At 38.0% G+C, this 41,358-nt stretch carries 45 protein-coding genes, 2 pseudogenes and 2 riboswitches (1 of these 49 only partly in view); of the genes and pseudogenes, 22 read left to right on the forward strand and 25 right to left on the reverse strand.

Annotation, left to right across the window (positions count from 1 at the left end; genetic code table 11):
• From rlmH to FOL01_RS10330, 3 genes are all read left to right on the forward strand, one after another.
• On the forward strand, nucleotides 1–333 hold the 3' portion of the coding sequence (gene rlmH / locus FOL01_RS10320) for a 23S rRNA (pseudouridine(1915)-N(3))-methyltransferase RlmH (protein ID WP_075270549.1). It extends 147 nt beyond the left edge of the window; 333 of the gene's 480 nt are visible here — the last part of the coding sequence; its start codon lies off the left edge, out of view; its stop codon occupies nucleotides 331–333.
• Between the two features lie 244 nt (nucleotides 334–577).
• Complete coding sequence (locus FOL01_RS10325) at nucleotides 578–1,672, forward strand: alpha-hydroxy-acid oxidizing protein (RefSeq protein ID WP_075270550.1); 1,095 nt, start codon at nucleotides 578–580, stop codon at nucleotides 1,670–1,672.
• Between the two features lie 38 nt (nucleotides 1,673–1,710).
• Nucleotides 1,711–2,571, forward strand: coding sequence for a formate/nitrite transporter family protein (locus tag FOL01_RS10330; protein ID WP_075270551.1), 861 nt, complete (start codon nucleotides 1,711–1,713; stop codon nucleotides 2,569–2,571).
• Between the two features lie 594 nt (nucleotides 2,572–3,165).
• Here FOL01_RS10330 and FOL01_RS10335 read toward each other — a convergent pair.
• Entirely contained in the window at nucleotides 3,166–4,026 is an 861-nt protein-coding gene (locus FOL01_RS10335) for a PhzF family protein (protein WP_075270552.1), read from the reverse strand.
• A 149-nt stretch (nucleotides 4,027–4,175) separates the two neighbouring features.
• Between FOL01_RS10335 and FOL01_RS11405 the strand changes: the two genes are divergently transcribed.
• Complete coding sequence (locus tag FOL01_RS11405) at nucleotides 4,176–4,451, forward strand: LysR family transcriptional regulator (protein ID WP_237342634.1); 276 nt, start codon at nucleotides 4,176–4,178, stop codon at nucleotides 4,449–4,451.
• A 45-nt stretch (nucleotides 4,452–4,496) separates the two neighbouring features.
• Nucleotides 4,497–5,051 carry a LysR family transcriptional regulator substrate-binding protein gene (locus FOL01_RS11410; RefSeq protein WP_237342665.1) on the forward strand — a complete coding sequence of 185 codons (555 nt, stop codon included), beginning with the start codon at nucleotides 4,497–4,499 and terminating at the stop codon, nucleotides 5,049–5,051.
• 34 nt (nucleotides 5,052–5,085) lie between these two features.
• Here the strand turns inward: FOL01_RS11410 and FOL01_RS10345 are convergent, their stop codons facing one another.
• A complete protein-coding gene (locus FOL01_RS10345; protein WP_075270553.1) occupies nucleotides 5,086–6,348 on the reverse strand; it encodes a homoserine dehydrogenase in 1,263 nt (420 codons plus the stop codon).
• Between the two features lie 777 nt (nucleotides 6,349–7,125).
• Here FOL01_RS10345 and FOL01_RS10350 point away from each other — a divergent pair.
• The 5 genes from FOL01_RS10350 to FOL01_RS10370 all read left to right on the forward strand — a co-directional run bounded on the left by FOL01_RS10350 (nucleotide 7,126) and on the right by FOL01_RS10370 (nucleotide 11,826).
• A complete protein-coding gene (locus FOL01_RS10350) occupies nucleotides 7,126–8,268 on the forward strand; it encodes an aminotransferase class I/II-fold pyridoxal phosphate-dependent enzyme (protein WP_075270554.1) in 1,143 nt (380 codons plus the stop codon).
• 3 nt (nucleotides 8,269–8,271) lie between these two features.
• A complete protein-coding gene (locus FOL01_RS10355; RefSeq protein ID WP_075270555.1) occupies nucleotides 8,272–9,435 on the forward strand; it encodes an aminotransferase class I/II-fold pyridoxal phosphate-dependent enzyme in 1,164 nt (387 codons plus the stop codon).
• A gap of 80 nt (nucleotides 9,436–9,515) precedes the next feature.
• Nucleotides 9,516–10,223: an amino acid ABC transporter permease gene (locus FOL01_RS10360; protein ID WP_075270556.1), complete on the forward strand. Its 708-nt coding sequence runs from the start codon at nucleotides 9,516–9,518 to the stop codon at nucleotides 10,221–10,223.
• A 1-nt stretch (nucleotide 10,224) separates the two neighbouring features.
• Complete coding sequence (locus FOL01_RS10365; protein ID WP_075270557.1) at nucleotides 10,225–10,989, forward strand: amino acid ABC transporter ATP-binding protein; 765 nt, start codon at nucleotides 10,225–10,227, stop codon at nucleotides 10,987–10,989.
• 24 nt (nucleotides 10,990–11,013) lie between these two features.
• A complete protein-coding gene (locus FOL01_RS10370) occupies nucleotides 11,014–11,826 on the forward strand; it encodes a transporter substrate-binding domain-containing protein (RefSeq protein WP_075270558.1) in 813 nt (270 codons plus the stop codon).
• 302 nt (nucleotides 11,827–12,128) lie between these two features.
• On the opposite strand, the gene FOL01_RS10380 is transcribed toward FOL01_RS10370, so the two are convergent.
• From FOL01_RS10380 to FOL01_RS10400, 5 genes are all read right to left on the reverse strand, one after another.
• A complete protein-coding gene (locus FOL01_RS10380) occupies nucleotides 12,129–12,602 on the reverse strand; it encodes a GNAT family N-acetyltransferase (protein WP_075270560.1) in 474 nt (157 codons plus the stop codon).
• Between the two features lie 574 nt (nucleotides 12,603–13,176).
• On the reverse strand, nucleotides 13,177–13,713 hold the full coding sequence (locus FOL01_RS10385) for a GNAT family N-acetyltransferase (protein WP_075270561.1): 537 nt from the start codon (nucleotides 13,711–13,713) through the stop codon (nucleotides 13,177–13,179).
• A gap of 24 nt (nucleotides 13,714–13,737) precedes the next feature.
• Nucleotides 13,738–14,190, reverse strand: coding sequence for a MarR family winged helix-turn-helix transcriptional regulator (locus FOL01_RS10390; protein WP_075270562.1), 453 nt, complete (start codon nucleotides 14,188–14,190; stop codon nucleotides 13,738–13,740).
• 217 nt (nucleotides 14,191–14,407) lie between these two features.
• Nucleotides 14,408–14,722, reverse strand: a complete 315-nt coding sequence (locus FOL01_RS10395) for a Txe/YoeB family addiction module toxin (RefSeq protein ID WP_207649841.1) — start codon at nucleotides 14,720–14,722, stop codon at nucleotides 14,408–14,410.
• Complete coding sequence (locus FOL01_RS10400; RefSeq protein ID WP_075270563.1) at nucleotides 14,715–14,972, reverse strand: type II toxin-antitoxin system Phd/YefM family antitoxin; 258 nt, start codon at nucleotides 14,970–14,972, stop codon at nucleotides 14,715–14,717. Before FOL01_RS10400 ends, FOL01_RS10395 begins: the two co-directional genes overlap by 8 nt.
• An 80-nt stretch (nucleotides 14,973–15,052) precedes the next feature.
• On the opposite strand from FOL01_RS10400, the gene FOL01_RS10405 reads away from it, so the two are divergent.
• From FOL01_RS10405 to FOL01_RS10420, 4 genes and pseudogenes are all read left to right on the forward strand, one after another.
• Nucleotides 15,053–15,643, forward strand: a complete 591-nt coding sequence (locus tag FOL01_RS10405) for a site-specific integrase (RefSeq protein WP_075270564.1) — start codon at nucleotides 15,053–15,055, stop codon at nucleotides 15,641–15,643.
• Between the two features lie 38 nt (nucleotides 15,644–15,681).
• A pseudogene (locus FOL01_RS10410) lies at nucleotides 15,682–16,044 on the forward strand (hypothetical protein).
• 340 nt (nucleotides 16,045–16,384) lie between these two features.
• Nucleotides 16,385–16,792, forward strand: coding sequence for a YqxI family protein (locus FOL01_RS10415; RefSeq protein WP_156835022.1), 408 nt, complete (start codon nucleotides 16,385–16,387; stop codon nucleotides 16,790–16,792).
• 16 nt (nucleotides 16,793–16,808) lie between these two features.
• A complete protein-coding gene (locus FOL01_RS10420; RefSeq protein WP_075270566.1) occupies nucleotides 16,809–17,096 on the forward strand; it encodes a hypothetical protein in 288 nt (95 codons plus the stop codon).
• Between the two features lie 177 nt (nucleotides 17,097–17,273).
• Here FOL01_RS10420 and FOL01_RS11135 read toward each other — a convergent pair whose 3' ends face one another.
• The 7 genes and pseudogenes from FOL01_RS11135 to thiS form a co-directional block, all read right to left on the reverse strand.
• On the reverse strand, nucleotides 17,274–17,432 hold the full coding sequence (locus FOL01_RS11135) for a hypothetical protein (RefSeq protein WP_156835023.1): 159 nt from the start codon (nucleotides 17,430–17,432) through the stop codon (nucleotides 17,274–17,276).
• 35 nt (nucleotides 17,433–17,467) lie between these two features.
• Nucleotides 17,468–17,953, reverse strand: a complete 486-nt coding sequence (locus tag FOL01_RS10425) for a hypothetical protein (RefSeq protein WP_075270567.1) — start codon at nucleotides 17,951–17,953, stop codon at nucleotides 17,468–17,470.
• Between the two features lie 85 nt (nucleotides 17,954–18,038).
• Complete coding sequence (locus FOL01_RS10430; protein ID WP_075270568.1) at nucleotides 18,039–19,265, reverse strand: dicarboxylate/amino acid:cation symporter; 1,227 nt, start codon at nucleotides 19,263–19,265, stop codon at nucleotides 18,039–18,041.
• Nucleotides 19,266–19,268: 3 nt separating this feature from the next.
• The gene (locus FOL01_RS10435) at nucleotides 19,269–20,477 is read right to left on the reverse strand and encodes a M20 family metallo-hydrolase (RefSeq protein ID WP_075270569.1); all 1,209 of its coding nucleotides are present in this window, start codon (nucleotides 20,475–20,477) and stop codon (nucleotides 19,269–19,271) included.
• A 2-nt stretch (nucleotides 20,478–20,479) separates the two neighbouring features.
• A pseudogene (locus tag FOL01_RS10440) lies at nucleotides 20,480–21,251 on the reverse strand (thiazole synthase).
• 13 nt (nucleotides 21,252–21,264) lie between these two features.
• The gene (gene thiF / locus FOL01_RS10445; protein WP_156835024.1) at nucleotides 21,265–21,915 is read right to left on the reverse strand and encodes a sulfur carrier protein ThiS adenylyltransferase ThiF; all 651 of its coding nucleotides are present in this window, start codon (nucleotides 21,913–21,915) and stop codon (nucleotides 21,265–21,267) included.
• A gap of 18 nt (nucleotides 21,916–21,933) precedes the next feature.
• Nucleotides 21,934–22,131 carry a sulfur carrier protein ThiS gene (gene thiS / locus FOL01_RS11140; protein WP_156835025.1) on the reverse strand — a complete coding sequence of 66 codons (198 nt, stop codon included), beginning with the start codon at nucleotides 22,129–22,131 and terminating at the stop codon, nucleotides 21,934–21,936.
• Nucleotides 22,132–22,173: 42 nt separating this feature from the next.
• Nucleotides 22,174–22,263, reverse strand: a riboswitch (TPP riboswitch).
• 93 nt (nucleotides 22,264–22,356) lie between these two features.
• Nucleotides 22,357–22,446, reverse strand: a riboswitch (TPP riboswitch).
• Nucleotides 22,447–22,693: 247 nt separating this feature from the next.
• Between thiS and FOL01_RS11415 the strand changes: the two genes are divergently transcribed.
• Nucleotides 22,694–22,810: a putative holin-like toxin gene (locus FOL01_RS11415; protein WP_257787094.1), complete on the forward strand. Its 117-nt coding sequence runs from the start codon at nucleotides 22,694–22,696 to the stop codon at nucleotides 22,808–22,810.
• Between the two features lie 143 nt (nucleotides 22,811–22,953).
• Here the strand turns inward: FOL01_RS11415 and FOL01_RS10455 are convergent, their stop codons facing one another.
• On the reverse strand, nucleotides 22,954–23,790 hold the full coding sequence (locus FOL01_RS10455; protein WP_075270571.1) for a DUF368 domain-containing protein: 837 nt from the start codon (nucleotides 23,788–23,790) through the stop codon (nucleotides 22,954–22,956).
• 196 nt (nucleotides 23,791–23,986) lie between these two features.
• On the opposite strand from FOL01_RS10455, the gene FOL01_RS10460 reads away from it, so the two are divergent.
• Nucleotides 23,987–24,511: a GNAT family N-acetyltransferase gene (locus FOL01_RS10460; protein ID WP_075270572.1), complete on the forward strand. Its 525-nt coding sequence runs from the start codon at nucleotides 23,987–23,989 to the stop codon at nucleotides 24,509–24,511.
• A 226-nt stretch (nucleotides 24,512–24,737) separates the two neighbouring features.
• Here FOL01_RS10460 and FOL01_RS10465 read toward each other — a convergent pair whose 3' ends face one another.
• From FOL01_RS10465 to FOL01_RS10475, 3 genes are all read right to left on the reverse strand, one after another.
• Complete coding sequence (locus FOL01_RS10465; protein ID WP_075270573.1) at nucleotides 24,738–25,100, reverse strand: helix-turn-helix domain-containing protein; 363 nt, start codon at nucleotides 25,098–25,100, stop codon at nucleotides 24,738–24,740.
• A gap of 146 nt (nucleotides 25,101–25,246) precedes the next feature.
• Nucleotides 25,247–26,605, reverse strand: coding sequence for an amino acid permease (locus tag FOL01_RS10470; RefSeq protein WP_075270574.1), 1,359 nt, complete (start codon nucleotides 26,603–26,605; stop codon nucleotides 25,247–25,249).
• A 291-nt stretch (nucleotides 26,606–26,896) separates the two neighbouring features.
• Nucleotides 26,897–27,565 (reverse strand): potassium channel family protein, encoded by a 669-nt coding sequence (locus FOL01_RS10475; RefSeq protein WP_075270575.1) that lies wholly within the window; start codon nucleotides 27,563–27,565, stop codon nucleotides 26,897–26,899.
• A gap of 194 nt (nucleotides 27,566–27,759) precedes the next feature.
• Here FOL01_RS10475 and FOL01_RS10480 point away from each other — a divergent pair, with 194 nt between their 5' ends.
• The 6 genes from FOL01_RS10480 to FOL01_RS10505 all read left to right on the forward strand — a co-directional run bounded on the left by FOL01_RS10480 (nucleotide 27,760) and on the right by FOL01_RS10505 (nucleotide 35,522).
• Nucleotides 27,760–31,737: an NEAT domain-containing protein gene (locus tag FOL01_RS10480; RefSeq protein WP_075270576.1), complete on the forward strand. Its 3,978-nt coding sequence runs from the start codon at nucleotides 27,760–27,762 to the stop codon at nucleotides 31,735–31,737.
• A 4-nt stretch (nucleotides 31,738–31,741) separates the two neighbouring features.
• Complete coding sequence (locus FOL01_RS10485; RefSeq protein WP_075270577.1) at nucleotides 31,742–32,509, forward strand: NEAT domain-containing protein; 768 nt, start codon at nucleotides 31,742–31,744, stop codon at nucleotides 32,507–32,509.
• Between the two features lie 6 nt (nucleotides 32,510–32,515).
• On the forward strand, nucleotides 32,516–33,379 hold the full coding sequence (locus FOL01_RS10490) for an ABC transporter substrate-binding protein (RefSeq protein ID WP_075270578.1): 864 nt from the start codon (nucleotides 32,516–32,518) through the stop codon (nucleotides 33,377–33,379).
• A 9-nt stretch (nucleotides 33,380–33,388) separates the two neighbouring features.
• Entirely contained in the window at nucleotides 33,389–34,330 is a 942-nt protein-coding gene (locus FOL01_RS10495; RefSeq protein ID WP_075270579.1) for a FecCD family ABC transporter permease, read from the forward strand.
• Nucleotides 34,317–35,003 (forward strand): ABC transporter ATP-binding protein, encoded by a 687-nt coding sequence (locus FOL01_RS10500; RefSeq protein WP_075270580.1) that lies wholly within the window; start codon nucleotides 34,317–34,319, stop codon nucleotides 35,001–35,003. Before FOL01_RS10495 ends, FOL01_RS10500 begins: the two co-directional genes overlap by 14 nt.
• Before the next feature lie 150 nt (nucleotides 35,004–35,153).
• Entirely contained in the window at nucleotides 35,154–35,522 is a 369-nt protein-coding gene (locus FOL01_RS10505; RefSeq protein WP_075270581.1) for a hypothetical protein, read from the forward strand.
• A 178-nt stretch (nucleotides 35,523–35,700) separates the two neighbouring features.
• On the opposite strand, the gene FOL01_RS10510 is transcribed toward FOL01_RS10505, so the two are convergent.
• The 7 genes from FOL01_RS10510 to rpmH all read right to left on the reverse strand — a co-directional run bounded on the left by FOL01_RS10510 (nucleotide 35,701) and on the right by rpmH (nucleotide 40,662).
• Nucleotides 35,701–36,363 (reverse strand): amino acid ABC transporter permease, encoded by a 663-nt coding sequence (locus tag FOL01_RS10510; RefSeq protein ID WP_075270582.1) that lies wholly within the window; start codon nucleotides 36,361–36,363, stop codon nucleotides 35,701–35,703.
• Nucleotides 36,364–36,374: 11 nt separating this feature from the next.
• Nucleotides 36,375–37,226, reverse strand: coding sequence for a transporter substrate-binding domain-containing protein (locus FOL01_RS10515; RefSeq protein WP_075270583.1), 852 nt, complete (start codon nucleotides 37,224–37,226; stop codon nucleotides 36,375–36,377).
• A 172-nt stretch (nucleotides 37,227–37,398) separates the two neighbouring features.
• Nucleotides 37,399–38,205 carry a sugar phosphate isomerase/epimerase family protein gene (locus tag FOL01_RS10520; RefSeq protein ID WP_075270584.1) on the reverse strand — a complete coding sequence of 269 codons (807 nt, stop codon included), beginning with the start codon at nucleotides 38,203–38,205 and terminating at the stop codon, nucleotides 37,399–37,401.
• Between the two features lie 210 nt (nucleotides 38,206–38,415).
• Complete coding sequence (gene lepB, locus FOL01_RS10525; RefSeq protein ID WP_075270585.1) at nucleotides 38,416–39,045, reverse strand: signal peptidase I; 630 nt, start codon at nucleotides 39,043–39,045, stop codon at nucleotides 38,416–38,418.
• 156 nt (nucleotides 39,046–39,201) lie between these two features.
• Nucleotides 39,202–40,035 carry a YidC/Oxa1 family membrane protein insertase gene (locus FOL01_RS10530; RefSeq protein ID WP_075270586.1) on the reverse strand — a complete coding sequence of 278 codons (834 nt, stop codon included), beginning with the start codon at nucleotides 40,033–40,035 and terminating at the stop codon, nucleotides 39,202–39,204.
• Between the two features lie 27 nt (nucleotides 40,036–40,062).
• A complete protein-coding gene (rnpA, locus tag FOL01_RS10535) occupies nucleotides 40,063–40,419 on the reverse strand; it encodes a ribonuclease P protein component (RefSeq protein ID WP_075270587.1) in 357 nt (118 codons plus the stop codon).
• Between the two features lie 108 nt (nucleotides 40,420–40,527).
• Nucleotides 40,528–40,662, reverse strand: coding sequence for a 50S ribosomal protein L34 (gene rpmH / locus FOL01_RS10540; protein WP_075270588.1), 135 nt, complete (start codon nucleotides 40,660–40,662; stop codon nucleotides 40,528–40,530).
• Between the last annotated feature and the right edge of the window lie 696 nt (nucleotides 40,663–41,358).

Genomic DNA, 41,358 nt, shown 5'->3' on the forward strand with positions numbered 1-41,358 from the left:
GCGCAAATGGATCAAGTCATGTCTAAGGAAGGTGAACGTATCCTTAATAAAATTAAAGATAAAGAATACGTTTTTGCATTAGCCATTAAGGGAACCGAACGTTCTAGTGAAGAAATGGCTGTTGAAATTGATCATTTAACGACCACAGGCAAGTCAGATTTAACTTTTGTGATTGGTGGTTCCTTAGGATTATCACCCGAAGTACTAAAACGAGCCAATACACAAATCAGTTTTGGGCGCTTCACATTACCTCATCAATTAATGCGTCTTGTATTAACTGAACAGATTTATCGTAGTTTTATGATTAATGCACATACGCCATATCATAAATAGGTCATATAAATCACGGATGCTCTCCTCATTTTTGTATATATAAACATAATGAAAGATATGTACTCATTTTTATTAAACGTCCCATATGTGATTTAATAAACAATGTATTTGCATGATAAATGGTATTGTTTTTAATATTAAATCTTGTATTTCGGAATTAAATAGTGTAATGTACTCCTTGTAGGTTTGATGTAAGCGGTTGCACCGTTTGCTATTTTATTTAATTATTAGGAGATTTATGCTTATGACAGAGTACATTACTAGTGAACGTGAACAAAAAATTGATTTTGTTAATACAACCGATTTGGAAGAGGGCGCTGCAAAGGTCATTCCAAAGGGTGGTTATGGTTATATCCAGAGTGGTGCTGGCGATTTAATTACATATAAGAACAATGTTAAGGCATTCGATAAGAAGGTTATTGTTCCTGGTGTCTTACGAGATGTTGAAGATCCCGATACATCTGTTGATTTCCAAGACATGCACTTAACAGCACCAATTATTATGGCACCTGTTGCCGCCCACGGTTTAGCTCACGTTGAAGGTGAGAAGTACTCAGCAAAAGGGGTTTCTAACTTTGGTTCAATCTTCACTGCTTCTTCATTCGCATCAACAACATTAGAAGACATTCGTGAAGCTGGTGGTCAAGATACTAACCAATGGTTCCAATTCTACATGAGTAAGGATAACGGCATTAACGATCAAATCATCGAAACTGCAGAACGCAATGGTTCAAAAGCAATTGTTTTGACTGCTGATGCAACACTAGGTGGTAATCGTGAAGCCGACAAGCGTAATCACTTTACGTTCCCACTACCAATGCCAATTGTGGCTGCCTATCAATCAGGGGTTGGCCAAACAATGGATGCTGTGTATAAGTCTGCTAAGCAAAAGTTAGCTCCACGTGATGTGGAATATATTGCTAGCCATACTGATATTCCTGTTTATGTTAAGGGTGTTCAAAGTGCTGAGGATGCTTACCGATCACTAGAATCTGGTGCTCGTGGAATCTGGGTCACTAACCATGGTGGTCGTCAATTAGATGGTGGTCCTGCAGCCTTTGAATCACTAGAAACAGTTGCCGAAGCCGTTAACGGCCGCGCACCCGTCGTCTTTGACAGTGGTATTCGTCGTGGTCAACACGCCTTTAAGGCACTAGCTTCTGGTGCGGATTTGGTTGCCATTGGTCGTCCTGCTATTTACGGTCTAGCACTTGGTGGTGCTACCGGTGTTGAACAAGTCTTCAACTTCTTTAAGGATGAACTAGCACTCGTTATGCAATTGGCAGGTACACAAACAATTGATGACGTTAGAAAATTCACTTTGCGAGACGCATGGTAATTAAAAATAAAAAATAAATTAACACTTTAGGAGAAGACATGGATATTCCACAAGATAGAAGTTATGAAGCTGATGTTCCTAGCGTAGAGGCCAAAGAAGCGCCTGCTGAGAAATCACCTTTATTCCAAAAAATTGATGAAGCTTTAATGAATAAAGTTGCGCTATTTAACAATAGTTATGCACGCTATGCTGCACGAGCAATGCTCGCAACCTTATTCCTAACACTAGGAACCGCTGCTGCATTCGGAACAGCGCTAGAAGCTGAAAAAATAGCACCTGGTTCAGGAAAGTTTACTTTCGCTTTCATGTTTAGTTGGTCACTTGTGATGATCATCTTCATGGGAGCTGAACTTGGAACCTCAAATATGTTATTTATGACCGTTGGTGTTTATCGTAAAAAGTTGAAAGTTTCTAAGGCAGCTAAGATTCTTGGTACCACGTTACTATTTAACTTAATCGGTGGAATTCTATTTGCTTATATGGTTTCCCTAACCGGACCATTCCAAGATTTGCCAGCTGGTAATTACCTATTTACTGGTATTGCTAGTAAGCTGGGTAAGTCATCACTTCAAATTTTCGTCGAAGCTATTTTCGCTAACGTTATCGTTAACACGGCCTTCACGATCAACTTACGTATGAAGGATGATGGTGGTAAAGTTATGGCTATTATTTTCGTTATCTTTATCTTTGCTTTCTTAGGATACGAACACGTTATCGCCAACTTCCCAGCATTCTCATTAGCTTTCTTTGCTTCAAACGGTGCAATTGCTGGTATGACGCTTGGAAGTATACTACACAATCTATTCTTTGCCTTGATCGGTAACTATGTCGGTGGTGCATTGATCATTGGAATGACATATGCTTGGTTGAACCGTACCAAGACATCATATGTTGACTAATACAAATTAACTATAAAAAGCATTGCAATCAGTGAGTTGCAATGCTTTTTTGTGTTATTGGATTATTCTTCTAAAAAGAGTTTATTATGCAAGAATTTACCGAAAAAAGTAAATTCTTTGTGTTCGCTTAACAGTAAAGCCAGCAACACAATATCAAACTTTTTAGCTGATTTTGTTGGTTGAGTAGCTATCAAACATGTCACTATAATGAACGTGTAATACCAATAACTAGCGTATTAATATACGTTACTTTGCAAAGGGAACCTTGTCATTTGGAAAGGATGGTCAGCAAGTAACTGAATCAGGAGATATGATTTACGAGTATAATTACGGTGGTAAAGAAGATCCTGAAGCACACGTTTAATTTCACAATTTAAAAACTAAAAAGGGCAGCTATTATGCCATCTGAAATGAACTTTCAGTGACTGCATAGCTGTCCTTTTATCATAAACTTTAACTACTTTCTTTCACATAAACTCTAGAATGACGATCTGGATAAGGATACTGAATAGTTAACAAGATCAACAATACCCGCTAAGTGTACTGCATTCTCCTCGTATAGTTGAATAATAACCATTCTTATTCCTCCTCAAATTAGATAGATAGTTGACCATCAATACAAACTTCTGCAAATCCACCTAATAAGATTTGATCATCAGAAAATTTGATACTAACATAGCCGTCTCGCCCTAAACAAACTCCCTGACTAGCCACATACTCTGACGGCTTTAATAACTGATGGTCTCTAACCATAGCAGCAACACAACCATTGCCACTACCACAAACCGGATCCTCATCTGCACCCTCATTGGGAGCAAATGATCGCACTTCAAAATTTGTCTGACTATTTTCTGGATATTGACCAAAGACTGTCACACCAGTCACGCCGTCCGCAATTGCTTGTGATAGTAAACTCATATCTGGCTGCAGAGCTAACACCTGTTCAGCACTAGACAATTGCAACGTATACCAAACTGCACCAACATCAATTGTTTCCGCTAAATGAATCTCACTAGCGGATACACCTAATGCCTTGCTAAATGCCTTAACTTGTTCTGCTTGCAACGGACTTTTTTCGGGTTGAGGTAAGGTTAAAAATAGACCATCATCAGTTATATCAATCCGTACCAATCCTTGATCACATTCCTGAACTAAATACTGCCCATGTTGCGGTGTTAAACCTGACTTTAAAACTGCATAAGCTGATCCAATCGTTGGATGTCCTGCAAACGGCAATTCATTTTGTGGTGTAAAAATACGTAACCGATAGTCCGCTTGTGAATTGGTTGGCGTACAAACAAATGTTGTTTCTGACAAATGAATCCAGTTTGCAATTTGTTGCATTTCAGTTGTTGAAAGTTTATCTCCATTTAATACAACGGCCACTGGATTACCTTTAAATGGTACCTGAGTAAAAATATCGATTTGTTTGAAGGGCGTTATTCTATTTAACATACTTTTGCACACTTGCTTATAGATATTTGAACACAAGATTTGTTATCTCTTAATCAAATCTTGTTGAATAATTGTGTCTAGTATATATTGGTTTATAAAATTAGAAAAACAAATATTTCTTATTTACATATTAGAAAGAGTAATGCGTCATGAATTCATTTTTAATTTTACAAAAAGTTATCGAACTTGGTAGTTTCACTAAGGCTGCCGAGGTACTAGATTATACACAATCATCTGTTAGTCAAATCATTGCCTCACTCGAAGATCAGCTTTCAATAAAACTACTAAACCGTTCTCGAACAGTTGTGACCCTAACGTTAGAGGGCCAACAACTTTATCCTCTGATCCAACAGACAATTCACCAATATCAGGCTGTCCAAGAAAAAGCAACTGAGATACGGGGATTAGAGACTGGCGTTATTTGAATTGGCACAATTTCAAGTATTACCGTGCACTGACTACCCAATCTCATTAAAAAATTTAAAACGAAATACCCCAATGTAGAATTTGTACTTTATCAAGGTGACTACAACTCAATCGCTGACTGGATTCGTACAAATGCGATTGATTTCGGTTTTACAACACCCGCTACGGCAAAAGACTTCAAAACTATTCCCATAAAAAATGGCGAGATGTTAGCTGTTTTACCAAAAAATCACCCACTCGCAGCATATCCAGGGAAACCATTAAGTTTAACCGCCATTAAAGATGATCCACTAATTTTGATTGAAGAAGGTGGCTTTAGCGAACCCTTAAATGCTTTTGCAGCTGCTGGTGTGACACCCAACATAAAATATCGCATCCATGATGATTATGCGATTATGACCATGGTAGAGGCAGGGCTAGGAGTCAGCATTTTAGCTAAGCTGGTACTACAGCGCATGCCTTTTAATATCGTAACACGCCCATTTGTTCCCGTTATTAACCGTGAGCTGGCGATTGCTTATCAAAATAAACAACGTCTCCCAATCGCCAGCCAGTACTTTATTCAAGAAACACTCGCTAATAAAGCCAATTTAGGGTAACAACTGAAAAAAGATGGCAGCCTTCATATCCCAATCAATCTAACAATGGATATGCTGCTGTTATCGTTAACTTTTCTGTACCTTTCAATTTTGCAACCATCGTCCTAAACTGTTGCACAGAAATCGGTTTCGTCTGGTAACTAAGCTCCGTTGCCAAATCATTTTTTTGTTTACTAAGAGTTTGCTGATGTTTATGGTGGTTAGATGTTATCGTTACGCGTGAATCATCCTTTGACACCAGTGTTAAAAAATAATGATTCTTTTGTTGTTGTGCCACTAATAAATCAGTTGTTCGACTAAAGTTGTTAAACTTTGCACCAGTTTGCTGTAACTGCAAATCCTTCACTGTCGCAAGAACGTCATTCAAAACACTGTTGGCAGTAGGGAGTTCGCCAGCACCTGCGCCATAAAACATGACTTCACCAACAGATGAACCTGTCACTAGAACTGCATTATTTTCGTTTTTTATTGTTGCAAGTGGGTGATCTTTGCGGACAAACATTGGTTCGACAGAAACCGATAACTTATCATCCACAGGCCTTGCCTGGCCAATCAGCTTAATAACATATCCCCCTTTTTGTGCCCGTAAAATATCTGCCTTTGTAATTTGCGTAATTCCTGTCACAAAAATGTTTTCCAAAGGAACAGTCACACCAAATGCAAATTGCGTTAAGATGGCCATCTTGTATCCTGCATCTTTGCCGCTGACATCATTCGTTGGATCTGTTTCGGCAAGTCCCAGCTCCTGTGCCTGTTGTAGCGCTTCATTGTAGGTCAATTCATTTTCACTCATTTGTGTCAAAATATAATTGCTTGTGCCATTGATGATTCCTGCAACTGACGTTATTTGATCAGCAGCAAAAGATGTTGCGATGGTTCTTAAAATAGGAATGCCACCAGCCACGCTTGCTTCGTATAGGAGATTGACATGATTTTCCTGTGCGTGCGTAATTAGTTCATTACCATAAGTAGCCAATAAGTCCTTAATGGCCGTAACCACATTTTTACCACTATCAAGTAATGCTTTAATGTACGATTTAGCCGGATCAATTGTTCCCATAACCTCAATCACAATCTGAATCTCATCATCGGCCACAATATCAGCAATTTGATTTGTTAATTTGATTCCTTCTAGATCAATGTGTCGTTGTTTTGCTAAATTTACAACAACGATTGTTTTGATTTGTAACTGACAACCACTTGTTGCTAATATCTTTTGTTGGTTATTTTGAATAATTCGTACGACACCTGTACCGACAGTTCCTAGACCAACAATGCCAAGTTTAATTGTTTTCATCAAATATACCTCTAACTTACTTCAAATTTTTTTATAAACCAAAAAACGTCCTGGAAACTAATTCCAGGACGCAAAATGCGTGATACCACCCTTGATTTCAACCAATTCACACTGGTTAACTCATTAAGTCCCATCAGACTCAGATACGGTAATGGGTATCAAGCACACTAATTTTACCAACTTGACTCAATCAGTGAAGATTGCAAGACCATATTCGTAAATCGTTTAGCGCATACTCTCAGCATATGTAAGCTCTCTGTAGAAAACAAGTTTTACTACTCATCTCTTCATTATCTTTTAATATATTGAGCTAAATTATAGGGTTCACTTTTTTATTTGTCAATTTTAAAATGCCGGCTACTACAGCATTTCCACCATTTGTTATTCAACAATTGAAAAATAAATCATGGCATAGATTCCCGTTTGACAGATAAAATACCGAATGGTACTATGAGAAAAATTAAAAATAATTAGACAGTGAAAAGAAGAGTAGTTATTCAAACTAGTAGACAGAGAAACCCGCTTGGTGAAAAGGGTAATTCGCGCGAATAATGAAGATGAACTTAGAGTCTAGATATTGGTCATTTGGCTGGTATTCTCGGTGTGGTGCCCGTTATTTTCACCAGGTTTACATAAATAGTGAACTTATTAAGCCTATTTAGTGTGAACTAATAGGAAATTCAGGTGGTACCACGAAGCTTTCGCCCTGTGCATTTATTGCATAGACGAAGGCTTTTTTTATTGAACATACATAAACTAGAAAGGACAAATAAACTAATGATAGCACACAAACAAGTAGAAACATTATTAGTACAGTCTGGAAACCGGACAGATGATCAAAAAACTGGCGCTGTATCGGCGCCAGTCTATTTTTCAACTGCCTACAGACATCCCGGACTCGGTGATTCAACTGGTTATGACTATGCTCGTGAGACAAACCCAACGCGTGACGTCTTACAAAACACTTTAAGCAAATTAGAAAATGGTGTTCAAGCATTCGCACTAAGTTCTGGTATGGCTGCTATTCAATTAGCGTTTTCGAAATTTAAAACTGGCGATAAAATTATTATCTCTGATGACCTGTATGGTGGTTCATTTCGTTATTTTGATGATTTACATAATAACTATGCCATCGATTTTATTACGTGGGATGGCCAGGACTTCAGATACTTAGCTGGGGCAACTGCTGATCCTGCAGTAAAAGCGGTCTGGTTGGAAACACCATCAAACCCTACGATGAAAGTGATTGATATTCATAAAACAGCTGCTATTGCTCATCAATATCAGACAGAAGTATTCGTTGATAATACCTTCTACACGCCGATCATTCAGCGTCCATTAGATGAAGGGGCTGATGTCGTCGTACACAGCGCAACAAAATATTTAGGTGGCCATAATGACATATTGGGGGGAGCTGTTGTGTGTAAGTCTACAGAAAATGCTGAACTCTATGAAAAAAACCTGACAACAACCGGTGCTGTCCTGGATCCCTTTTCGTGTTGGCTATTAATTCGAAGCCTCAAGACCTTACCATTACGTATTGAAAAGCATGAAAAAAATGCGCAAGCAATTGTTACTTCTCTCCAAGAAAACCCATTGGTTACACAAGTTCTATACCCTGGTCATGGGGGCATGATTAGCTTTTACGTTCGTGACGAAAACTTAGTTGATGCATTTTTAAGGCATTTACAGATCGTTTCATTTGCTGAAAGCCTTGGGGGTGTTGAAAGTTTAGTCACAGTACCAGCTACACAAACACACGCTGACTTAAGTGAAGAACAGCGCCAAACGAAACATATTACTAAGAACTTGCTACGGCTCTCAGTAGGTATTGAAAGTAGTGATGATTTGGTTCACGACATTCAACAAGCGCTACAGGCTGCTGCTACGACACTAACGACTAACAAAGAGGGAGTTTAACACATGAGCGAAACTAATAACTATAACGATGCAACCAAAATCATTCACGATACTGTACGTCCGGACCCATTAACTGGCGCTGTCAACACACCAGTATATTTTTCTTCAACCTTTGCACAGAAGGACCCTTGGAATCTGGGAAAGTATGACTACGCTAGAAGCGGTAATCCTACTCGTGATCAAGTAGAAGAGAGCATCGCTAATTTAGAAGGTGGTTCACGTGGCTTTGCTTTCTCGACTGGTATGGCTGCAATTACAGCAGCTTTTTTGACCCTCCATCAGGGTGACCACATCATTATCACAAAAGATGTTTATGGTGGTACGTTCCGTCTGGTTACTGAACTGTTGCCTAATTACGGTATCAGCCATACATTTGTTGATTTAAATGACAAAGAGGCGCTAGAAGCAGCTTATCAGGAAAACACAAAGGTCGTTTATGCGGAAACGCCATCTAATCCAACGCTTACCGTCGTTGATCTAGCAGCAACAGCTGAATCAGCTCATGCCCATGGTGCCTTGTTATTTGCCGACAACACTTTTATGACACCACTTTATCAAAAGCCGCTATCGCTTGGTGCTGATTTAGTTATGCATAGTGCCACAAAGTTTTTGTCTGGTCATTCCGACATTTTGGCCGGTCTTATTGTGACCAAAGATGATGATCTGGGAGATGCCGTTTATTTCATTCAAAATGCCATGGGCGCAACACTTAGTATCGGTGACTGTTGGTTGCTATTACGTGGTCTGAAAACACTCAAAGTTCGTTTACAAACAGAAACAGAGAGCACGACCAAGCTTGCGCAGTGGCTACTACAACAACCAGCTGTCAAATCTGTTAATTACCCCGGATTAAAAGACGATTCAAATTATGCCATCCAATCTAAACAAGCATTATCAGGTGGGGCGGTCTTATCGTTTGATATTGGCAGTGAAGACAATGTTCGAACTCTAGTGCAACATCTACAGTTGCCTATTTTTTCAGTCTCTCTAGGCGCAGTTGAGACGATTCTGTCATATCCTTGTACGATGTCACATGCCGAACTCAGCCCCGAAGAACAACAGGCTAGTGGCGTAACACCAGGGTTGCTACGCCTGTCAGTGGGACTCGAAGATCTTGACGACTTAAAGCAGGATTTTGCCCAAGCATTGGCTTATTTAACGGATTAGCCTTTCCAACAATCACAGATGGATGAGGGTTATTCATACCCAATATCATCAAATTTAAATATATTTTAGGAGAAAAATACATGTGGGAAATAGTTACAACATCCCTACCGCAATTAATCATGGCCGGTATTAAATATACAATACCATTGTCACTGATTTCTTTTGCATTGGGCTTAATGTTAGCCCTCATTACCGCTTTAGTTCGTATTTCAAAAAAGGGAAAAGAATTCAAAATTATCAAGGGGTTCTTTAATTTTTACGTTTGGCTATTTCGTTCAACACCACTATTAGTCCAATTATTTATTGTTTATTTCGGACTACCTTATTTAATTATCCCAGGCATTATTGATGAAGGTATCAAATTAACACCATTTGTAGCAGGTGTCCTTACCTTTTCATTAAATACCGGTGCGTATGCCTCTGAAACAATTCGAGCTGCAATTACCTCGGTGCCACAAGGGCAGTGGGAGGCAGCCTCTTCAATTGGTATGACCCGTAGCCAAACGTTACGACGAATTATTTTGCCACAAGCAATTTATATTTCCGTACCGCCATTAGCCAATAGTTTTATTAGTTTAGTTAAAGATACTTCGCTAGCCGCAACTATTACTATCGTTGAGATGTTTGAGGTTAGTCAACAAATTGCTGCTGAAAATTATCAACCACTAATTATGTATACCTTAGTCGCCTTGATTTATGCGGTCTTTTGTTCATTGTTAACTATTGGCCAGCATTATCTTGAAAAGCATTCACACAGGCACTTAAACAAAACAGTGGGAGGTGCATAAGTTGCAATTACAAGGATTAAATAAAAGCTTTGATGGTCAACAAGTATTAAAAGATATTACTCTTGAACTGCCAGAAAAGAAAACAACCGTGATTGTTGGACCTTCTGGATCAGGTAAATCTACGCTCTTAAGATCATTAAATTTACTCGAGCGTCCAGAAAGTGGTCATTATGAACTATCAAGTTTAGCAATCGATTTTTCACATGAAATTTCTACAAAACAATTATTAAACGTCCGCAAGAAGACGGGGATGGTCTTCCAAGACTATAATTTATTCCCGCATAAAACTGTCATACAAAACGTCACTGAGGGGCCTATTCAAGTATTAAAGAAGAATAAAAAAGAGGTCCACAAGGAAGGATTAGCCTTACTTGATAAGGTTGGCCTAGCAGCCAAAGCTGATGCCTATCCAGAACAATTATCTGGTGGTCAATCGCAACGTGTTGCCATTGCAAGATCACTAGCAATGCATCCTGAATACATTTTATTAGACGAACCTACCTCAGCATTAGATCCAGAATTGGAGGCAGAAGTCTTACATGTTTTGGCTGAATTAGCACAAGAAAGACAATCCCTAGTTATTGTCACACACAATTTATTTTTTGCCCGACAAATTGCAGATAAAATCATCTTCATTGAAGATGGTCAAGTAATTTTCGATGGTGATCCGCAAGACTTCTTCGATGAAAATCAGAAAAGTTCTCGTATTAGTCGCTTTATCTCAGCAATGACCTTCTCCGATATTGAAGCAAAAGCATTAGAATAGTTTAAATAATAAAGGAACCCACAAATGAAAAAAACTCGTATAATTTCTTATTCAATAATCATTGTTTTATTGATTATATTGGCTGTTGTTTATTTTAGTAAACAAAAAACAACGACACAAAAGGATGCATTTCAATCCGAATTAAAAACAAAGGGCAAGTTAACGATTGGTCTCGAAGGAACATATTCACCCTATTCGTATCGAAAAGATGGTAAATTAACCGGATTCGAAGTAGAAATGGGTCGAGCCGTTGCTAAAGAGATGGGTGTAAAGGCTAACTTTGTCCCAACCAAATGGGATTCATTAGTAGCTGGTTTAGGTTCCCAAAAATACGACGTTGTCCTCAATAATATTTCACAAACACCAGCTCGAAAAAAAGTTTATAAGTTTTCTGACCCTTATATCTACTCAAAGTATGTGATGATTACGCCCGAAAATAGCGACCTCGCTCATTTGAAAGATATTTCTGGTAAAAAATTTGCTGAAGGTACCGGTACTAATAATGAGCAAGTAGCTAAAAAATACAATGCAAAATTAGTGTCTTCAGGTGATTTTACAACGACCTTGTCACTAATCCGTACTGGGCGTGCTGAAGGTACCATTAATGCTGCTGAAGCTTGGTATGCCTACAAAAAGGATAATGCTACCGATGGATTAAAGTACAAAGATGTATCTGACGAAATTGATCCGGTCAAAATTTCAGCAATGTTTAACAAGAAAGATCCAAAAACACGTGCTAAGTTTAATAAAGCCCTCGCCACAATTAGAGAAGATGGTACGTTGAAAGAACTATCAAACAAATACTTTGGTGAAGATATTACAAAAGAACAAAATTAGGTTCACTAATACTCAACCATTACAAAAAAAGGTACACGTGAACTGAACCCTGAACTGAACCCCAAAAATTGGAGGGAAGTTTAAGCGACTAACTGGTCGGAAAGATTTCGGCATTGAACCAAACTTTTTCCGTATTTTATAAGGCGGAATACCTTGTAGGTACATTGTGACTGCTTCAATTTGTACTTCTTTTGAAAACATGGTAAAACCCCGTAAGTTTTGGAAATTACTCCAACTTACGGGGTTCAGTTCATCCTTATAAAAAGGACTTCCTGTTTTTTTAGTTAATACATACTATAGTTCTATTTATCTATATATTGTTGGACAGATAAATTATAGGTTGGATGTTCTAGACCTGTGGGTAAATAATATTCATTTTTGATAAAATGAAATCCTAGTTTAACTAACAATTTTTTTGAACTGCTATTATTTGGATGATGTCCAGCAATAAGAGAATGGACTTTTAAATCATCAAAAGCATAGTTTAAAATTGCTGAAGAGGCCTCAAATGCTAGCCCCTGATGCCAAAAATCTGGCAGTAAGTGAATGCCAAACTCTAGCGTATTTGCTTTATTTGTAGGCCTTAATCCACAAACACCCACAAAATTGTTCTGTTCTTTCAAAAAAATTGGAAAATACTGAATCTTACTTGTTTTAAAATTGTGGATCTCAGTTTCTAGTCTAGCTAAGCATTCTGATTCAGTAAAAGCACCATTTTTGTTAATAAAACGTGCCACCTGTGGATCAGTCCACAACTTAATTGCTAAATTAGCCATGCTATCGTTCCATATAGAAAAATATAATCTTTCTGTTTTAATATTCAAATTGTATTACCTCTAAGTGTTTTGTATGTTTTTTTAATTAGTTAGTAGTTGTAAGACTTCTGAATTTGACACCTTAGCTAGCTCCTATTTCTTTAAGATATAGTTTTGCTAAGTTTGTTTACAACATAAGCAGTACCTACTTATATAGGAAATAGCTACTGTCTTAACTTTTCTACTAACCGTATTATAGCGTAAAAAATGGGAATTATACTAATTGTTAAAAACCGTGGGTTTTACCCACACCCACAAGCTGAACCACCTTAACCGCAATCATGAGCGGAGTTCTCCCTGTTTAAAATCGCCTGCCCACTCGTCGTGTAGCAAGAAAACAAAGTTGGTGGAACTAACTTTGGCTTTCAGCCGTTTCAGTGTGTCGTTTCATTCCGTCAAGAACGGGTAGTATTTTTTTGAAGCCCACAAAAAAATCTCCAAGCCTAGCACTTGACTACATTCTCACTCCAAGTTCAAAAGACATAACTTACAAGTTGTGTCCTTAAAATGAACAAAACTGTTAGATTAGAAATGCTTACTGTTTTCTTTTATTAAAGGCTAAATTTTTTTGCATAATTAAGTCTCTTTGGGAGTCTCTCCCTAATTGAAACACGTGATCGCCAATCTGTTTAAATCCTAGTTTATGATAAAACTTTTGCGCGCGCTTATTGTTTTCCCAAACGCCTAGCCAAATTTTGGCTACCTTTTGTTTAGTGGCTAACTCTAGCGCTTTTTGAAATAAGGCCGTGCCAAGTCCTTGCCTCTGGAACCCTGTTTTAAGGTATATCCTTTCAATCTCAAGTGCATTGTCAGCGAAGGTTTCGGATTGGGCTTGTTTAATATTAAGTTTTAAGTAGCCTGCTAGTTGATCGTTATAGTAGGCAAAAAAGAAAAAGGAATCAGGGTTGTTGATTTCAATTAATAACTGTTCCGTATTATACGCGTGGGTTAAATATTCTTTTAAATCTGTGGGTGTATTTTCTGGGCCAAAAGTTGCTGCAAAGGTTTCTTCACTGATTTTTTTTAGTTCGTTTACCTCTGTGGGTCCTATTTGTTCAATCTTAATTGACATAGATGCAGCCTCTCCTTATGTTAGCTAGTATTTTCTTCTGTTTCCTTTTTTGACGTAACTCCAATCAGCACTAATATTGTCTTCAACTCGAGCCAATAATGTCGCCAATAATTGGGCTTCCTTTGCCGAAAAGTTAGTGAGTGCAGTTTTATTGGAATAATCATTTTCTCGTTTTATGGTGGTATAAAACTTTTTCCCCTTGTTAGTAGGGAAAAGACGCTTATTTTTTTCGTTTTCAGAATTAATAACTCGTGTAATAAAGCCCTGCATTTCGAGTTTTCTTAAAGCACGTGCAGCAGTAGAACGATCAATTTTTAATAAATTAATTAACTCTGTTTGTGCAATACCAGGTTGTTCCACTATTCTGACCAAATATAAATACTGTCCTTTCGCTAAAGCAAGGTCTTTAAATTCATAGTTTGCGATTGAATCAAGAGCCCGTGCAATGGCGCCAATCGGACGTAAAACCTCAACCATTTTTTCATCTCCTTCTAGTAAAGAAGAGCTTACCACTTTTATGTTGCATTTACAACAAAAAAGAACATCAGAAAACACTTCTGATGTTCTTTGCCCGTTATTTAATTTATCCAGGGGTTATTTCTCAGTAATCGCCCCTCGAAAACACGAATAAAATAACCCCCATTAACGTGATGATCGTTAATGGGGGTTATTTTTATGTTATCCTATTTAATAACTACTTATTTTGACGTGCCGATGACTTACCTTTCATCTCTAATGAGCCACTTTCATAATGGGCCCAACAGGAATAAATCTCGACTATTTTTTGTTCGTTATTAATTTTATAAACGACTCGGTGCTGTCCATTGATTCGACGTGAATAATAACCAGCAGCTGGTGGTGTCAATTTTTCAAATGACTGAATCGCTAAATAAGGATCTGTTTGTAGCACGGTAACGATATCTTCAAAAGATGAACGTAACGGACTTTTTAGGACGTTTTTCAAATCACCCTTTGCTGATTTCTTGATTTTGATATGCCAATCACTCATTATCGATCTCGGCAATCATCGTTTCTAAATCAACTGACTCATCATCTTCACGGTTAAAAGCAGTGGGCATTTGGCCATTCATAAACAATGCCAACGTCTCTTGCAAAGCATCATAGTCTTTCTTACCAATTAATACTGCACTCTTGCTGGTATCGGCACCTGAAATAAAGACCGGTGCTGAATCTCGATTCGTTTCTTTAATCAACGAAAATAGGTTGGTTCTTGCTTTAGTTGGTGTAATCATGTCCATAACAACCGCCTCTTTTCTTAACTTTATTCTTATTACAAGTATAACGTACGTGATGACGTACGTCAAAAAAGGAGTTTCTCATGGTTCAACAAATCGTCCTTCCCATCAAAGATACCAACGTCCTCAAAGACGTCCAAAATACCCTATTAGACAGTTTCAAGGCCGGTCGTCGTAATTACACAATCTTTCAAGTCGGCAAAGCCACGCTCTTACGAGTCAGTGATGTCATGCGCCTCAAACAACAAGATGTTTTTAATCCTGACGGTACTGTGAAACAGACGACTTTTATTCACGATAAAAAGACTGGTAAAGCCAATACCCTTTACTTAAAGCCCATTCAAAATGATTTAATCCAATACCAACAGTGGTTAACGCAACAAAATTTAACGACAATCTGGCTATTTCCCTCAACACAACATCCTGACCAACATATCACTGAAAAACAATTCTATAAGATCATGCATAAAGTGGGTGATTTGCTAAATATCAATTACTTAGGCACACATACCATGCGTAAAACGGGCGCTTATCGTGTCTATATCCAATCAAACTACAATATTGGCTTAGTCATGCACCTGTTAAATCATAGTAGTGAAGCTATGACCCTAGCCTACCTAGGACTAGATCAAGCTAGTACTGAGGCCATATTAGATAATATCGACTTTGGTTAATAGACAAAGCAATTAGACTAATCGAAAGGAAACTCACCATGAACATTGATTTTACTAATAATTACCATGAATTATTTGATGATTGGCACGCTAATAAAACAAAAATATTATTTACTAAAAAAATGACTGCTTACGCCAAAAATGAAAAAGAACATCTCCCCATTTTATTGTCACGAAACGATTTAAAACAACGTTGGTAAATGAACTCAAGACAAAGCATTCATCAGGCCGTTAATAAACCTGATTTCCCGCAACCAGTTTATACATTTAACCAAGGCAAAGTAACATTATATCTTGAAACTGATATTCAAATTTTTGAAATCAATCATCCTTGGTTAATCACACTCGGAAACCGACTAGCATACAGCCACTGGGTTCTTAGAAATGTGATTGATAATTAACCATCATTTTAATTAAGTTCAATCAGTTATATATTTAATCAGAGAAAAATCCCCCACTTAAAAAATCATACTAAGCGTATAGATAAGCTAAAATTGACCACTTACTGCTCATGCATCTGACAATCAAGATAACAGTTATGACTTAACTACTGGCGGAAAAATGGCTTTCATTGAACAAAACATCTTTCCTACATGAAATCAATAATTTCTTGCTCATAGTTCATATAGAGCGTAACCTAAAACTAATTCATAAATAGAGCTAAACTCACAATGATATTCACTAGGAGAATTTAATTTATAAAATCATATAAAAAAATTTTTCATCTCTTTGGCTACTGTTTTGGCATTAGCCGGTACGGGCGCACCAGCAACTATTATATTAGCTGACAGTACAGAAAATAACACATCAATACTAACCGATGATGAAATTAAAAATGGTTTGTCTGACGTTGGAAAGGAAAAGTATGCTGAGAGCTTAAATGGAACACAAATTCAAACTAGAGGCGTAAAGCAAAAAGCTGTAGTATATGCACTAAAATATGGTGGAAAATATCTGTCAGACATAGTAGAGATACTAAGCAAAGAAAATGCTAAAATATTGAAAGAGCACTCTTATGAAATTGCTGGCAAACTTGAAAAACTAGATAAATATGGTGAGGGACAGTTAGCTAGCTTTATTATGAAATTAGGCGTTAAGTCAACCGCAGTTCGCACTATTGCCTGGGCAGTAATGTTTGTTGCATTTTAAGAGGACTAATGAAGCTATGCATAATGAAATTGAAAAAATAAAATATCATCAAAAAATGCTTTTAATCATAGCAACATCTGACGACAGCGAAAAAATGCTTTTTTCCCAAAATATCATTGCTTTTGACTTATCCGAACAAGAAGTAAAATCAATTTTAGCGTTCGTTCAAGAAAAAAATACAAATGGATTAAAGGAGTTTATCAAGGATAATCGGTTAAACTATGATTTTGAAACCATCTTAAGTGACTTAAACAACCAAGAAATATTAGTTAATAGGGCCGGGGAAATGTTAGATAATCTATAAAGCCTCACAAATAATAGCAATGAACATGATGAAGTTGATTGGTTAGATAAAAGTATTAATTAAATAGAACGAGAAGCCTTAATAGTAGCTAAGGTGGATTTGGAAAAGAAATAATACCTAATAAATCCTATTAAAAGCAGCCCCTATTATTTAAATATCTAACTTTTTTGTGGCACTTCATTCCTGAGTGACACGACGATAACCATAATCGGGATTTTCGTTACGAATTGCAGTAATGGTATTAATCAAATCACGAGGATATTCTTTATATGCTCGCTTGCAAGCATCATAGTAGCTACTACTAGACATTTCTGCTACTTGAAGAATTAACTTCAATTTACATTTCAATTCCTGCCTTAACACAGTAATTACTACCGCTTTGTCTTGGTTTGCAATTTCTTTTTCTCCTGTGCTAAGGCCTCGAGTTTTTCCAGATAGGCTACCTTAATACGCAGTAATTCATTCTCTTCTTCAAGTTTCTTAATTTTATTATCTTCCTGCTTAGTCATAATTTTCTTCCGCCTTTGCTTATCAGATTTCAGGCGCCCAGATTCCAGTGCTCTTTCCCATTGCCAAATGGTAGATGGGGTACGAATATGAAATTTCTTAGCAGTTACCGGAAGCGAAGCTTTGTGCTCAAGGCGCCATTTAATTCCCTTGGTTTTAAAGGAATATTGATAATTTGTCTTACTTTGACCAGCGTTGTTTAATCCATGGATACCAATTTCCTTGATGTTAGTAACCCAGTTACGGATAGTGTCTGTTCCTTTAATACCAAACTTTTTCCGTATTTTATAAGGCGGAATACCTTGTAGATACATTGTGACAGCTTCAATTTGTACTTCTTTTGAAAACATAGTAAAACCCCGTAAGTTTTGGAAATTACTCCAACTTACGGGGCTCAGTTCAACGCTATAACAACGTGTACCTTTTTTTATATAATTAATTTTTCACTGGTAAACCAACTTGTTTTAACTGCTTTTCATCAGCAGCAATCATAATAGTTATCGTTGTATCACCAACAACATTGAGCACCGTACGAAAAATACCAGCAAACCAATCAATACCTGCCAACAAAGCAATACTTTCTAACGGCAAGCCAAGTGTTGGTACGATAATCGTGAGTGCACCTAAACCACCGCCAGGTACCGCAACTGTCCCTAAGCAAGCCACAATGGCTAACATCACGATTTTAAACATCATGATAAATGATAAGGACAAACCATAAAATTGTGTCATGGTCACACAAGATAATGCTAAGTACATCGCGAGGCCGTTACTATTTAGTGCCATCCCCAAAGGTAACACTAATTCACTAATTTCCTTCTTAATACCTAATCGCTTTTCGGCATCATGCATTTCAACAGGTAGGGAGGCTGCTGAAGATGTTGTCGTCATTGCGATGATTAAGATATTAGCAAAACCATACATGACCGTTCGTAAAGACATATGCGCACGAATCATAATCATACCAAACAAAACGGCTAAGAAAAGCAACGTACCCACGCCGAATAATGCTAAAAATTTAAATAACGGAATCAATACCGTTAAACCATTTTCAGCAGTCACTGAAGCAATCAAAGCCCCAATACCAAGTGGTGCGAGTCGCAAGACTAATTGAATCAAGTCAACCAATAATTGATTGAGCTTTTCTAAGCCATTAACCAACCCCTGATACTTTTGTTGGCTATTTGCCTTACTCAATACAACCCCAAAGCATAATGCAAAGATAATGACTTGAATCGTATTACCTTTGGCAAGTGCATCAAAAATATTAGTAGGGAAAAAGCCCAAAATCATATCCGAAGTAGCAACTGGATGGCCGGTTAATTTTTCGACTAACTCAGGATTTAGTTTTAGATCAATCCCAACACCTGGCTTGAACCACCAACCTAATACAAGACCTACTAAAGCCGCTATAAAGGTCGTGCCCATAAACCAGGCAGCTGTTTTGACTCCCAATCGCCCTAATCGTTTGATCGGTAATTTACCAATGGCTGCAATTACCGTACAAAAAACTAGGGGAATGACGGCCATTTGAATGAGTCTTAAAAAAATATCACCAATAATTTTGACACCGGCAATTTTGGTACCGAAAACAGCACCCAAAATCACCCCAATGACCATACCAATAATAATTTGCGTTGTTAGTTGGATTTTTCCTCGCATTTTTTATGCCTCATTTGCTTGAGCAGATAGACTAGCGGTTAACAATGCCACACCAATTAATAAATCAGACATTTTTGTATATTCAGCCGGCGCATGACTAATGCCCGACTTACTTGGCACAAAAATCATGGTTGTTGGCACGACTGTACTCATAATCTGACTATCATGACCTGCACCCGAAAATAACTCTCGGAAGGGGAACTTCATTTGAGTGGCTATCTCAGCATTTTGTTTTCTTAATGCCTGTGATAGAAGGGTAGCAGGAACATGTAATGTCTGTTCGATTGTGACGTTATCAAATTGCTTGATGACTTTGTTCATAGCTGATAAAAAGGTGGCTAATCGTTCATCGGATTCCTCGCGACAATCAATCGTAAATGTACAACTTTCAGCAATGACGTTGCTAACATTAGGTGACACGCGAATTTCACCAATCGTAAACGTCAAACTATTCGAGGACTTATCTACTAAATCATATAGGCTGGCCATTAAACGACTGGCAGTGGCAATAGCATCTTGGCGTTGTGCCATCGGCGTCGTTCCAGCATGGTTTGCTTGTCCATGTACCGTCACATTGTAACGATTTTGTGCAACAATGCCTGTTACTAACCCAATTGATTGGTGAGCTTGGGACAAACGTGGTCCTTGCTCAATATGCAATTCAGTAAAATTGGCTGGCAAGGGCGCTCGCTGTCGCCTAACATCAGGCATAGCCTGCAATTGCTTGATTGCATTTTCTCGCGCTTGTGCAAATGTTATGCCAGTTTCATCAACCAAGGCAGCGACTTGTTGCTGTTGGCCTGTATAATGCTTTGAACCGGTAAAAGCCGCTGGAAAACGACTACCTTCTTCTTCACTAAAAGAAATTAACCGTAGCGGCTTTTTAGGCAAACTACCTTGTTGGTACACTTTTTGAATGGCACAAAAACCACCAATGACACCATACAAACCATCATAGCGACCACCTTGCCGAACTGTATCCATATGTGAACCAGTCGCAATTGGTAATGTCGCTTCTTGCCCAGGAAATTCTAATGAGACGTTACCGTAATCATCAACTGTTGCTTTGGCACCATACTTTTGACCCAATAAAATCAATGTTTTTTGATTATGTAGCCACTGCTCACTATAAACTAAGCGATTTTGACCAGTATCAGCTGTCGTATTAAATTGATTTAACAAATCAGCTAGTTGGTGCTCTTCACTAAACATAACTATTTACTAATACCACTAACCGGTGATGATGCCGCTGCTTTTTTGTCCAAGACACGTCCTGGATGAGCCAGATAACCCTTACGACCAGCTTCAAACAGCCAACTTAAAGGCTTCTGACATTAGTGGAATGTCACCAGCCGTTGCCATAGCTGTATTGGCCATGACCGCTGCAGCACCCATTTCCATCGCTTCGGCAGCTTGGCTTGGACGGCCAATACCAGCATCAACGATGATCGGTGCATCAATCTCGTTAATTAAGATCTGAATCAATTCTTTAGTTGCCAAACCTTTGTTAGTTCCAATAGGGGCACCTAATGGCATCACCGCTGCGGCACCTGCTTCGACCAACTTACGGGCGGCATTTAAATCGGGTAGCATATATGGCATCACAATGAACCCTTCATCAGCCAACACCTTCGTTGCCTTAATGGTTTCCTCATTGTCAGGTAACAAATAAGTTGGATCTGGCACGACCTCAAGCTTAATAAAGTCACTACCACTTAGCTCACGGGCAATGCGTGCCATACGAATAGCTTCTTCAGCATTCTTACTACCAGATGTATTTGGCAAAATAGTCACATCACCTGGAATATAATTCAAAATATTCTCTTCACTCGTAGAAGTACGACGCAATGCCATCGTAATAATTTGGGCACCAGCATGGTGAATGGCAGAATCAATTAATTCATATGAATACTTACCTGATCCCAAAATAAAACGTGAAGAAAAGTGGTGACCACCAATAATTAAATCATCATTACTTTCGACCATGATTATTTATCTCCTATTCTGCTAGAACGGGTTGCTCAGTCAGTAACCGTAAAATGGCATTGGCTTCATGACCAGCACACACCATCACACGAGGTGCCATCAATCCTTCAGGTCCTTTACTATAACCATCCCCGCAAATATATACATTTGATAATTGCTGTTTCGTCTGCATCTCATTCGTTATATGCAATCCAGCCATCCCGTTACCCATTACAAGTGGCTTGTCAGGATAATAATTGGTTACACCATCTAACAACATCGCTTTTGCCATCGGATTATCGAAAGCTTCACAAACGATATCACAATCAGCAAATAACGTTTCAATATTGTCAGGTGTAATTTCAACTTGATGGATTTCAATATCAATAAATGGATTGAATTCTAACAAATTCTGCTTTAATGCCACGACCTTCGGCATACCAACTTGGCTAACTTTATATTGTTGTCGATTCAAATTACTCATTTCGATGATATCAAAATCAATAATTGTTAGATGACCAACGCCACTACGCGCTAGTGCAATCGCAATATTTGAGCCCAAACCACCAGCACCTGCAATCGTAACACGTGCATTCTGTAAAGGCTCAGTCGTACCAGCCACGTTACGTTCCTTCATTCCCATAAAGAAATCATTAACCGCAACTCCTTGAAACTTTGGCGTCATTTTATTTTTTCCTCTTTTCTAACCACCAACAACAAAAGAAATTAGTTCAACATGGTCATTTTCTGACAATGTTTGATTTGCTAATTCCTCACGATGCATAATCTTGCCGTTTAATTCCACCACAACGTTTTGCATCATATCTGTTTTTTCTTGTAATAAATCAGCTAATGTTTTACCAGCCATGTTGGCCGTTTCTTCACCATTTAAAATAATCAAAAAAATGTCCTCCTTTCTGATCTTGAAAGAAGGACATTTGCACACAGTCAAATATCGCACTTCCTTCGATCGTATTAACGACATCAGGTTCATGGGTATGTTCTCAGCCTTTCGGCACCCCAGACGATGATTGTTTAGATTTAGTTTTGCCAATTGCTCTATGCAATCCTTATAAAATAAAAAAGCAGTCTCTTTGTTTTCACAAAAAGACTGCCCATCAAAATCTATATACGGACTGTATCTTCCTGCGCAGGTTTTAACCAAATCAGGTTCAGTGGGTATGTTCTCAGCTTTTCAGCACCCCAGATACGTTAATTAACTTAACAAGATAACCATAGCATGTTTATCTGTAGAATACAACCAATTTTAGAAACCGCTTTCAAAAAATGTTAATATATTGCCTTTATCAACGTTCAAAAATTAGATAATCAATCAATATTTTATTCTGTATAATACAACAAGTAGAAAAGTTAAGATGGTAGCTATTCTTTGCTAAAGAGGAGATGGTGCTTATGGTGTAATAACCATATTGAAACCAGATTCTAAAGAAAGGGGTAGTTGGGTGTCGATTTCAGATGCCCTACAACTGATGCTGATGTTTGGCACTTTCATTGTGTCCTTAATCACATTAGTTGTTGAGCTAATTAAAATTAGCAAAAAAAAAACCGTCTTAGCTTAGCAGAGCTAACGGTTATTTTAACCTAATCTTCGCTACCGTCTAACGGTCCTACAAAGAGTCCTGTTGCCACAGGGCTTTCTTCTACTCACATTATAACATGTCTCAACTATGGTTGGCGATTTTTACGTATAACAAACCATCAATTACATTGTTGCGGGCTTAACCGTCTGTTCTAAACGGCCCATCCACCAACCTAACCATGTTCCCAAAGCTAGTAGGGCAATTGAGAACAAGTAATGCCAAATGGTGAAGCCAGTATAATCTACGGGGACAATCATAACTGTTGAAGCCATGACAATACCAAAAATTATATGGAATAGCTTCGCGTAGGCAACTTTGAAAATGTAGGCCATAACTTTGGCTAACACAAGGACAATCACTAGTAGTCCTAATATTAGCGGTACCAAAACCGTCAAATCACCGGTCTTAATACCATCGCTCATCCCTTTATACAATCCCAAATAAATCAAAAAATTAGACGGGCTTAATCCCGGAACGAGTAATCCTAATCCAATCAAACCGCCCGCTAAGAACCAAGCATGCATACTTGGCTCAATCGTTGAGAATAACGGCCGACCAAACCATAAAAATACTAACATTAAACTACCCGCAAGCACGACTAAGCTAATGTCCCATTTTGAACGACCCATTTTCCCTGCTTCATGCCATAATGTTGGCACGGTTCCTAAAATTGCGCCGATAAAGAACCATCGGGCCACACTCTCAATTTCTCCAAGCATAAAGCTAATCAAAAATGATAGTAAAAAAATCCCAATCACTGCGCCAATACCCACGGGCATAAAGAAACGCACATTTGCTTTAAAATTTTTCAATGGATTAGCCATAAACAAAATTAATCGTTCATATAATCCAAATACGGCAGCTAAAGCACCACCACTAATGCCTGGTAAAATAAATCCTGATCCAATTAATGCACCTTTAACAGCACGGAAGATACTATCTCCTGGTCGTTTTTGCATTGATTATTTCCTCATTTCATTTAATTCATCGTGTATTAGTCATTACGAGCAAAAAGCCCTTACTGTTAAGTATAACTAAACTTTCCTTATAATAAGTTAAAAAATCAGGTTTTATTAGCTTATTTCTTAAATACTGTCATGGACATTATTTGATATAATTAATTACAAAATTTAACTATGTAAGGGGATAAATCCTATGCCATTAACTTATACTCGTCAAGCGAGATCCTCAGATATTGATGATATCTACCGTATCATTCAACAAGCTGTCGCATATCTCGGTAGTCAAAATTCACCACAATGGCAAGGATCAGCCGAGCCACGTCGCGAAGAATTCGAAGAAGATGTCCGTCAGGGTGTTATGTATGTCTTAATCCATAATCACAAAGTGGCTGGGGTCGGAAAACTAGTGTCTGGTCCAGAAAAAGCCTACGAAGAAATTGATGGTTCTTGGTTAGGTAACGAGGCACAATACATGACCTTACATCGTATCGCAATCGATGCTGAAGTTCGTGGTCAAGGACTGGCTCATCAACTTATTCATGATTTAGTGATGTTATCTTTGGACCATGGGTATCGTGACATCCGCATTGATACGCATGAAATGAATAAAGGTATGCAAAAGACTGTTAAAAAAGCTGATTTCGATTATCGTGGCCATGTCCAGATGCCCGTGCCAAATGGAGATCGATTGGCCTTTCAATTGTTATTAACGGATTAACAAACAAAAACAATCTACTAACAAGATGTGTTAGTAGATTGTTTTTTATATTATCACTCGAAATTAGAATCAATCACTGCCTGTTTCCACCCCTCAATAAAACTCAATATAAAGTCGTTGATTGCTGGAACTAAAAATAAAATGACTGTAATGGTTATTAGTATAATGATATGTCTGGGAACAATTTTATCTAATTTATGCCAATCTAGTTTAAACATAATGATAATCAAAAAACAGCACTTAAGTCCGTAAAATATGAACTAATATTATAAACATCAATACTAGATATTTTCAGACCAATAAACATGATAAACGTAATTAATGCACTAATAATAATTGCTTTAAGCATCTTGGACATTTTCATTTTTGCATCAATTTGTTCGACTAATTGCGTATCAGATTTAATAAATTCATCTAAAGAAATGCCAAACAGTTCACTCATGTTCACAATATTTGTGAAACTAGGTAATGCTGTATTTTGTTCCCACTTAGAAATTGATTGGCGCGAAATATGTAACTTATCAGCTAGAACCTGTTGTGACCATTTTTTGTCTTCACGCTGTTTTCTAATCTGTGACCCTAAATCCATAACTCTCATTCCTCCTAATACTAATAACCTACCGAATTTTGGCATAATTACCAAGCACCTAATAGTTGCATCCCCGTTGCAATAGGATTTGAAGCAAATAAAAATTGGTCGGAAAATTTTAAGATACTTTCCAACCAATCAATAATTTATACTTTCTTTAAATGTTTTGACCATGAACTATAACCAATTAACATCAATCCAAAGAAGATGATGGTTAAGAAGACTGATAGTCTTGTTGATGGATCAAATGCCAAAATAATTAGCACGATGACAAAGAACCCAATCGTCAAGTAGCTGGTTGCTGGGAACCAAGGCATCTTGTATGGATTGTGAACAGATTTCTCCGTTTGCTTATATTTAATATGAGCAACCAAAATCAATATCCAAACAAAAATAAAACTCATCGTGGCAACACTGGTTATCATTTCGAAAATCTTTGATGGGTATAAATAGTTCAACAATACGACTGCTAAAAAGACAATTGCTGATGCTAACATCCCGGTAACTGGCACCATATTTTTCGAAACTCGCGCCAATGACTTTGGTGCCTGTTTATTTTTAGCTAACACATATAACGTACGTGATGTTGAAAAAATTGCTGAATTAGCAGCCGATAGGGCAGCCGTTAATACCACAAAGTTTACTAAGGTTGCGGCAAAGTTAATCCCCATCCCTGAAAATACTTGAACGAATGGTGATTGTGACGTGTCAATTTGGTTCCAAGGATAAACTGACATGATAACAGCAATTGCACCAACGTAGAACAAACCAATTCTTAATGGCACCGAATTAATAGCTTTAGGTAAATCACGTTCCGGTTTTTCTGTTTCACCAGCAGTTAAACCAACCATCTCAATTCCGGTAAAGGCGAAGATTACCATTGGAAAAGCCATGATAAATCCCTTAAATCCAGTGGCAAAGAAACCACCATGTGAAACCAAATTACCAAAACTGGCAGTATTACCACCAGTATGGAATCCAGTAAGGACCATACCAATTCCAACCACGATTAAGGCAAGTATCGCAAATACCTTAATAGAAGCAAACCATGACTCTAATTCACCAAACCAACGGACATTAATCAAATTGAAAGTGACCAAGACAATAATAACAATTAATGGTGTCACCCATTGTGGCAAGGAAGGGAACCAATAACGCAAATAAATACCACTGGCAGTCAAATCTGCCATCGCCAAACTTGCCCAACTTAACCAGTATGCCCAACCAATCGCAAACTCCCATTTGTCACCCAAATAAATTCGAACGAAATCAATAAATGATCGTATCTTTGTATTTGATAGTAGCAATTCACCAACTGCGCGCATCATTAAGTATGCAAACAAACCTGTTATTGCATACGCCAAAATAAGCGCTGGACCTGCCGCTTTGATTGCCGATCCTGATCCTAAAAATAGCCCAGTTCCAATCGCGCCACCAATAGCAATCATCTGCACATGACGTGCTTTAAGACCACGTGATAATTCACGTTCCGACTGATTATCCATAAATATACCTCACTGCATGAGGATACAAAAAAGTCCCCATGCCAAATTAAATTTGACATAGGGACGTTTAATAACGCGGTTCCACCCTAATTCTTAGTCGCTGACTAAGCCACTTAATTACAGGTAATTTTCGTCTCTCCAAAAGCTCCTTTACCAGCCGATAATAATTTGTTTTCACCAAACACAAATCTCTCTAGATATTATCAATAACCAATAACTTCTTTTTTCCTCAAGACACAAATTAGTATGACTAACTATATGCCGTTTGACATTAATAGTCAATAGCAATGATTATCTAATTTTCTCTACTAATGATTCGAAACGCTTCACATCTTTTGTTTCACCCGCAACAGTTAATACATCACCCACTTGAATCAGCTCATCAGGTTCTGGCGTGATAATAACACGGTCTTCTGAACGGATAGCTATGATATTTAAACCATAAGTTTTCCTAATATCAATGTCTTCTATTGTTTTATTAGCAAAGCGCAAACTACCAATTTTGATTTCTACCAATGAATATTTATCCCCTAGATCAATAAAATTAAGTAGGTTAGGGGTCATCAATTGTTCAGCCAAACGGTGGGCCATTTCATTTTCAGGTCTGACAACCTGGTCAGCACCAACCTTATCCAGTACGCGTGCATGCAAATTAGTTTCAGCTTTAGCAATCACATGACGAACACCATTATCCTTCAATAAAATAGTCGTCAAAATCGAAGCCTGTTGATTATGACCAATCGCTACCACAACATGGTCGAAACTGGCTAAATCTAAATCACGCAAAGCATCCTCATCCTGAGCATCCGCAATGACCGCATGAGTTGCAATATCCATATAACTTTCAACCAAAGTTGGGTCTTTATCAATTGCTAAAACCTCTTGATCAGCGTCTATTAGCGATTCTAGTAATGAGCTCCCAAAACGGCCCAAACCAATAATCGCATATGTCTGTTTCATATCGGTAACCTCTCAATTTTTCTTTAATTTATTCTATCACTAATGGTCTCAAGACTATAAATTTAAATAGCTTGATTAACCTAAAAATAAGCTTTAAAATTAGCTATGTTCAATTATGAACTTTTCATGAACTTTGTGTGAAGTCTGATATATAGGACAAAATTTAATATTATATAGGGAGTTTTAGGACAGTTATGAGTACTTTTTCACGAACTGCAACACTGTTTTCAACAGTTGTTCTTGGAAGTATGCTAGCAACGACAACTGTTTCAAGTGTTAACACCGTTGTTAACGCTTCCGAAACAGAGACAACGCAAGCTGCTACCACCAAAAAGAATTACGCTTTGAAAATTTTGCAGGGGGACAAAGATGCAACTTCGACTGCATCGCAGTTTTATCTAGACACTATTTCATTGGAGAAGCAGGCTAATGGTAATTACTATGCCTACTTAACTTCAAATACACCAGTTAATCTAGGTGATAAGCCAATTTCGAGTGAGGATACTCAACACCAAGTTGTTGAAATGGGCACCACCGAAAAAAACGGTCATAACCAAACTGTTTATCGTTTGACTTTGACAGCCGATGAATTGGCTAGTGGTCAACCTATCAAAACAAAGGTTCACGTTAAGCTTGATGCGATGGATTATGATCATAAATACGACATTCGCTTAGCAATTCAAGGATTTAAGCCAGAAACGGCTGCTAGCTCTAACGCTAACACAAGTTCTTCTTCAAGTTCAGTTAGCTCAGAAAGCTCTTCGGTAAATTCTTCTGAAGTAAGTTCTTCTTCTGTAAGTTCAAGTTCTTCAATTGCTGATTCAAGTACAACCACGAGTGTTGCACCTTCAAGCTCAAGCCAAACAAGCAGCAGCAGTTCGCAATCATCTAATAATGACACGACTGCCTCAAGTGTCGTGGCTGATGATAAAGCAAACAGTACTGACACTAAGTCATCAACTGTTAATGCCGAAGACAAGAGTGATTCGTCAACAAGATCAACAGTTAACACTACTGCTAAACAAAGTAATCTAAAGACAGGTGACTACAAAATTGCGGTCAGCCCTGATAGCCAGATGGATAAATTCTTCGCCAAGGAATTCAACGTTAAAGTTGGTGAGTCAACTAGTGTTGTTAGTGTGACTTACCAAGTTCCTAACATGATGAAGATGATTCCATCAGTCACTTTTGATGGTCAAACAAACTCAGTTGTCAATAACGCAACCACAATTGATTTCACTATTCCAACTAAGGATCTGACGCCTGACAAAGATGGTAAAGTGACTTTGGCATCATTCACTAGTGTACCAATGAGTCCAAGTAAGGGTTATAACTCAAATATTACTTTTGATATGACTCCCGCACTTGCTGGTACTACAAGTGATAGTAACAATTCATCTAGCTCATCATCAGAATCAACGGCAACATCTGACAAAGACATCTTGCAAGACGGCACTTATTCTATTAATTATAATGTCTACAAGTCAGGTACAACTACTGATTCAACGATGAAGACCTATATGAAGTCACCAGCAAACGTTACCGTTAAAAATGATCAAGCAACGATCAAATTTGCAACGCAAAACGATGCTATGTCAATGATGAAGGAGTTTTCGATCAACGGCGCCACCGCTAAAGCTGATGGTGATGATTGGGTCATAACTGTTCCTGTTTCTGCCTTGTCAAAGACAATGAAATCCGACATGACGATTTACGTCTCTGCAATCGACTTCACTGAGAAGCCAAGTGCAGATATTGTCTTTGATATGAGCAGTGCTAAGAAGACAGGGGGAAACGGTAGTGGTAGCTCTTCTAGCCAAACCAGTTCTTCTAGCTCATCTCATTCATCAAGTGCTTCGTCTTCAAGTAAAGCTAGTTCTTCTTCGAGTGATGCATCTTCTTCTAGCAAGCCAAGTTCTAGTTCTTCTCATTCATCAAGCGCTTCATCTTCAAGTAAGGAGAGTTCAATTTCTGCTAGTTCTTCTAGCCAAGCAGATCCAAAAACTGATATTACCAAAGATGGTAAATATTCCGTAAACTATGCTATCTACAAGTCTGGTACTAAAACTGATTCAACGATGAAGACTTACATGAAGTCACCGGCTAAAATCGCGGTTAAGGATGGTAAAGCAACTATTACCTTTGCAACAAAGAACGATGCTATGTCGATGATGAAGGCATTTTCTGTTAATGGTACGGCTGCTAAAGCTGATGGCGACAATTGGATTGTAACTGTCCCTGTTTCTGACCTTTCAAAGACGATGAAGTCTAAGATGACGATTTACGTCCCTCAAATGGACTTCACTGAAAAGCCAAGTGCAGATATTGTCTTTGATATGAGCAGTGTTAAGAAGACAGGCGACAATGGTAGTGGTAATGCCTCTAATTCAAGTTCGACTTCTAGCCAAGCCAGCTCTTCTAGTGCATCCCATTCATCAAGTGCTTCGTCTACAAGTCAGACCAGTTCAAGTTCTGCTAGTTCTTCTAGCCAAGCAGATCAAAAAACTGATATTACCAAAGATGGTAAATATTCCGTAAATTACAACATCTACAAGTCTGGCACTAAAACTGATTCGACAATGAAGACTTACATGAAGTCACCAGCTAAAATTGCTGTTAAAAATGGTAAAGCAACTATTACCTTCGCTACGCAAAATGATGCTATGTCGATGATGAAGGCATTTTCGATTAATGGTACTAAGGCCAAAGCTAATGGTAACAACTGGATCGTAACGGTGCCTGTTTCTGACCTTTCAAAGACGATGAAGTCTAATATGACAATTTACGTTCCTCAAATGGACTTCACTGAAAAGCCAAGTGCGGATATTGTCTTTGATATGAGCAGCGTTAAAAAGACAGGCGACAATGGTAGTGGTGCTGCCGATTCATCTTCAGATAAGAAAGATCCTGATAAAACACCAACTCCCAACCAAGGAAACAATGGAAACTCAAATAAGAAGCCATCATCAGTTAAGAAAATAAATATTAACGAAAATGGTCACTACGTACTCGGTTATCACGTCTACAAAACTGGTACTAAAACGCCATCAACAATGCAACAATACATGACATCGACAGCCGTTGTAGACGTTAAAAATGGTCAGGCAACCATTAACTTTAAAACCCAAAAAGATGCTATGTCATTAATGAAGTCTTTCGCTGTTAATGGCCATAAGGCACATGCTAAAGAACATGGTTGGCAAGTAACCTTACCAGTATCAAACTTACTACACACACTAAAGTCTAATATGACAATTTATGTGCCAGGTCTTAATTTCACAGAAAAACCAAGCGCAGACATTGTCTTTGATGTCAAAAATGCGAAATCTACAAATCAAGGCAATGGTATTGGAACAGATAGACAAATTAGTCAGTCAACAGGTGACCAGTCTGCAACAGCAAATAATCTTGGTTCTCAAAGTCGCCTAGGTATTCCAAATGCAACTTTGCATCAACTAACGATTTTGCAAGGTAATAGTAATAGCACCTCAGTTGCTGCGCAATACTTCTTGCCAACCATTCAATTGGTTAAGAATAGTAACGGCTCATATACCGGTTATGTCACAACTCATACGCCAACAATGATGGGTTCAGCACCAATCTCATTTATGGATGGTACTCACCAAGTTAAACGCGTAAGTAACATTAAAACTGGTAATTACTACCAAGCAACTTACAAGTTCTCATTATCTGCAAACGAAGTGAAAGCACCAATCAACACAAAGATTCATGTACACTTCACAGCGCCATTGAACTATAACCACACTTACACGATTCGCTTGGTTATTGGCCGTGCGCTAAACAATGCTAGTGAGGCAACCCAACCAACAACTGGTTTGCCAAGCATGTCTGGTGACACAATGACGATGCCATTGAACAACAGTGTTTCACGTGGAACATTTGACCCAGCCGCAACAGGCACATTTGAAAATAATGATGCTAATGCCGAGCAACAGGCCGATGAAATGACTGATAAGAAGACTAATAAAGAGGCTAATTCAGATAAAAAAGCTACTGTTAAGTCTGGTACAAATGTTGCCAAGAACGCTAAAGCTGATCAAAAAGATAACTCAACCCAACGTAATGTCCTGATTATCGCTGGTGGTATTATTGCCGCTGCCCTAGGATATGTTGGTGTATCGCTATTGACCAACTTCTTTAAGAAGGGGTAAGTAGATGACTAACAAAAAATATTTACGCTATCTATTGAGTACCTTTGCATTGCTACTATTTATGTTTGGTATACAATTACAAATTCATGCTGAATCATACAATGTACCGATGCAAGTGTTGGAGAATGGTTCATCAAATACATCCTATGCGGCTGCTTACTTTGCAAAATCTGCAACAGTAACCCCAACTGGGAATGGTAGTTATAATGTCACGTCATCAGTTACGACCCAAAAGGATCTTGGTAATTATCCTGTACAAATCTTGAATATTGACGGGGCAGGCGCTAATGTTTCACGAAGCGACTCAGGTGATTCACAAACAATTACCTATAGCTTCACAACAACGGACTTAAAAGCTCGTCATAATGCAGCGATTAAGGTTGATGTTAATAGTATTAACTACCATCATAACTATGTTGTTGGTTTATCACTTGATGCCTCGGCAGTGCCTGCCGCATCGTCATCAAGCTCATCTGCATCTAGTCAGTCTGCAAGTTCAAGTAGTCAAGCAGCCAGCTCACAAGCCACGAGCTCAACTGAAATTGCAAGTAGTTCTAGCGTAACTGAAGCAAGTCAGAGCTCTGAACCAGCTGCTAGTTCTAGTGAAACGAACAAGTCAGCTACAAGTAAGAGCAGCCAAAAAGCAACAAAACAGGTGGCTAAAGAAACTCACCAAGATAAGGATAAGCAATTACCTGTCGCTGCTATCGTCGGTGGTGGACTAGCAATTGGTATTATTCTTGGATTAGTGATTAATCTAAAAAAGAAGTAATGTCCTATGCGAAAACAACAAAAAGTATTAACCATTTTGTTGGTCATACTATTAATTATTAGTGCTGGTTGGGTTTGGTTAATGATGCGTCCAACTCATGACACAACAACAACTTCAAAACGGATTGTTGTGACAACCAATGCGCAGGCGCAAATATTTAACAAACTAGATATACCTTTAGTTGGTGTCCCAACACCTGGTGATCAGCAATCACTCCCTAAGCAATATCGTGATTTACCGCAAGTTGGTAATCACGTTGCCCCAAACTTGGAGAAAATTGGTCAATTAAAACCAGACTTGGTCTATTTGGATGCTGCGATTGCTTCTGATTATCAACAAAAACTAGACAGTGATGATATTAAGCATAAACAATTAAAGTTTGATACACTATCAGATCTCAAATCAGCGGTGACTTCTCTAGGTAAGACTTACCATAAAGATGCTGCTGCTAAAAAGCTCAATCAATCTCTATCGTTGCCACAACAACATCCCAAGAAACAACAAAATGTCTTGTTATTAATGGGGATGCCTGGTGGTTCATTCTTAGTTGGTACCAAGCATAGCTACGTTGGTGATTTAATCAACCAAGCTGGTGGTCACGTTATTGGCTCAGGTTCAAGTCCATTTGTCTCTATGAATGCTGAACAAGTTGCGCAATCACAACCAACGGTCATCATTACAATGGCTCACGCAATGCCCGACAGTGTCTTTAAGAATTTTGATAGCTTATTCAAGCAATCAACCTGGCAAAACGTTCCGGCTGTTAAAGAGAGGCATGTTTACCGCGCTGAAGAGCCAAAGTTCAGTATGACGGCCAATTTAAATGCACCTGAAGCTTATCAACAAATTCGGACTTGGCTCAAAAAATAGGAGGAGATAATGCCTAAATATTATCGATTTATTTTGGCCATCTTAGTGATTGTCAGTATCCTAATTGCATTGTTTGTCGGCAGCACCCCGGTTTCACTAGTAAAAGTCATACAAGGAAATCATGATACTTGGCAATTAATTATTAATTACCGTTTACCACGAATCCTAGTCGCTGTAATCAGCGGTGCCCTGATTGGTATCAGTGGACTACTACTGCAAAGTGTTTTACGAAACCAACTCGTTGATACTTCAATTCTAGGAATTATGAATGGTAGTCAATTTTTGCTAATTGCTTTCCTGGTTCTTTTACCTAATTTGCTAAACAGCAACGTTTTACTTGGTAGCTTTGCCGGGTTAATATTAACGACTATCTGGTTCGTTGTCTTACCTAAACAGCAACCACCACTACGGTTGATTCTGCTTGGTATTGCAACAGCAATGACGTTTCAAGCGCTAACAAATATTATCAGCGAAGGTTTAGGTGTACCATTGCCATCGCTAAGCACAGTCAGCTGGCCACAAGTTATGCAGCTCATTATGGTAACTATTATTGGCTGGATGCTGATTATCTTTGTTTGGCCAAACTTGAAATATTTTGCGCTCCCTTCTCGCCAGGTAAAATTACTTGGGATTTCAGAAGAAAAAACAATTTGGTTCGTCCTACTAGCTATTGGCTTGTGGACCGGCGCCTTAACCAGTCTCATTGGAATTATTTTTTTTCTAGGAGCTATCTTGCCAGAAATTGCTCGCTTTATGAGTCCAAAACAAAAAAGTCAGCATTTACTCTGGCCAACCGCTTTATGGGGAAGCTTACTGCTACTAAATGCGGACACGATTGCACGTACGGTGTTAGCGCCTAAAGAATTGCCAACCAGTGCCATTTTATTAGCAATCAGTGGTCCATTATTTGGCTTAATGCTAATCAAAGGAGGTCACCATGCTAGACATTGATCATTTATCTTTTAGTCGTGGTCAACACAAATTATTAGATAATGTGTCAGCGCGCCTGCCTGCACATCAGATCACAGCATTGATTGGCCCAAACGGTGTTGGTAAATCAACCTTAATTCAATTATTAACGGCAGAGTTATTACCTGATAGTGGGTCAGTAATTAGTCAGGCAAAGCATATTGCTGTATTATCACAACACAATCAGTTATATGAACCTTTGACTGTCCGTGAATTACTACAACTTAGCCACGCAACCATGGATGAGGAATTGATTGAGACCTTACAATTAACACCTTTACTAGACCGCAGTATGTTTGATTTATCTGGTGGACAGCAACAGCTTGCCTGGTTAGGATTTGTTTTACAACAACAACCAGATCTATTAATTTTAGATGAGCCAACAACGTTCTTAGACCTACATTTTCAAGAATTGTTCCTAAAAACGTTGCAACGGCTACAAGAAAAGCGCCAAATGACTGTGTTAATGGTACTGCATGATTTAAATCAAGCGTTCCGCTACAGCCATCACATTTGGTTATTACGACGTACTGCTGATTTGGTCAGTGAATCAGCTGCATTGATGCATAATCAAATCGATTTGCTTTCTGAAGCCTTTGAGACGCCATTACAATTAATAAAAACGCCTAATCAGATGATTATTCAACCAAAATAGATTTTTAATCTATATGGCATAAATAAAAAACACTAATGGACACGATACTATTTCGTCCATTAGTGTTTTTTATTTGCATCAATTATGGAAGTATTAATCATTAGTTAAGTATGTAAAAATGTTACAATGTCCCCAAAGAGGAGGGATTAGATGATTGATTGGAAATACGGGGCATATACAACAATTTGGTGGATTATATTATTAGCTACTTATACAACTGCAAAAGAAGTCACCAATAATTTTGGCTGGTCATTCTTAACCCTATGCTTAGCAGTGATACTCGTGATAGTCAGTAGCTATTTTTACGAGCATGAACATCCACAATTTAGAGAAAAAAATAGGACCTCGCCGGTTGATCACTTACGGGGAATCTGGGTGCTATTTATTTTAGTGGTTTATCTAGCTGTTGCACTACAGGTAACCCATAGTGATATATTTTTCTTGACTTGTGCGACACTCGCCCGGTCAGTACCGGCGTTCTTCACCAAATACACCAACTCAAAACCTGACAAAAATTAAACGATGAGGGTTAAAATGACATCATCATTGTTACATTGAAGCTTCATTTTTTGGAGCGTGTTTATGCTATAAGCCTAATAATTTAATACATTTTTAGAATAAAGAGGTTGGCACATTTTATTTTGCGCCAACCTCTTTACGTTTTAAACAATTTCGTACACATTTTAATCATCAACGACTATGCCAAACGCTTTTCTAACATTGTTTGCACAATCGTCATTAACCAGCAGAAGAACCAATACAAAATCGCAATCGTAATATAAATCGTCATATAATCTTGATCCGCACCGGCAATAATTTGCGCATTCATAAACATTTCACTGACTGTAATCATGGCAGCTAGTGAGGTTCCTTTAAACAAATCGAGTAAAATATTGCCAAGTGCCGGGATAGAAATCCGGAAAACTTGCGGGAAAATGACTTTTCTAACTGTCTTACGATAGGGTAAACCTAACGAGTACGCTGCGTCCCATTGACCCTGGCCAACAGCCAAAAATGACGAACGGTAAACTTCTGAGACGAAGGCGCTACTACTAACTGTAAAGGCAATCACCGCCGCTGGAAAAGCAGCTGTTTCAAACCCAAAGTAGATTACAAATAAAATGACCAACATCGGTACACCACGCATGAACGAAATAAAGCTACGGGCTGCCCAGTGTAAAATTTTAAAGTGGCTAAGTTGTGCCAAGGTAAGCAATAATCCTAAGAGCAATGCTAAGGCAAAACTAACGATCGTTAAGCCGAATGAAACTGGAAATCCAGCTAAAATTGATGGAATTGATGAAATAGCTAGCGGTGCATCAAAGAAATTAGGAATTGAAAGATACTCTAAAAATGCCATTAGCACTTCCCTTAGTCCTTAATCGTAAAATTCTTTGAAATATGAACATTTGGCTTCTTAGTCACATCTGCATCATAAAACTTTTCAGACAAATCCTTTAATGTGCCATCTTTTTTGAGCGATGCCAGTGCCTTATTCACTTGCTTGGCAAGCTTTTTATTATCCTTTTTCATCAAAATTCCAGTACCAGATCCATCATCTTTTGTTTTAAAATACATGTTTTTCTGAATTTTTAGATCATTATCAGGAACCGCTTTTAAAGCCAATTTTTGTAGATAATAATCGTTCATAATGAAATCTGTACGACCATTTTTAACATCACGGAGGTAGACATCGTTTGAAACATTATTGTAGTTAACCGTCTTCGCATCAAGTTGTTTGGCTAACCGTTGGTAACTTGTGCCTGCTTCACCAGCAGCTTTTTTACCCTTAATATCATCCCAAGAATTGATTCCTGAGTTATCACTTTTACGAACAACAATACTGTTAAACGAGTGCTTGTATGGGGTTGAGAGCCGATATGATTTCTTACGTTGTGGCGAAATACCAATATCATTAGCTGCCATATCAACCTTACCAGTTTTGACTGCCGTTAGTTGACCGTCGACATTCAACTGCTTAAATTCAACTTTGCGTCCCATTTTTTTGGCCACAGCACGAACCACTTCAATATCATAACCCGTTAACTTTTTCGACTTTGAGTCATGATATGAGGTTGGATACAGTGTTCCCGACGTCGCGACTTTCAGTGTCGACTTATCTGATGAATTACTGCTCACTTTTTGGCTATATCCCACTGTTAATAACCCCGCAGCAGCTATTGTTGCAACTCCCATTACCAAACTAACTTTTTTCTTAACCATATGCCTTACTCCTTTTTTGGAAACGCTTTCATTTATCAGTATAGAGGGCATATCTTGCTTTTTCAAGAAAATAAAAAAGTTATCTTTTTAAGTCACAAAATCATATATAAAAAAGCTCAAATCCTACAATTTTAGGTAGGATTTGAGCTTTTTATATAATTCAGATAATTAATCATTTGTCAGCAATTTGCGTTAAATATTGATGACTTGCCATCATTTCTTGGCAATTTCCTTGGTCAGCCAAATTAATTTCATAAATCCGGCTGGCTGCTGGATTTAATTCACCAATCACACGCTGCCAGTCTACCAATCCAGTACCTAATGGCAAACTATCATGGTCTTTACCCATCGAATCAACCAAATGATAATGTTTCACTTGTGGTTTGAGATGTTTTAGACTCGCAATTAATGCATCATTATCAGCCTGGACCGAAATAAAGGCATGGCTAACATCAAATGCCAAGGGGAGGTCGGCTTGAATAATTCGGTCTTCAAATGTTGGATCACCATACCAGTAAACTGGTGAAATCCCATTCTCAAAAACAACATTTTCGGGTGCAATCTCTCTTAACCGTGACATGGCATCAAAAACTGCATCTTGTGCCGTTGCAATCGTTGGCCATTGGGTCATAATATCACTTGTCGCAGATTTATAAGCCCCATGGACTAATGCATAACTATTAGTTTGTGCCGCCAACTTGATTAAACGCTCAGCACTTTGGATAACAAATCGATACAATGCTGGATTGATTGCTGGATTAGTATATAACTCACAACGTTGATCATGCCATTTCATAGGATGATGAAAAACGATGTGGGGAACTTGATCACTAACATAAGACACCATTTTTAATAAATGTTGCCAACCATCACTTGTAAAGTCTTGATCTGTTAAATGAAATTCAAATACATCAGGATGATACTTTAATCGATCATCAATTTGATTCTTATTAGTGCTAGCCTTTAATCCTAACTGCATGACAGTACCTCCGTTCATTTTATAGTATACACTGTTTAAAAATGGACGATTATTAATTTGTGTCTAGTTATTTGACTACACATGTTAAGTTCTTTAAAAATAAACGACTATGAACCGAGGTGCTTTACATGCAAAGCATCCCCAAGTTATTTCATAAAATAAGCCTCACAACATGAATCCATGTCGTGAGGCTTATTTGTCTAACTACTTTTATTCAAAATACGACTTCCAAGCCGTATTAATATTTTGTTTCTTAGTATCGTTACCCCAGAATGGTACCTTAACAACACCGAGTACTTTATCGTTATCTACAAATCCCCAATAACGAGAATCATTAGAAACCGTTCGGTGATCACCTAATACAAAGTACTTACCAGCTGGTACTTTAACCGTCTTTTTACCGGTCCAACCTTGTCGATCACCCAATTGCTTAAGTGATGACCAATTACCAACTTGATTAACGTTGTTGGTAGCTGCTTGTTCTGATTCAGAAATATAATCCTGATCAACAACTTTGCCATTTACTTTAAGAACACCGTCAACGGCACTAACCGTATCACCAGGCAATCCAATGACACGCTTCACATAATCCTTACTTTCAGTTGCGGCTGGATCTTCACCGTAAGCGTCAAAAACAACGACGCTACCACGATGAATCGTTTCTGTTTTTATTTTATCCGTCCTAAAAACAAAAACTCGTTCGCTATTGGTTAGATTTGGATCCATTGATGAGCCATCAACTTTAACCATGGTAAACCAAACAGACCTTACCCCAAAAGCGATAAGTAATCCGACCAAAATTGGAATAACCCAAGACATTATTTCACGAAATGCTTTCATGGGTACGCTCCTTATAAATATTATTATCAATGCTTAATTTTACCATAATTAATACTATAAGGGGTTTAAATTAAAAATAGGTTAATCCATCAATCGTAAATAAAAATAGCCAGAACGAAGTATTGCACCTTCATTCTGACTATTTATTATTGATAATTAACGCTTATGACGCCGTACTGCTTTACGTATTGCACGTTGCTTAGCACGTTCAGCTTCTTTCTTTGCTTCACGTTCACGACGTATTTCAAATGGGTTTTGAATTGTCCAAGTTTGGGCAACCTGGAACGCATTTGAAATCACCCAGTAAAGTGATAGGGCAGAAGGCACTGAAATGGCAAAGATGAAAATCATAATTGGCATAACATATGTCATCGATGTTGTCATACCGTTCTTTTCTGGTTGTCCCATCATCACCAAGTATGATGAAGCAAACGTAAACAAAGCTGCCAAGATTGGCAAGATGAAGTAAGGATCACGTTCTCCAAGTTGTACCCAGAAGAAAGTTCCCGTCTCCAACACCTTTGTCGTACGAATAGCCGTATACAAGGCAATCAAGATTGGCATTTGAACAAGTAGCGGAATAAAGCTAGCAAAAGGATTGACACCTGCATCTTTATACAGTTTCTTTTGTTCTGCTTGCATTGCCTGCATTGTTTCAGGATCACGACTTGAGTACTTTTGTTGTAACTTCTTTAACTCTGGTCCAATTTCTTGCATTTTGCGCATTGATCCCGTTTGATAAACCATCAAAGGTAGGATCAATAAACGAATCAGTACGGTGAAAACAATGATTCCAAAACCATAGTTATTACCAAACCAAGCTGATACACCTAAAATTGAACGTGAGAAGTTAGCAATAATGATACCACGCCAGAAACCGTCGCCTGCGACATGTCCATCATACATCACTGCTGCAATAATCATAATCAATAATGCAACAAGTGCTGTAATTGCCGAACGCATTGTAAACATTTTTCTAAGAGTCTGCATTCGTTCTCTCCATATTATAGTAGTTTTTTATTTCGTTTCCTCATCAACAAAAACATTTGCTAACTTAAAAACGTGTTCTAAATTCTTTTTGATGATCGCCATGTCTTGATCATGTGCCGATGGGCGTGCAATAACTAAAATATCAATATCCGAACGCATTTTTGGCTTAAATTCCAAAACACTTTGGCGAATACGACGCTTTACCCACACACGCTCATGGCCACGTAGACCCACTTTTTTAGAAATAGAAATTCCTAAACGAAAGTGGGTCGGTTGTTCACGCGTCATTGTGTAAACAATAAACATTTTATTTGCGACCGAGTGATGCTGTTCAAAAACTAATTGAAAATCAGCTTCTTTTTTTACACGGTAACTCTTACGCATTTGTTTTTGCTCCAAACTTTTTCACGACAAAAGAAAACGCACGAATCAGCCAAAAAGCCGACTCATGCGCGATCATTATCAGTAATCCTAATAGAAGGCCTGACCTAATTAGGCTGACAATACCTTGCGGCCCTTTTGGCGGCGACGTGCTAGCACCTTGCGACCGTTACTAGTGTTCATGCGCTTGCGGAAACCATGTACGCGTTCGCGGTGACGCTTTTTAGGTTGGTATGTACGCTTCATATGAATACACCTCCCATTCGTAGTTAGATTTGGCCTGCGGTTGGCAAGGCCAAACCACAATTCGTATTCAATTGTACCATCACAAATGAACCAAATCAAGAATATTAAGCATTTTATGCTTTCTTAAGCACTTTTAAACTGTAAAAATATCATAACCGCCAACTACCTTTAAAAAAACTTTATATTTTATACAATTATCTTTTTCCAAAAGTTTTCCAAAATCTAACAGAGCGTTATGTTAATAAAAATAGTTAACGTAACGGAGCGTTACATGAGTTTTCCCCATAATCCACAGTTTATCCACATGTTCCACATATCGGGAAAACCAATCTCTAATTACCCTGTGGATATGTGTATAACTAATTTAGAAACTATTATGACAAGCTTTGGTTGTTAACAACTGCTTGTATATTTCTCTATTTTCCCCTAAGTTATCCACGTTTTCCATAATTAGCCTCAAAATTTGTTTCACATCCAGTTGATAACTCATATTTAGATTTCCACAGCCTGTGAATCTACCAAATTGTTACCTAAATGGCGTAAATCATTGATATAACAAGCATATTCCTTGTGGAAAACTTATCCACATACTGATAAAATGAAATTTGTCGAATTGTGTCATTTACGAAAATAAATTCAGCAAACGTCCTGTGGAAAACCCACAAAATATATAAAGCTTTTAAAGGAGGTTACCAA

Origin of the sequence: Weissella thailandensis (genome assembly GCF_001932615.1) — a bacterium.
In the GTDB taxonomy this organism is placed as follows: domain Bacteria; phylum Bacillota; class Bacilli; order Lactobacillales; family Lactobacillaceae; genus Weissella; species Weissella thailandensis.

Excerpts from the sequence above, each read along its gene's own strand:
- FOL01_RS10480 (WP_075270576.1), top strand. The coding sequence starts at position 27,760 with ATGAGTACTTTTTCACGAACTGCAACACTGTTTTCAACAGTTGTTCTT.
- thiF (WP_156835024.1), bottom strand. The coding sequence starts at position 21,915 with ATGACGCCAAAGTTTCAAGGAGTTGCGGTTAATGATTTCTTTATGGGA.
- FOL01_RS10385 (WP_075270561.1), bottom strand. The coding sequence starts at position 13,713 with ATGTCAATTAAGATTGAACAAATAGGACCCACAGAGGTAAACGAACTA.
- FOL01_RS10510 (WP_075270582.1), bottom strand. The coding sequence starts at position 36,363 with ATGGCATTTTTAGAGTATCTTTCAATTCCTAATTTCTTTGATGCACCG.
- FOL01_RS10330 (WP_075270551.1), top strand. The coding sequence starts at position 1,711 with ATGGATATTCCACAAGATAGAAGTTATGAAGCTGATGTTCCTAGCGTA.
- FOL01_RS10515 (WP_075270583.1), bottom strand. The coding sequence starts at position 37,226 with ATGGTTAAGAAAAAAGTTAGTTTGGTAATGGGAGTTGCAACAATAGCT.
- FOL01_RS10505 (WP_075270581.1), top strand. The coding sequence starts at position 35,154 with ATGATTGATTGGAAATACGGGGCATATACAACAATTTGGTGGATTATA.
- rnpA (WP_075270587.1), bottom strand. The coding sequence starts at position 40,419 with ATGCGTAAGAGTTACCGTGTAAAAAAAGAAGCTGATTTTCAATTAGTT.
- FOL01_RS11405 (WP_237342634.1), top strand. The coding sequence starts at position 4,176 with ATGAATTCATTTTTAATTTTACAAAAAGTTATCGAACTTGGTAGTTTC.
- FOL01_RS10380 (WP_075270560.1), bottom strand. The coding sequence starts at position 12,602 with ATGGCTAATTTAGCAATTAAGTTGTGGACTGATCCACAGGTGGCACGT.
- FOL01_RS10485 (WP_075270577.1), top strand. The coding sequence starts at position 31,742 with ATGACTAACAAAAAATATTTACGCTATCTATTGAGTACCTTTGCATTG.
- rpmH (WP_075270588.1), bottom strand. The coding sequence starts at position 40,662 with ATGAAGCGTACATACCAACCTAAAAAGCGTCACCGCGAACGCGTACAT.
- FOL01_RS10435 (WP_075270569.1), bottom strand. The coding sequence starts at position 20,477 with ATGTTTAGTGAAGAGCACCAACTAGCTGATTTGTTAAATCAATTTAAT.
- FOL01_RS10395 (WP_207649841.1), bottom strand. The coding sequence starts at position 14,722 with ATGAGTGATTGGCATATCAAAATCAAGAAATCAGCAAAGGGTGATTTG.
- FOL01_RS10350 (WP_075270554.1), top strand. The coding sequence starts at position 7,126 with ATGATAGCACACAAACAAGTAGAAACATTATTAGTACAGTCTGGAAAC.
- FOL01_RS10405 (WP_075270564.1), top strand. The coding sequence starts at position 15,053 with ATGGTTCAACAAATCGTCCTTCCCATCAAAGATACCAACGTCCTCAAA.
- FOL01_RS10430 (WP_075270568.1), bottom strand. The coding sequence starts at position 19,265 with ATGCGAGGAAAAATCCAACTAACAACGCAAATTATTATTGGTATGGTC.
- FOL01_RS10475 (WP_075270575.1), bottom strand. The coding sequence starts at position 27,565 with ATGAAACAGACATATGCGATTATTGGTTTGGGCCGTTTTGGGAGCTCA.
- FOL01_RS10355 (WP_075270555.1), top strand. The coding sequence starts at position 8,272 with ATGAGCGAAACTAATAACTATAACGATGCAACCAAAATCATTCACGAT.
- FOL01_RS10420 (WP_075270566.1), top strand. The coding sequence starts at position 16,809 with ATGCATAATGAAATTGAAAAAATAAAATATCATCAAAAAATGCTTTTA.
- FOL01_RS10465 (WP_075270573.1), bottom strand. The coding sequence starts at position 25,100 with ATGGATTTAGGGTCACAGATTAGAAAACAGCGTGAAGACAAAAAATGG.
- FOL01_RS10520 (WP_075270584.1), bottom strand. The coding sequence starts at position 38,205 with ATGCAGTTAGGATTAAAGGCTAGCACTAATAAGAATCAAATTGATGAT.
- FOL01_RS10325 (WP_075270550.1), top strand. The coding sequence starts at position 578 with ATGACAGAGTACATTACTAGTGAACGTGAACAAAAAATTGATTTTGTT.
- FOL01_RS10370 (WP_075270558.1), top strand. The coding sequence starts at position 11,014 with ATGAAAAAAACTCGTATAATTTCTTATTCAATAATCATTGTTTTATTG.
- FOL01_RS10460 (WP_075270572.1), top strand. The coding sequence starts at position 23,987 with ATGCCATTAACTTATACTCGTCAAGCGAGATCCTCAGATATTGATGAT.
- FOL01_RS10495 (WP_075270579.1), top strand. The coding sequence starts at position 33,389 with ATGCCTAAATATTATCGATTTATTTTGGCCATCTTAGTGATTGTCAGT.
- FOL01_RS10425 (WP_075270567.1), bottom strand. The coding sequence starts at position 17,953 with ATGTTTTCAAAAGAAGTACAAATTGAAGCTGTCACAATGTATCTACAA.
- FOL01_RS10360 (WP_075270556.1), top strand. The coding sequence starts at position 9,516 with ATGTGGGAAATAGTTACAACATCCCTACCGCAATTAATCATGGCCGGT.
- FOL01_RS10530 (WP_075270586.1), bottom strand. The coding sequence starts at position 40,035 with ATGCAGACTCTTAGAAAAATGTTTACAATGCGTTCGGCAATTACAGCA.
- FOL01_RS10490 (WP_075270578.1), top strand. The coding sequence starts at position 32,516 with ATGCGAAAACAACAAAAAGTATTAACCATTTTGTTGGTCATACTATTA.
- FOL01_RS10400 (WP_075270563.1), bottom strand. The coding sequence starts at position 14,972 with ATGGACATGATTACACCAACTAAAGCAAGAACCAACCTATTTTCGTTG.
- FOL01_RS10335 (WP_075270552.1), bottom strand. The coding sequence starts at position 4,026 with ATGTTAAATAGAATAACGCCCTTCAAACAAATCGATATTTTTACTCAG.
- lepB (WP_075270585.1), bottom strand. The coding sequence starts at position 39,045 with ATGAAAGCATTTCGTGAAATAATGTCTTGGGTTATTCCAATTTTGGTC.
- FOL01_RS10470 (WP_075270574.1), bottom strand. The coding sequence starts at position 26,605 with ATGGATAATCAGTCGGAACGTGAATTATCACGTGGTCTTAAAGCACGT.
- FOL01_RS10390 (WP_075270562.1), bottom strand. The coding sequence starts at position 14,190 with ATGGTTGAGGTTTTACGTCCGATTGGCGCCATTGCACGGGCTCTTGAT.
- FOL01_RS10500 (WP_075270580.1), top strand. The coding sequence starts at position 34,317 with ATGCTAGACATTGATCATTTATCTTTTAGTCGTGGTCAACACAAATTA.
- FOL01_RS10345 (WP_075270553.1), bottom strand. The coding sequence starts at position 6,348 with ATGAAAACAATTAAACTTGGCATTGTTGGTCTAGGAACTGTCGGTACA.
- FOL01_RS10455 (WP_075270571.1), bottom strand. The coding sequence starts at position 23,790 with ATGCAAAAACGACCAGGAGATAGTATCTTCCGTGCTGTTAAAGGTGCA.